The sequence below is a fragment of the Actinoplanes italicus genome (assembly GCF_003001815.1).
Taxonomy (GTDB): Bacteria; Actinomycetota; Actinomycetes; order Mycobacteriales; family Micromonosporaceae; genus Actinoplanes; species Actinoplanes italicus.
The window spans coordinates 1-57,671 of the sequence record NZ_PVMZ01000008.1 but is presented as its reverse complement, the minus strand read 5'-3'; the positions used below and the strand labels follow the sequence as shown (position 1 = coordinate 57,671).

General features: G+C 71.0%; 48 protein-coding genes (1 of these 48 running past the window's edge). 33 read left to right on the top strand and 15 right to left on the bottom strand.

Annotated features, from left to right (window positions below; translation table 11 throughout):
* A protein-coding gene (locus tag CLV67_RS20360) for a hypothetical protein (protein ID WP_106320711.1) crosses the window boundary here: on the top strand, positions 1 to 1,121 show its 3' portion. The gene continues 139 nt to the left of window position 1, outside the view; only the last 1,121 of its 1,260 coding nucleotides appear in the window; its start codon lies off the left edge, out of view; the stop codon is at positions 1,119 to 1,121.
* A 4-nt stretch (positions 1,122 to 1,125) separates the two neighbouring features.
* Here CLV67_RS20360 and CLV67_RS20355 read toward each other — a convergent pair whose 3' ends face one another.
* Positions 1,126 to 2,250 carry an NADH-quinone oxidoreductase subunit D gene (locus CLV67_RS20355; protein WP_106321311.1) on the bottom strand — a complete coding sequence of 375 codons (1,125 nt, stop codon included), beginning with the start codon at positions 2,248 to 2,250 and terminating at the stop codon, positions 1,126 to 1,128.
* A gap of 17 nt (positions 2,251 to 2,267) precedes the next feature.
* On the bottom strand, positions 2,268 to 3,248 hold the full coding sequence (locus tag CLV67_RS20350) for an SAM-dependent methyltransferase (RefSeq protein WP_106320709.1): 981 nt from the start codon (positions 3,246 to 3,248) through the stop codon (positions 2,268 to 2,270).
* A 283-nt stretch (positions 3,249 to 3,531) separates the two neighbouring features.
* On the opposite strand from CLV67_RS20350, the gene CLV67_RS20345 reads away from it, so the two are divergent.
* The 11 genes from CLV67_RS20345 to CLV67_RS20295 all read left to right on the top strand — a co-directional run bounded on the left by CLV67_RS20345 (position 3,532) and on the right by CLV67_RS20295 (position 15,752).
* Positions 3,532 to 4,422, top strand: a complete 891-nt coding sequence (locus CLV67_RS20345; RefSeq protein ID WP_106320707.1) for a Rossmann-like and DUF2520 domain-containing protein — start codon at positions 3,532 to 3,534, stop codon at positions 4,420 to 4,422.
* On the top strand, positions 4,394 to 5,227 hold the full coding sequence (gene panC, locus CLV67_RS20340) for a pantoate--beta-alanine ligase (RefSeq protein ID WP_106320705.1): 834 nt from the start codon (positions 4,394 to 4,396) through the stop codon (positions 5,225 to 5,227). The genes CLV67_RS20345 and panC overlap by 29 nt, the downstream gene beginning before the upstream one ends.
* The gene (gene panD, locus CLV67_RS20335; protein WP_106320703.1) at positions 5,227 to 5,655 is read left to right on the top strand and encodes an aspartate 1-decarboxylase; all 429 of its coding nucleotides are present in this window, start codon (positions 5,227 to 5,229) and stop codon (positions 5,653 to 5,655) included. The genes panC and panD overlap by 1 nt, the downstream gene beginning before the upstream one ends.
* Before the next feature lie 89 nt (positions 5,656 to 5,744).
* Positions 5,745 to 6,650: a septum formation family protein gene (locus CLV67_RS20330; RefSeq protein ID WP_106320701.1), complete on the top strand. Its 906-nt coding sequence runs from the start codon at positions 5,745 to 5,747 to the stop codon at positions 6,648 to 6,650.
* 62 nt (positions 6,651 to 6,712) lie between these two features.
* The gene (locus tag CLV67_RS20325) at positions 6,713 to 8,407 is read left to right on the top strand and encodes an L-aspartate oxidase (protein ID WP_106320700.1); all 1,695 of its coding nucleotides are present in this window, start codon (positions 6,713 to 6,715) and stop codon (positions 8,405 to 8,407) included.
* A 55-nt stretch (positions 8,408 to 8,462) separates the two neighbouring features.
* Positions 8,463 to 9,365, top strand: a complete 903-nt coding sequence (nadC, locus tag CLV67_RS20320) for a carboxylating nicotinate-nucleotide diphosphorylase (RefSeq protein ID WP_106320699.1) — start codon at positions 8,463 to 8,465, stop codon at positions 9,363 to 9,365.
* Positions 9,366 to 9,458: 93 nt separating this feature from the next.
* Positions 9,459 to 10,217 carry a type III pantothenate kinase gene (locus CLV67_RS20315; RefSeq protein ID WP_106320697.1) on the top strand — a complete coding sequence of 253 codons (759 nt, stop codon included), beginning with the start codon at positions 9,459 to 9,461 and terminating at the stop codon, positions 10,215 to 10,217.
* A 51-nt stretch (positions 10,218 to 10,268) separates the two neighbouring features.
* Positions 10,269 to 11,777: a lysine--tRNA ligase gene (lysS, locus tag CLV67_RS20310; protein WP_106320696.1), complete on the top strand. Its 1,509-nt coding sequence runs from the start codon at positions 10,269 to 10,271 to the stop codon at positions 11,775 to 11,777.
* Between the two features lie 95 nt (positions 11,778 to 11,872).
* On the top strand, positions 11,873 to 12,229 hold the full coding sequence (locus CLV67_RS20305; protein ID WP_093619447.1) for a histone-like nucleoid-structuring protein Lsr2: 357 nt from the start codon (positions 11,873 to 11,875) through the stop codon (positions 12,227 to 12,229).
* A 347-nt stretch (positions 12,230 to 12,576) separates the two neighbouring features.
* Entirely contained in the window at positions 12,577 to 15,102 is a 2,526-nt protein-coding gene (locus CLV67_RS20300) for an ATP-dependent Clp protease ATP-binding subunit (RefSeq protein ID WP_106320694.1), read from the top strand.
* A 62-nt stretch (positions 15,103 to 15,164) separates the two neighbouring features.
* The gene (locus tag CLV67_RS20295) at positions 15,165 to 15,752 is read left to right on the top strand and encodes a DUF4291 domain-containing protein (protein ID WP_106320692.1); all 588 of its coding nucleotides are present in this window, start codon (positions 15,165 to 15,167) and stop codon (positions 15,750 to 15,752) included.
* Here CLV67_RS20295 and CLV67_RS20290 read toward each other — a convergent pair.
* On the bottom strand, positions 15,749 to 16,648 hold the full coding sequence (locus tag CLV67_RS20290; RefSeq protein WP_106320690.1) for an HhH-GPD family protein: 900 nt from the start codon (positions 16,646 to 16,648) through the stop codon (positions 15,749 to 15,751). The genes CLV67_RS20295 and CLV67_RS20290 overlap by 4 nt on opposite strands.
* 115 nt (positions 16,649 to 16,763) lie before the next feature.
* On the opposite strand from CLV67_RS20290, the gene CLV67_RS20285 reads away from it, so the two are divergent.
* Together CLV67_RS20285 and CLV67_RS20280 are read left to right on the top strand one after the other, a co-directional pair.
* Positions 16,764 to 17,501, top strand: a complete 738-nt coding sequence (locus CLV67_RS20285; protein WP_106321309.1) for an adhesin — start codon at positions 16,764 to 16,766, stop codon at positions 17,499 to 17,501.
* A gap of 1 nt (position 17,502) precedes the next feature.
* A complete protein-coding gene (locus CLV67_RS20280) occupies positions 17,503 to 18,012 on the top strand; it encodes a 2'-5' RNA ligase family protein (protein WP_106320688.1) in 510 nt (169 codons plus the stop codon).
* Positions 18,013 to 18,255: 243 nt separating this feature from the next.
* Here the strand turns inward: CLV67_RS20280 and disA are convergent, their stop codons facing one another.
* From disA to CLV67_RS20260, 4 genes are all read right to left on the bottom strand, one after another.
* Positions 18,256 to 19,356 carry a DNA integrity scanning diadenylate cyclase DisA gene (gene disA, locus CLV67_RS20275; protein WP_373873189.1) on the bottom strand — a complete coding sequence of 367 codons (1,101 nt, stop codon included), beginning with the start codon at positions 19,354 to 19,356 and terminating at the stop codon, positions 18,256 to 18,258.
* Between the two features lie 181 nt (positions 19,357 to 19,537).
* On the bottom strand, positions 19,538 to 20,959 hold the full coding sequence (radA, locus tag CLV67_RS20270) for a DNA repair protein RadA (RefSeq protein WP_106320684.1): 1,422 nt from the start codon (positions 20,957 to 20,959) through the stop codon (positions 19,538 to 19,540).
* Positions 20,960 to 20,997: 38 nt separating this feature from the next.
* Entirely contained in the window at positions 20,998 to 21,672 is a 675-nt protein-coding gene (locus CLV67_RS20265) for a hypothetical protein (RefSeq protein ID WP_106320682.1), read from the bottom strand.
* Positions 21,673 to 21,776: 104 nt separating this feature from the next.
* Positions 21,777 to 22,604 (bottom strand): UbiA family prenyltransferase, encoded by an 828-nt coding sequence (locus CLV67_RS20260; RefSeq protein ID WP_106320680.1) that lies wholly within the window; start codon positions 22,602 to 22,604, stop codon positions 21,777 to 21,779.
* A 48-nt stretch (positions 22,605 to 22,652) separates the two neighbouring features.
* On the opposite strand from CLV67_RS20260, the gene CLV67_RS20255 reads away from it, so the two are divergent.
* From CLV67_RS20255 to CLV67_RS20240, 4 genes are read left to right on the top strand one after another with little or no spacing between them, the layout of a single operon-like run.
* Complete coding sequence (locus tag CLV67_RS20255) at positions 22,653 to 23,408, top strand: methyltransferase domain-containing protein (protein ID WP_106320678.1); 756 nt, start codon at positions 22,653 to 22,655, stop codon at positions 23,406 to 23,408.
* Entirely contained in the window at positions 23,395 to 24,552 is a 1,158-nt protein-coding gene (locus CLV67_RS20250) for an acyl-CoA dehydrogenase family protein (RefSeq protein WP_106320676.1), read from the top strand. The genes CLV67_RS20255 and CLV67_RS20250 overlap by 14 nt, the downstream gene beginning before the upstream one ends.
* A complete protein-coding gene (locus tag CLV67_RS20245; protein WP_106320674.1) occupies positions 24,546 to 25,604 on the top strand; it encodes a type III polyketide synthase in 1,059 nt (352 codons plus the stop codon). The genes CLV67_RS20250 and CLV67_RS20245 overlap by 7 nt, the downstream gene beginning before the upstream one ends.
* Positions 25,601 to 26,050: a DUF6023 family protein gene (locus tag CLV67_RS20240; RefSeq protein WP_106320672.1), complete on the top strand. Its 450-nt coding sequence runs from the start codon at positions 25,601 to 25,603 to the stop codon at positions 26,048 to 26,050. The genes CLV67_RS20245 and CLV67_RS20240 overlap by 4 nt, the downstream gene beginning before the upstream one ends.
* Before the next feature lie 1,644 nt (positions 26,051 to 27,694).
* Here CLV67_RS20240 and CLV67_RS20235 read toward each other — a convergent pair.
* Positions 27,695 to 28,474, bottom strand: coding sequence for a hypothetical protein (locus CLV67_RS20235; RefSeq protein WP_106320670.1), 780 nt, complete (start codon positions 28,472 to 28,474; stop codon positions 27,695 to 27,697).
* A 350-nt stretch (positions 28,475 to 28,824) separates the two neighbouring features.
* Between CLV67_RS20235 and CLV67_RS20230 the strand changes: the two genes are divergently transcribed.
* The 6 genes from CLV67_RS20230 to CLV67_RS53460 all read left to right on the top strand — a co-directional run bounded on the left by CLV67_RS20230 (position 28,825) and on the right by CLV67_RS53460 (position 34,299).
* Positions 28,825 to 29,310: a CarD family transcriptional regulator gene (locus CLV67_RS20230; RefSeq protein WP_014447856.1), complete on the top strand. Its 486-nt coding sequence runs from the start codon at positions 28,825 to 28,827 to the stop codon at positions 29,308 to 29,310.
* A gap of 45 nt (positions 29,311 to 29,355) precedes the next feature.
* Positions 29,356 to 30,051 carry a 2-C-methyl-D-erythritol 4-phosphate cytidylyltransferase gene (gene ispD / locus CLV67_RS20225; RefSeq protein WP_106321307.1) on the top strand — a complete coding sequence of 232 codons (696 nt, stop codon included), beginning with the start codon at positions 29,356 to 29,358 and terminating at the stop codon, positions 30,049 to 30,051.
* Between the two features lie 10 nt (positions 30,052 to 30,061).
* Complete coding sequence (gene ispF / locus CLV67_RS20220) at positions 30,062 to 30,553, top strand: 2-C-methyl-D-erythritol 2,4-cyclodiphosphate synthase (protein WP_106320668.1); 492 nt, start codon at positions 30,062 to 30,064, stop codon at positions 30,551 to 30,553.
* Positions 30,554 to 30,582: 29 nt separating this feature from the next.
* Complete coding sequence (locus tag CLV67_RS20215) at positions 30,583 to 31,713, top strand: tetratricopeptide repeat protein (RefSeq protein ID WP_106320666.1); 1,131 nt, start codon at positions 30,583 to 30,585, stop codon at positions 31,711 to 31,713.
* A 119-nt stretch (positions 31,714 to 31,832) separates the two neighbouring features.
* Positions 31,833 to 32,675 carry a hypothetical protein gene (locus CLV67_RS20210; protein WP_203737514.1) on the top strand — a complete coding sequence of 281 codons (843 nt, stop codon included), beginning with the start codon at positions 31,833 to 31,835 and terminating at the stop codon, positions 32,673 to 32,675.
* A 142-nt stretch (positions 32,676 to 32,817) separates the two neighbouring features.
* Positions 32,818 to 34,299 carry an outer membrane protein assembly factor BamB family protein gene (locus tag CLV67_RS53460; protein WP_239166711.1) on the top strand — a complete coding sequence of 494 codons (1,482 nt, stop codon included), beginning with the start codon at positions 32,818 to 32,820 and terminating at the stop codon, positions 34,297 to 34,299.
* Positions 34,300 to 34,670: 371 nt separating this feature from the next.
* Here CLV67_RS53460 and CLV67_RS53455 read toward each other — a convergent pair whose 3' ends face one another.
* On the bottom strand, positions 34,671 to 36,137 hold the full coding sequence (locus CLV67_RS53455; protein WP_239166712.1) for an ROK family protein: 1,467 nt from the start codon (positions 36,135 to 36,137) through the stop codon (positions 34,671 to 34,673).
* 37 nt (positions 36,138 to 36,174) lie between these two features.
* On the opposite strand from CLV67_RS53455, the gene CLV67_RS20185 reads away from it, so the two are divergent.
* Positions 36,175 to 37,392 carry an MFS transporter gene (locus CLV67_RS20185; RefSeq protein WP_239166713.1) on the top strand — a complete coding sequence of 406 codons (1,218 nt, stop codon included), beginning with the start codon at positions 36,175 to 36,177 and terminating at the stop codon, positions 37,390 to 37,392.
* Positions 37,393 to 37,402: 10 nt separating this feature from the next.
* Here CLV67_RS20185 and hisC read toward each other — a convergent pair whose 3' ends face one another.
* Positions 37,403 to 38,479, bottom strand: a complete 1,077-nt coding sequence (gene hisC, locus CLV67_RS20180) for a histidinol-phosphate transaminase (RefSeq protein WP_106320662.1) — start codon at positions 38,477 to 38,479, stop codon at positions 37,403 to 37,405.
* On the bottom strand, positions 38,476 to 39,465 hold the full coding sequence (locus CLV67_RS20175; protein ID WP_106320660.1) for an RDD family protein: 990 nt from the start codon (positions 39,463 to 39,465) through the stop codon (positions 38,476 to 38,478). Before CLV67_RS20175 ends, hisC begins: the two co-directional genes overlap by 4 nt.
* Positions 39,466 to 39,635: 170 nt before the next feature.
* Here CLV67_RS20175 and CLV67_RS20170 point away from each other — a divergent pair, with 170 nt between their 5' ends.
* From CLV67_RS20170 to CLV67_RS20160, 3 genes are all read left to right on the top strand, one after another.
* Positions 39,636 to 40,121: an Lrp/AsnC family transcriptional regulator gene (locus CLV67_RS20170; RefSeq protein WP_106320659.1), complete on the top strand. Its 486-nt coding sequence runs from the start codon at positions 39,636 to 39,638 to the stop codon at positions 40,119 to 40,121.
* Between the two features lie 62 nt (positions 40,122 to 40,183).
* On the top strand, positions 40,184 to 41,479 hold the full coding sequence (locus CLV67_RS20165) for a WD40 repeat domain-containing protein (RefSeq protein ID WP_106320657.1): 1,296 nt from the start codon (positions 40,184 to 40,186) through the stop codon (positions 41,477 to 41,479).
* Positions 41,480 to 41,540: 61 nt separating this feature from the next.
* Entirely contained in the window at positions 41,541 to 43,205 is a 1,665-nt protein-coding gene (locus CLV67_RS20160; RefSeq protein WP_106320655.1) for a fumarate hydratase, read from the top strand.
* A 299-nt stretch (positions 43,206 to 43,504) separates the two neighbouring features.
* On the opposite strand, the gene CLV67_RS20155 is transcribed toward CLV67_RS20160, so the two are convergent.
* Positions 43,505 to 44,101 (bottom strand): hypothetical protein, encoded by a 597-nt coding sequence (locus CLV67_RS20155; protein WP_203737516.1) that lies wholly within the window; start codon positions 44,099 to 44,101, stop codon positions 43,505 to 43,507.
* 397 nt (positions 44,102 to 44,498) lie between these two features.
* Here CLV67_RS20155 and CLV67_RS54265 point away from each other — a divergent pair, with 397 nt between their 5' ends.
* The 5 genes from CLV67_RS54265 to rlmB are packed head-to-tail and all read left to right on the top strand — an operon-like array spanning position 44,499 to position 54,291.
* Complete coding sequence (locus CLV67_RS54265) at positions 44,499 to 47,378, top strand: AfsR/SARP family transcriptional regulator (protein ID WP_275414935.1); 2,880 nt, start codon at positions 44,499 to 44,501, stop codon at positions 47,376 to 47,378.
* Positions 47,375 to 50,338: an AfsR/SARP family transcriptional regulator gene (locus CLV67_RS20145; RefSeq protein WP_106320651.1), complete on the top strand. Its 2,964-nt coding sequence runs from the start codon at positions 47,375 to 47,377 to the stop codon at positions 50,336 to 50,338. The genes CLV67_RS54265 and CLV67_RS20145 overlap by 4 nt, the downstream gene beginning before the upstream one ends.
* Entirely contained in the window at positions 50,328 to 51,725 is a 1,398-nt protein-coding gene (locus CLV67_RS20140) for a class II fumarate hydratase (RefSeq protein ID WP_106320649.1), read from the top strand. Before CLV67_RS20145 ends, CLV67_RS20140 begins: the two co-directional genes overlap by 11 nt.
* 23 nt (positions 51,726 to 51,748) lie before the next feature.
* Positions 51,749 to 53,164: a cysteine--tRNA ligase gene (cysS, locus tag CLV67_RS20135; RefSeq protein WP_106320647.1), complete on the top strand. Its 1,416-nt coding sequence runs from the start codon at positions 51,749 to 51,751 to the stop codon at positions 53,162 to 53,164.
* Positions 53,164 to 54,291, top strand: a complete 1,128-nt coding sequence (rlmB, locus tag CLV67_RS20130; protein ID WP_106320645.1) for a 23S rRNA (guanosine(2251)-2'-O)-methyltransferase RlmB — start codon at positions 53,164 to 53,166, stop codon at positions 54,289 to 54,291. Before cysS ends, rlmB begins: the two co-directional genes overlap by 1 nt.
* A gap of 8 nt (positions 54,292 to 54,299) precedes the next feature.
* Here rlmB and CLV67_RS20125 read toward each other — a convergent pair whose 3' ends face one another.
* From CLV67_RS20125 to CLV67_RS20115, 3 genes are all read right to left on the bottom strand, one after another.
* Positions 54,300 to 55,415, bottom strand: coding sequence for an outer membrane protein assembly factor BamB family protein (locus CLV67_RS20125; protein WP_106320643.1), 1,116 nt, complete (start codon positions 55,413 to 55,415; stop codon positions 54,300 to 54,302).
* Between the two features lie 121 nt (positions 55,416 to 55,536).
* Positions 55,537 to 55,965, bottom strand: a complete 429-nt coding sequence (locus CLV67_RS20120; protein ID WP_146169235.1) for a hypothetical protein — start codon at positions 55,963 to 55,965, stop codon at positions 55,537 to 55,539.
* A gap of 84 nt (positions 55,966 to 56,049) precedes the next feature.
* A complete protein-coding gene (locus CLV67_RS20115; RefSeq protein WP_106320638.1) occupies positions 56,050 to 56,439 on the bottom strand; it encodes a hypothetical protein in 390 nt (129 codons plus the stop codon).
* Between the last annotated feature and the right edge of the window lie 1,232 nt (positions 56,440 to 57,671).

The following is a 57,671-nucleotide window of genomic DNA, read 5'->3' as shown; positions in this document are numbered from 1 at the left end:
TGCTGATAGCCGTCAGCGTGGTGCTGATCGGCGCGTCGGTGCTGATACGCAGCGATCCCGAGCTGCTCCGGATGGACGTGGAGGATCGGGTCGCCCAGGAGGTCGACGCGGTGCGCCGCGAGTTGCGGGCGGAGTTCGCCAACGCCTCGCCGGCTCCGCAGGCCGACACCCGGCCGCCGTTGACGCCGCGGAACCCGGGCGGACACGCCCCGGTGTACGGCGGCGGCTTCGAGCCCGAACCCTTCGTCGCCCAGCAGGAGTTCGTTCCCCAGCAGGAGTTCGTTGCCCAGCAGGAGTTCGTCGCCCAGGAGGAGTTCGTTCCTCAGCAGGAATTCGTGGAACGGACCAAGTTCGTGCACCAGCCGGAGCCGGTCATGGCCTCCTACGGCGGACCGCCGGAGAACGGCTATGAGTACGACCAGTCCGGCTACGACGAGTCCGGTTATGACCAGACCGGCTACGACCAGGCCGGCTACGGGTACGACGACGGGTATCAGAGCGAGCAGCCCTACGAGCCGGAGGTCCCGGTGCGGGCGACCGGCGGCCGTGCCTCGGTCCCCGGCATCGTCCGGCCGGTCTCGCCGGCTCAGGTCAGTCAGGGCTTCCCGGCACAGACCAGTCAGGGCTTCCCGGCGCAGACCAGTCAGGGATTCGCCGCGCAGACCAGCCAGGGATTCGCCGCCCAGGCGAGTGTCGGCCGGGCGAGCGCGGCCGTACCGCCGCCGTCCCCACCGGTCGCCCGTGCCTCCGCGGCCGCGTCGGTCCCGATGACGCCGCCGGCCGTCCCGCTCGGGCAGCCGGTGCCCCGGCCACGGGCCGCGGCCGCCGTACCACCGCCGCCCGGTCCGAACGGCATGATGGCCGCGCCCGGCCCCAACGGCATGATGGCGCCACCGGCCCGCGCGGCAGCCTCCGTCCGTCCCGGCACGCAGTACGGACGCCCGGAGGCCCCCGACGGCGACTTCGGGGCCACGAACGGGTACGCCGGTGCCAACGACCCCGACACCAGCGCCGAGTACAAGGCCCGCCGGCACCGGCCGTCCGCGAACGACACCAACGTGGGCACCCTCGCCGACTTCGCCAACTACCCCGGGTACGACAGCAGCGCCCAGAACTGGTGACCGGCTACTTGTCGATGTCCCCGACCACGAAGAACATCGAGCCCAGGATCGCGATCAGGTCGGGCACGAGGCAGCCCGGGATGAGCGTGGCCAGCGCCTGCACGTTGGCGTAGGACGCGGTCCGCAGCTTGAGCCGCCACGGCGTCTTCTCACCGCGGGACACCAGGTAGTAGCCGTTCACCCCGAGCGGGTTCTCGGTCCACGCGTAGGTGTGCCCCTCGGGAGCCTTGACCACCTTGGGCAGCCGCACGTTGACCGGGCCGCCGATGCGGTCCACGCGGTCCAGGCACTCCTCGATCAGGTCGAGCGACACGAGGACCTGTTCGAGCAGCACCTCGAAGCGGGCGTGACAGTCGCCGGACGTCCGCGTCACCACCGGCACGTCGATCTGGTCGTACAGCAGATAGGGCTCGTCCCGGCGTACGTCGAAATCCAGACCGCTCGCCCTGGCCACCGGGCCGGACGCGCCGAAGGCCGCGGCGTCGGCCGCGCTGAGCACGCCGACGCCGACCGTGCGCGCCATGAAGATGTCGTTGCGCCGGATCACGTTGTCGAGGTCCGGCATCCGCCGCCGGACCGCCGCGACCGCCTGCCGGGCCCGTTTCGTCCAGCCTGCCGGGATCTCCTCCTTGAGGCCGCCGACCCGGTTGAACATGTAGTGGATCCGGCCGCCGGAGACCTCCTCCATCACCGCCTGCAGCGTCTCGCGCTCGCGGAACGCGTAGAACATCGGCGTGATCGCGCCGATCTCCAGCGGGTACGAGCCGAGGAACATCAGGTGGTTGAGCACCCGGTTCAGCTCGGCCAGCGTCATCCGCAGCCAGGTGGCCCGTTCCGGCACCTCGATGCCCATGAGCCGTTCGACGGCGAGGACCACGCCCAGCTCGTTGGAGAACGCCGACAGCCAGTCGTGCCGGTTCGCCAGCATGATGATCTGCCGGTAGTCGCGCACCTCGAACAGCTTCTCGGCACCGCGGTGCATGTATCCGACGATCGGCTCGCAGGCGACCACGCGCTCGCCGTCGAGGGTGAGCTTGAGGCGCAGCACGCCGTGCGTCGACGGGTGCTGGGGCCCGATGTTGAGCACCATGTCGGCCGTGTCCAGGCCGGCGCCGGTGCCGACCGTCATCTCCCGCAGCGAGTCCGTCACCCGAGCATCGTGCCACGGTCGCTCAGGCCGATGCTGTGCCACAGCCACCAGTGTCCGCCGAGTCCGGCGGGATCGGTCAGCTCAGCGGCCGCCCCGGCGGTGCTCAGTGCCCGGAGATAGCCCGCCGGATCGCTGCGCGCCAGGTCGAGGGACGGCCGGGAACCGTCCACACCGAGCGCCCGCAGCGCCTCCCGCTGCCGGACCATCCGATGCGGAGTCCCGGCCGCGCACGCCACCGAGTCCATCGCCACATGTGCCGTCACGTCGCAGCGCCCGTCCGGGACGGGCGTGACCTGCCTGCCGTCGCGGAACCCGGTCAGCGTCCCGAACACCGGCCGCCCGGCCTTGACGTGCCCGTAGTCCACACACAGCGCCGCGCCCCTGTGGACGGATTCGACCGCCTGCGCCCAGGCGGCGTCGCGTGGCGCCCCGATCTCGATCCGGCCCGTGCCCGGCCACCAGCGGCTGATCCAGAACAGCTCGGCGGGGTCGGCCGGCGGTCCCAGCGTCTCGGCGCCGGTCCCGCGGTCCACGAGGACCTTGCGCAGCCGTCCGTCGTCGTCCGTCTCCACGATGTCGAGCGGCACGTTGTCCAGCCACTCGGTGGCCACCAGCAACCCGGTGATCCGTTCCGGGACGTCCCGCCGCCAGTGCACGGCCGGATCCAGGCCGGGTGGGCGGGGCGCGACCTCGACGCCGGTCACGTTCAGCCGCCCGCGCAGCTCGGCCGGCAGCATCGCGAGCAGCGCGATGATCAGTTCGCCGCGACCCGCGCCGACATCCACCAGGTCGAACGTCTCCGGTCGCCCGAGCGCCTCGTCGAGCCGCCCGACGAGGCGGGCAAGCGCAGCGGCGAACAGCGGCGAGGCGTGCACGCTCGTCCGGAAGTGATCGGCGGGGCCCTCGCGTTCCCGCACGAAGAACCCGTCACTGCCGTAAAGAGCCGCCTGCATGGCCAGCCGCCACCCGATAGCCATGCCGTCACCCTAGGCCTCTCCACCATCACCCTCATCTCGTACGCCACGCGCCGCACCCCGCTCGGCGGGGCGTACCCGAGGGCGGGTCGTCCGGGGGCGCTCGGCGGTCACGGGGGTACGGCCGGCGGGCTCAGAGCGGACGGTGGATGGCCGATTCTGGGGTGGGCGCGACCGGGGTCGCATCGATGCCGGTGCGGTTATTCACACGTGGTTGTCACCGGCCTGTGAACGCGGCGCATACTGGCGCTCGACCGGTACCCCTACACGAGGACTGGATCCACGGATGAACGCTTTGACCGTCGGCGTCGTCGGCGCCGGCCGGGTCGGTGCGGTGCTGGGCGCGGCTCTGAACGCGGCCGGGCACCATGTGGTCGCCGCCGCTGCCGTCTCCGCCGCATCCCGTGAGCGGGCCGCCCGCCTGATGCCGGACGCGGCGATCCTCCCCGCTGACGAGGTGGCCCGCGCGGCCACCGATCTGCTGCTGCTGGCCGTCCCGGACGACAACCTGGCCGCGGTGGTCGCCGGACTCGACCGGACCGGCGCGCTGCGCAACGGGCCGGTGGTGGCGCACACCTCAGGGGCTCATGGACTCGCCGTGCTGGGCGATGTGAACGGCATGGCCCTGCACCCCGCGATGACCTTCACGGGCGCGGACACCGACCTGGGCCGGCTGCCCGGGATCGCCTGGGGCGTGACCGCTCCGGACCGGGTCTTCGCCACCCGGCTCGTCGCCGACATGGGCGGGGTGCCCGAGTGGGTGGCCGAGGAGTCCCGGCCGGTCTATCACGCGGCCCTGGCGCACGGCGCGAACCACATGGTCACCCTGGTCAACGAGGCGGCCGACCTGCTACGGGCGGCCGGCGTCGGCGAACCCGGCAGGGTGCTGACACCGCTGCTGACCGCCGCGCTGGACAACGCGCTGCGGATGGGTGACGCCGCGCTGACCGGTCCCGTGTCCCGCGGCGACGCCGGCACGGTCGCCAAGCACCTGGACCGGATGCCGGCCGACGCCGTGCCCGCCTATCTGGCGATGGCCCGCCGCACCGCGGACCGGGCGATCGCCTCCGGCCGCCTGCGCCCGCAGGACGCGACGGCCCTGCTCGACGTCCTGGCGCGGGCGGCGCACCAGGAGAAGGGAACGACCCGTGACCGCACTGGCGCACACCCGCGCTGACCTGGCCACCGCGCTGGACGGGGTGACCGGAGAGATCGCCGTCGTGATGACGATGGGCGCGCTGCACGAGGGACACCGGGAGCTCATGCGCCGGGCCCGGGAGCGGTCCGCGTTCGTGCTCGTCACGATCTTCGTGAACCCGCTGCAATTCGGGCCGGGCGAGGATTTCGAGAAGTATCCGCGGACCCTCGACGACGACCTGGCCGCCTGCCGGGCGGAGGGTGTCGCGCTGGTCTTCGCGCCGAGCCGGGACGACGTCTACCCGCATGGGGCGCCGTCGATCACGATGCATCCGGGCGAGCTGGGCGAGATCCTGGAGGGCGCGAGCCGGCCCGGGCACTTCTCCGGCATGCTCACGGTGGTCGAGAAACTGCTGCTGCTCACCCGCGCTGACGTGGCGTACTTCGGCGAGAAGGACTTCCAGCAGCTGGCGCTGATCCGCCGGATGGCGCGCGATCTCGAGCTGCCCGTCGAGATCGTGGGCGTGCCGACCGTACGCGAAGCCGATGGTCTTGCCCTGTCGAGCCGCAACCGCTTCCTGTCGCCGGACGACCGCATCGCCGCGCTGGCGCTTTCCCGCGCCTTGCGCGAAGGGGCGGCGCACGGCGATCCCGACGCGGTCCTGGCGGCTGCCCACAAGATCCTTTCCGAGGAGCCGGGCGTACGGGTGGACTACCTCGCGCTGACCGGTTCGGATCTCGGACCGGCCCCGGACGAGGGTCCGGCGCGCCTGCTGGTGGCCGCCCGGGTGGGTGGCACCCGGCTCATCGACAACGTTCCGCTGACTCTGCAGAAGGGCGCCTGATGCTCCGGACCATGCTCAAGTCGAAGATCCACCGTGCCACGGTGACGCAGGCGGACCTGCACTACGTCGGCTCGGTCACGGTCGATCTCGATCTGCTCGAGGCGGCCGATCTGATCCCCGGCGAGCAGGTGGCGATCGTCGACGTGACGAACGGGGCGCGCCTGGAGACGTACGTGATCCCGGGCGAACGGGGCAGCGGCGTGATCGGCATCAACGGTGCGGCGGCCCACCTGGTGCATCCGGGTGACCTGGTCATCCTGATCTCGTACGGGCAGATGGAGGACGCCGAGGCGCGGGCCCATCAGCCGCGGATCGTGCACGTGGACGCGGACAACCGGATCATCGAGCTGGGTGCCGACCCGGCCGCCGCGGCCGCGGGCATGGCCGGTGACCCGGTGCGTGGAGACCTGACCCTGAGCGCCGTGTAGCTCTTCATCGATTTCACCTCCCGCGCCTGAGATGTAGCCATATAGTCGGCGAATCGGATATAGCTGCCGAGGCTCGGGAGGCACGGCCCATGCGATTCCGATGGGGGATGGTCGCAACCGCGGCGCTGCTCGCCGTCGCCGGATGTGGCGGCGGCGGAGATGTCGACGGCGATCTGACCAATGATTGGGGTGCCATGGCTCCGGCGACCGGCTTCGTGCCGGTCGCCGAGACCTGTCATCTCTCCAACTTCGCCGTCTCCGGGCCGCGGGCCACCTACGAGGAGACCGACTGCGGAGTCCCGCACCGGACCGAGACCGTCTTCGTCGGCGAGTTCACCGCGCCGGCCGCCGACGCCGCCGAACCACCGGCCGGCACCTCCGCCGGCGCCCGCGCGGCCTACCAGGTCTGCGATCAGAAGACGACCGAGTACGTCGGCGGCCCGTGGCGTCACGCCCGGCTCTGGATCGGCGTCACCCAGCCGTCCCCGGCGGCGTGGAGCGGCGGCAGCCGCTGGTTCCGCTGCGAGGTGGTGGAACTCGACTCGATCGAGAACGACGGTGCCCTCATCCAGCGGACCGGCAGCCTGCGCGGCGCGCTCGCCGACCCCACGTCCGACCTGCTGCTGACCTGCTACCGCATCGAGCTCGACAAGGCCGGGGCGATCACCTCGATGCCGCCGGCCGACTGTGCGAAGAAGCACAACGCCGAGTTCGCCGGGATCTGGAACGCCCCCGCCAAGGCCGCCTATCCCAAGGGCGACGCCGCCTGGGAGGAGTTCCACGAGGGCTGCCGCGGCGTGGCCGCGAAGTACGCCGGGATACCCGACGACGAGAACCTCCAGTACCGCACCGGTGTGGTGTCGCTGCCCGGCAACGCCGACGTCTGGGCGCACGGGGACCACGGTGTGCGCTGTTACCTCTGGCTGGACGGGGCCGAGCTGACCGGCTCGCTCAAGGGCAAGGGGACGAAGGCCCTGCCGGTCCAGTACAAGTAACGGTTACCACTGATCGCGCCCCCGCCGTGACGCAGCCGTACGGGCGGAGTGTACTGAAACACATGTCACCTCTCGCGGATCTCCCGGCGCTGCCCCGCCGGCTCGCCGCCGCCGAGCCAGGCTGGACCGAGACCACCGACGTCGTCGTGGTCGGCTCCGGCATCGCGGGCCTGACCGCTGCCCTCTACCTGCGGGAACAGGGTCTGCACGTCACCGTCGTCACCAAGGTCAACATTGATGACGGCTCCACCCGGTGGGCGCAGGGTGGCATCGCGGCCGTTCTCGACCCGCTGGACACCCCGCAGGCCCACGCGTACGACACCGAGATCGCCGGGGTCGGCCTCTGCGACCCGGCCGCCGTGCGGGTGCTCGTCGAGGAGGGCCCGGCCCGGATCCGTGAGCTGATCCGCCGCGGCGCCGAGTTCGACCGCAACCCCGACGGCTCGCTCATGCTGACCCGCGAGGGCGGCCACCGCGCCGATCGGATCGTGCACGCCGGCGGCGACGCGACCGGCGCCGAGGTGCAGCGCGCCCTGCACGAGGCGGTCCGCCGCGACCCGTGGATCCGGCTGGTCGAGCACGCGCTCGTCCTCGACCTGCTGCGCGCAGCCGACGGCCGGGCCTGCGGTATCACCCTGCACGTGCTCGGCGAGGGCAGCGAGGACGGCGTGGGCGCGGTGCTGGCCCGGGCCGTGGTGCTGGCCACCGGCGGTATGGGCCAGATCTTCTCGTCCACCACGAACCCGTCGGTCTCCACCGGCGACGGCGTGGCGCTCGCGCTGCGGGCCGGCGCCGAGGTCACCGACGTCGAGTTCGTGCAGTTCCACCCCACCTCGTTCGTGAGCTCCGGGACCGCGGGAGCGGGTTTCTCCCGTGGCCCCACCTCGGGATTTCCCCCGGTGGACCCGGTACAGCGTCCGCTGATCTCCGAGGCGCTGCGCGGTGAGGGCGCCCACCTGATCGACGAGGCCGGCAAGCGGTTCATGGTCGGGCAGCACGAGCTGGCCGAGCTGGCGCCCCGCGACGTGGTCGCCAAGGGCATCTACCGGGTGCTGCGGGCCACCGGGGCCGACCACGTCTACCTGGACGCCCGGCACCTCGGCAGGGAGTTCCTGGAGGGCCGCTTCCCGACCATCATGGCGTCGACCCGGGCCGCAGGCGTCGACCCGGCCACCGACCTGATCCCGGTCGCGCCGGCCGCCCACTACGCCTCCGGCGGCGTCCGTACCGACCTGCACGGCCGCACGAGCATCGACGGGCTGTACGCGTGCGGTGAGGTGGCCTGCACCGGCGTGCACGGCGCGAACCGTCTGGCCAGCAACTCGCTGCTGGAGGGCCTGGTCTTCGCCCGCCGGATCGCCGACGACATCGCCCGCGAGCTACCGCCGCCGGCCGAGCCGGTGCGCGCGGCCGCCGGCCCGGCCTGGGTCGTCGACCCGGCCATCCGTACGGACCTGCAGCGGGCCATGACGCGCGGGGCCGGGGTGCTGCGTTCCGCCGACTCGCTCGAGACCGCGGCCAAGGAGCTGGCCCGCCTGGCCGAGCAGCGGGCCAAGCCGAACAACGCGGCGTGGGAGGTAACCAACCTGCTGACCGTCGCGGCCACGCTGGTGGCGGCGGCCGGCAGCCGCCGCGAGACCCGCGGCTGCCACTGGCGCGAGGACCACCCGAACGCGGCCGACGAGTGGCGCGGCCACCTGCTCAACGCGATCCGCCCCGACGGCGTTCTCACCCAGGACTTCCAGGAGATGTCGTGATCGACTGCACCGCAGCGAAGCAAGGGCCAGGAGAGCACGACGAAGGAGACACAGCGTGACGCTTTCCCCCGACGAGCCCCTTCCCGGCGACGAGGTTCCGGTCGAGTTCCTCGGACTCGACCTGGCCGAGGTACAGCGGATCGTGCTGACCGCCCTCGTCGAGGACCTCGGCGACCCGCCGCGTGACGTGACCAGCGAGTCCACCATCCCGGCCGCCCAGACCGACACCGCCGAGCTGGTGGCCCGGGCCGACGGCGTGGTGGCCGGCCTGCTCGTGGCCGCCGAGGTGTTCGCCGCCACGAGTGGCGGCGCGGCGAGCTTCGAGGCGCGGGTGAGCGACGGCGACCGGGTACACCGCGGCGACGTCCTCGCCGTGATCACCGGGCCGTCCCGGGCGCTGCTGACCGCCGAGCGCACCGCGCTGAACCTGCTGTGCCGGATGTCCGGCGTGGCCACCCACACCCGCCGATGGGCCGACGTCCTGCAGGGCACCAGCGCCACCGTGCTGGACACCCGCAAGACGACGCCGGGGCTGCGGGTGCTGGAGAAGTACGCGGTCCGGGCCGGTGGCGGCACCAACAAGCGCATGGGCCTGTACGACGTCGCCATGATCAAGGACAACCACAAGCTGGCCGCGGGGAGCATCACCGCGGCGTACGAGCTGGTGCGCGCCACCTTCCCGGACGTCTCGGTGCAGGTCGAGGTGACCACGCTCGCCGAGGCGGAGGAGGCGGTCGCCGCCGGTGCGGACTTCCTGCTCTGCGACAACATGACGCCGGAGCTGCTGACCGAGGTGGTGCGCGCGGTGGGGGACCGGGTCGAGCTGGAGGCGACCGGCAACCTGACCCTGGAGACGGCGGCCGCCTACGCCGCGACCGGCGTCGACTATCTGTCGGTGGGCGGGCTGACCCATTCGTCACCGATCCTGGACATCGCCCTGGATCTCCGGCCGCGCTAGACGGGTGGTGCCACCACGGGACCGTCCCGGTGCTTCTGGAGGACTCGTGGCCGTACAGAATAAGGGTCTTGATTTTGATTCTTAGGGGCCTCCGTGCTGCTCTGCATTGACATCGGAAACACCAACACCGTGTTGGCGACCTTCGACGGCGACAAGCTGGTGCACAACTGGCGGATCAAGACCGATGGCGCCGCGACCGCCGACGAGCTGGGCCTGAAGTTCCGTGGCCTGCTCGCCGGTGACGCCGTGGAGATCACCGGTGTGGCGGCCTGCTCGACCGTGCCGGCCGCCCTGCGCACCCTGCGCACCATGCTGAAGCGCTACTACGACGACGTTCCCAGTGTGATCGTCGAGCCGGGCGTGAAGACCGGGGTGCAGCTCGCGATCGACAACCCCAAGGAGGTCGGCGCCGACCGGGTGGTCAACACCTTGGCCGCGCACGCCCTCTACGGCGGACCGTCGATCGTGGTCGACTTCGGCACGACGACGAACTTCGACCTGATCAGCGCGAAGGGCGAGTTCTTGGGCGGCGCGTTCGCCCCGGGCATCGAGATCTCGTTCGACGCGCTCGCCGCGCGGGCCGCCCAGCTGCGCAAGGTGGAGCCGACCAAGCCGCGCTCGGTGATCGGCAAGAACACCGTGGAGTGTCTGCAGGCCGGTCTCTACTTCGGTTTCGCAGGTCAGGTGGACCGGATCGTCGAGCGGATGATCGAGGAGATCGGCCAGGTCAAGGCGGTGATCGCCACCGGCGGTCTGGCCTGGCTGGTGAAGGACGAGTGCCGCACGATCACCGCCCACGAGCCGATGATCACGCTGATCGGGCTGCGGATGGTATATGAGCGGAACGTCTGAGCCCGCCTGAGTAGGCTTTCGAGGTCCCAGCACCGAGAAGGAAGTCTTGCCGTGACCGAGCAGAACACGCCAGCGATCGACCCCGCCGAGGACCTTCCCGAGCAGATGCGGGTCCGCCGGTCGAAGCGGGACCGGTTGCTCGCCGAAGGGCTGCCGCCCTACCCGGTCGAGGTCCCGCGGACCGACGAGATCGCCGCGATCCGCGAGCGCTACGCGGATCTGGCCACCGACACCGCCTCCGGCGACAAGGTGTCGATCACCGGCCGGGTGATCTTCGTGCGCAACGGCGGCAAGCTCTGCTTCGCCACGCTGCGGGCCGGTGACGGCTCCGAGATCCAGGCGATGTTCTCGCTGGACAAGGTCGGCGAGAAGTCGCTGGCCGACTGGAAGAGCCTGGTCGACCTCGGCGACCTGGTCGCGGTCACCGGTGAGGTGATCACCAGCCGGCGGGGTGAGCTCTCGGTCCTCGCCGATTCCTGGGCGATGAGCGCCAAGGCTCTGCGTCCCCTTCCGGTCGCGCACAAGCCGCTTTCCGAGGAGACCCGGGTCCGGCAGCGCTATGTCGATCTGATCGTGCGCCCGCAGGCGCGCGACGTGGTGCGGACGCGGGCCACCGTGGTGCGCAGCCTGCGTGAGTCGCTGTTCCGCCGGAATTTCCTCGAGGTGGAAACGCCGATGTTGCAGTTGCTCCACGGCGGCGCCGCGGCGCGTCCGTTTGTGACTCACAGCAACGCACTCGATACCGATCTTTATCTGCGGATCGCTCCGGAACTGTTTTTGAAGCGCGCTGTGGTCGGCGGCATCGACCGGGTCTTCGAGATCAACCGCAACTTCAGGAATGAGGGCATGGACTCCACGCACTCGCCGGAGTTCGCCATGCTCGAGGCCTATCAGGCCTATGCCGACTACAACGTGATGCAGGCGCAGGTGCGGGAGTGGATTCAGGAGGCCGCGTTCGCGGTGTCCGGATCGCATGTGGTCACCCACCAGGACGGCACCGAGGTCGACCTGGGCGGCGAGTGGAGGCAGATCACACTTTTCGGCGCCATCTCCGAGGCGCTCGGCGAGGAGGTCACCATCGAGACCGACCTGGCCCAGCTGCAGCGGTACGCCGACAAGGTGCAACTGTCGGTCGACCCGAAGTGGAGCGCCGGCAAGCTGGCCGAGGAACTGTTCGAGCACCTGGTGACCGACAGCCTGCAGGCGCCGACCTTCGTCCGGGACTTCCCGGAGGAGACGGCGCCCCTGACCGCGGGCCACCGCACCACTCCGGGCCTGACCGAGAAGTGGGACCTCTACGTCGGCGGATTCGAACTCGCCACCGCCTATTCCGAGTTGGTGGACCCGGTCGTTCAGCGCGAGCGGTTCCACGCGCAGTCGCTGCTCGCGGCCGGTGGCGACCCCGAGGCGATGCAGCTGGACGAGGATTTCCTGCGTGCCATGGAGTACGGAATGCCGCCGTCCGGTGGCATGGGAATGGGAATCGACCGGCTGTTGATGGCGCTCACCGGCCTGGGCATTCGGGAAACGATCCTCTTCCCCCTGGTTCGGCCGGAGTAACAATTACCCACCCGCCATTGACGGGTCATGCGTCCCTAGCGTTATTGTCTTCCCATTGCTGGGGAGAGAACCTGTGTTCGGGAGGATAACGGCGCGTGGCCAAGCAGATCATTCACAAGCTGGTCGATGACATCGATGGTGTCGACGCCGACGAGACCGTGAAGTTCGCGCTCGACGGTATTCAGTACGAGATCGACCTCTCGGAGAAGAACGCCGCTAAATTGCGGGAGGTCTTCGAGCCCTACCTGAAGCACGGTACGAAGGTCGCCCGCGGCGGTGTCGTGGTCGGTGGTCGTGCGGCTCGTGGTCGTGGCGGAGCGACCGCGGACCGGGAGCAGAACAAGGCGATCCGGGAGTGGGCCAAGAAGTCGGGCAAGGAGATCTCCGACCGCGGCCGCATCCCGCAGGAGATCGTGGACGAGTTCCACGCCAAGGGTCCCGGCCGGGCCTGATTTCCCGGTCCGGCCTCGGAGAGGGCGCCCCGACGACGTCGGTGGCGCCCTCTCCGCGTTTAGCCGTCGGCCGCTCCACAACCTCACTACGGTTATCCACAGGCGTGGACAGAGTTGTCCACAGCCTGTGGATCGGCAGGATTTCGCTGTACGCGTACACGTTCGGGTGGGGGAACAGCCGCTGAGCGTGCGAAGTTGGCTTAATCAACGTTGCGGATCGTCTCCAAGGGTCGCGAGGACCCGGCGGATGCCGCCAGCGGCGATAGAGTTACAGCACGGGCATCACCGATGCCCGTGCGCTGGCCCCGCCAGTTCATTGGCGCACGGCACGTGAGGAGCACGAGGGCATGTTCGAGCGGTTCACCGACCGAGCGCGACGGGTTGTCGTCCTGGCCCAAGAAGAGGCCCGGATGCTCAACCACAACTACATCGGGACCGAACACATCCTGCTCGGCCTGATCCACGAGGGCGAGGGCGTCGCCGCCAAGGCTCTGGAGAGCCTCGGTATCTCCCTCGAAGGGGTCCGGCAGCAGGTCGAGGAAATCATCGGCCAGGGGCAGCAGGCGCCGAGCGGGCACATCCCGTTCACGCCGCGCGCCAAGAAGGTGCTCGAGCTCTCGCTGCGCGAGGCGCTCCAGCTCGGCCACAACTACATCGGCACCGAGCACATCCTGCTCGGCCTGATCCGTGAGGGCGAGGGCGTCGCCGCCCAGGTGCTGGTCAAGCTCGGCGCCGACCTCAACCGGGTCCGCCAGCAGGTGATCCAGCTGCTCTCCGGTTACCAGGGCAAGGAGCCGGCCGCCGCGGGCACCGCGACCGGCGAGGCCGCACCGTCCACGTCGCTCGTGCTCGACCAGTTCGGACGCAACCTGACGCAGGCCGCCCGCGAGGGCAAGCTCGACCCGGTCATCGGCCGGGAGAAGGAAATCGAGCGGGTCATGCAGGTGCTGTCCCGGCGTACCAAGAACAACCCGGTCCTCATCGGCGAGCCCGGTGTCGGCAAGACCGCCGTGGTCGAGGGCCTGTCGCAGTCCATCGTCAAGGGCGAGGTGCCCGAGACGCTGAAGGACAAGCAGCTCTACACACTCGACCTGGGCGCCCTGGTGGCCGGTTCCCGCTACCGCGGTGACTTCGAGGAGCGCCTGAAGAAGGTGCTCAAGGAGATCCGCACCCGGGGCGACATCATCCTGTTCATCGACGAGATCCACACGCTCGTCGGTGCGGGCGCCGCCGAGGGCGCGATCGACGCGGCCAGCATCCTCAAGCCGATGCTCGCCCGCGGTGAGCTGCAGACCATCGGCGCGACCACCCTCGACGAGTACCGCAAGCACCTGGAGAAGGACGCGGCCCTCGAGCGTCGCTTCCAGCCGATCCAGGTCGGCGAGCCGTCGCTGGCGCACACCATCGAGATCCTCAAGGGTCTTCGCGACCGTTACGAGGCGCACCACCGGATCAGCATCACCGACGCCGCCCTGGTCGCGGCCGCGACGCTGGCCGACCGGTACATCTCCGACCGGTTCCTGCCGGACAAGGCGATCGACCTGATCGACGAGGCCGGCGCACGGATGCGCATCCGCCGGATGACCGCGCCGCCGGACCTCCGTGACTTCGACGAGCGCATCGCCCAGGTCCGCCGCGACAAGGAGTCCGCGATCGACGCGCAGGACTTCGAGCGGGCCGCGCAGCTGCGTGACAAGGAGAAGCAGCTGCTGGGCCAGAAGGCGCAGCGGGAGAAGGAGTGGAAGGCCGGCGACCTCGACGTCGTGTCCGAGGTCGACGACGAGCAGATCGCCGAGGTTCTGGGCAACTGGACCGGCATCCCGGTCTACAAGCTGACCGAGGAGGAGACCTCCCGCCTGCTGCGCATGGAGGACGAGCTGCACAAGCGCGTCATCGGCCAGGAGGACGCGGTCCAGGCCGTCTCCAAGGCGATCCGCCGCACCCGGGCCGGTCTGAAGGACCCGAAGCGCCCCTCCGGCTCGTTCATCTTCGCCGGCCCGTCCGGTGTCGGTAAGACCGAGCTGTCCAAGGCGCTCGCCGAGTTCCTCTTCGGCTCCGAGGACGCGCTGATCCAGCTCGACATGTCCGAGTTCCACGACCGCTACACGGTGTCCCGCCTCGTCGGTGCCCCTCCCGGCTACGTGGGTTACGACGAGGGCGGTCAGCTGACCGAGAAGGTGCGTCGTAAGCCGTTCAGCGTGGTGCTCTTCGACGAGATCGAGAAGGCCCACCCCGACGTCTTCAACACGCTCCTGCAGATCCTGGAGGACGGCCGCCTGACCGACGGTCAGGGCCGGATCGTCGACTTCAAGAACACGGTCATCATCCTCACCACCAACCTGGGCACGCGTGACGTGGCCAAGGCGGTGTCGCTGGGCTTCCAGGCCTCCGAGGCCGAGGAGTCGAGCTACGAGCGGATGAAGATCAAGGTCAACGACGAGCTGAAGCAGCACTTCCGCCCCGAGTTCCTGAACCGTATCGACGACACGATCGTCTTCCACCAGCTGCGTGAGAAGGAGATCCTCCAGATCGTCGACATCTTCACCGCCCGCATCGAGGGGCAGCTGAAGAACAAGGACATGGGCCTGGAGCTGACCGACAACGCGAAGCGTTACCTGGCGGCCAAGGGCTTCGACCCGGTCCTCGGTGCCCGGCCGCTGCGCCGCACGATCCAGCGCGAGCTGGAGGACACCCTGTCCGAGCAGATCCTCTTCAACGAGCTGCGTCCCGGCCAGATCGTCGTCGTCGACTGCGAGGGCGACCCGGTCAAGTTCGAGAAGGCCAAGCTGGTCTTCAAGGGCGCCGAGAAGGGCGTGACGGTGCCCGACGCGGTGCCGGCCGACCTCGGCGTGACGACCACCGAGGAGTCGTAGGAAATCGGCGTGACGGCCCGGCTGCGTGTGCAGCCGGGCCGTTCGGCGTTTAATCGACGACCATGCGACGTCAGATCCGGGCGGTGTACGACGATGACACCGTCACCGTCTACCAGGCTTACTCACCAGCCATCGCCGTCCCCGCCGTACGGGCCGGGCGGTTCGTGCCGCCGTTCAAGCGCGAGCGGATGACCTGGATCAAGCCGTCGTTCCTGTGGATGATGTACCGCTGTGGCTGGGCCACCAAGCCCGGCCAGGAGCACGTCCTCGCCGTGTCGATCACCCGCTCCGGGTTCGAGTGGGCCCTCGCCAATGCGGAGCTCAGCCATCATGAGCGCAGCCTGCACCCCGATCGGGTGACCTGGCAGCGGGAACTCAGGGGCGCCCCGGTCCGTCTCCAGTGGGATCCCGAGCGTGATCTGCGGTTGCGTGAGCTGCCGTACCGGTCGCTGCAGCTCGGTCTGGGCGGTTCGGCCGTGCCGCTCTACGTCGATGAGTGGATCACCACGATCACCGACGTCACCGGGCTCGCCCGCCGGATCCGTGGACACCTCGACGACGGCGACGAGGCCCGGGCGGCCACGTTGCTGCCACCCGAGCGCCCGTACCCGCTGACCGAGCAGATCGCCGCGCGGATCGCCGCGGGCTAGAACAGGCTCTGGACGTCGCCCCGGGGCGCGTCGCCGGCCAGCACGAAATCGTTCGTCCCGAGGTTCTCCACCAGCCCGTCCTCGACCAGCCCAGCCAGCGCCCGGGCCCGCTGCACCTCGTCCTGCCAGACCAGGTCGAGCCGCTGCCGCGAGACAGGGCCGGTCGCGTGCCGCAGCACCTCCAGGAGCAGGCCGCGGACCTGCCGGTCGGTGCCGGCGTAACGCTGCGGTTTACGGCTCGGCCCCTCGGGCAGCGGCAGGCCGGTGAGCCGCCACGCGCAGACGTCGTGGAACGGGCAGTCGACGCACTTCGGGGCTCGGGCCGTGCAGACGATCGCGCCGAGCTCCATGAACGCGATACTTGCCCGCGCCGCGCGTGCCTCGTCGTCCGGCAGCAGCGCCTCCATGGCGGTCAGATCGGCGGCCGTGGTGGCGGGTCCGGCGTCCGGCTTGCCCTCGACGGCGCGGCAGACGACCCGGCGCACGTTGGTGTCGACGACCGGATGACGCTGGCCGTAGGCGAACGTCGCGACCGCCCGTCCGGTGTACGTCCCGACACCCGGCAGCGCCAGCAGCTCGTCCAGGGAGGAGGGAACTCGTCCGCCGTGGCGCTCGACGATGGCGACCGCGCACGCGTGCAGGCGCATCGCCCGTCTGGGGTACCCCAGACGGCCCCACATGCGGATCGCCTCCGACTGCGGGTCGGCGGCCAGAGCGGCCGGTTCCGGCCAGCGGGTCATCCAGGATCGCCAGGCGGGTTCCACCCGTACGACCGGGGTCTGCTGCAGCATCACCTCGCTGACCAGCACTCCCCAGGGTGTGGTGTCGGGCTGCCGCCAGGGCAGATCACGGGCGTTCACGTCGAACCATGCGATGGCGTCGTCTGCGAGAGTCATAGCCGGTCAACTGTAGGCGAGGTCCATCTTTAACGAACCTTGCCTGACTTGGTGTCGCATGTCCGGCGCGTCGTGCACATAGCGATGGGTGTGCGGGTTTACGGTGGGCGACATCATGCGTGCGACGGTTGGTCCCCTCCCACCCGCGGTCTACTGGCGGCGGCGTGCGGTCGTGCTGGGCGCGGTGCTGCTCGGCGTCATCGTGCTGTTCGTGTCCTGCTCCGGTGAGGACAAACCTGACCCGAAGAACACCTCGGCGCAGAGCACGGGCACCCCGGCGCCCAAGGACACGGGCGCGTCGCCGAAGCCGTCGCTCGAGGACAGTGCGCCGCCCGGCGTGGGTCCGGCCTACCCCGACCCGGCCGACCTGCTCTCGCAGCAGCCCGGCGACGGTGACCCCCTGCCCCCGCCGGCCACCACCGGCGCTGCCGTGAACCCGCCGGCCGCCGGTCAGGGCGAGGGCTGCGCGGACGCGGAGATGTCGCTCACGCCGGTTCCGTCCGACACGTCGCCACAGCGGGGCGCCACGATCTCGATCAAGCTGAAGATCAAGAACTCCGGCACCCGTACGTGCACCCGCGACCTGGGCGCCAGTGCGCAGGAGCTGTACATCGCCGAGGGCGCCCAGCGACTCTGGTCGTCCGACCAGTGCGCGGCGGTCAAGGGCAACGACATCGTGACGCTCGGCCCCGGCGTCGAGAAGGTCTTCGAGGTCAACTGGAACGGCAAGCAGTCCAACCAGTGCACGGGGGCGGCCGCCTCCGGTCCGGTGCCGCCGACCGGTGCCTACCAGCTGTTCGGCCGTCTCGACACGATCGTGAGCCCGCCGGTCGTACTCACCGTCGTCGCCTGATTTGGTCGCGGCACTGGAGCTGTACCTGGACGTCGACACGACACGCCGGGTACGGACCCTCTGGCGCGCCCTGGACGACGAGGGCATCCCGTCGCTCGGCTCGCTGCACCAGAAGCACCGCCCGCACGTCTCGCTGGCAGCCGCCCACCGCATCGACCCGCATGCGGTGGCGTCGGCGCTCGACGGCTTCCCGGTCGGTCGTGGCCTGACCCTCGAGTTCGACTTCGTCGGCCAGTTCGTCGGTCGCGTCCTCTGGCTCGGCGTCACCGTGACCGAGGAGCTGCTGGCGCACCATCGGGCCGTCCACGAGCGCCTCACCGCGGGCGGCGTCGAGATCTGGGACCACTACCGGCCGGGGCGGTGGGTGCCGCACTGCACGATCTCGCTGCGGGTCCCCAACCCGGTGATGGCCCCGGCGGTCCGGCGCTGCCTGGAATACCTGCCGATACGCGCGACCGTCGTCGGCGCGGCGCTGGCCGACCATTCCCAGGACATAAGCCACAACCTTTGATTTCGGTACGGCTACGAGTACCCCGGTGGTGTGGCCGGCGACATCCGCGGTGGTCCCGGGCCCCAGCGCCACTTTCGGGCTGAGGCGTCCGGTCACCGAAACCCATGCCACAGCCGGGGGAACTACGTAACGTGACGCTGGCCGACCACCGGCACATGGGAAACGCGATCAGGCGACCGTCTGTCCGGGCCGGACGGGTGACGCATGTCACTCGCCGATTCACCCGGAGGTAGCGGCCCGTCGTCAGACGTAGCGTTCCAGGATCGACGCCTCGGCCAGACGCGACAGCCCTTCGCGGACACCCCGCGCCCGGGCATCGCCGACGCCCTCGACGGCCTGGAGGTCCTCGACCGTGGCGCCGAGCAGACGCTGCAGACTGCCGAAGTGGTCGACGAGCCGGTCGACGATCTGGGCGGGCAGCCGGGGCACCTTGGCCAGCAGCCGGAACCCGCGCGGCGAGACGGCGGCGTCCAGCGAGTCGGAGGCGCCCGGGTAGCCGATCGCCTTGGCGACCGCCACCAGGTCGATCATCTCGGTGGCGGTGAGCAGGTCGAGCTCGACGAGGGCCTCGTCCAGGGTGCGGGCCTTGCGGCCGGACGGCAGGTAGTCGCGGATGACCAGGGTGCGGTCGGCGTCGACACCGGCCATGAGCTCGTCGAGCTGCAGGGCGAGGAGACGGCCGTCGGTGCCGAGCTCGACCACATACCCGGAGATCTCGTCGGCGATCCGCCGGACCATCTCGAGACGCTGCACCACGGCGACCGCGTCGCGGACGGTGACCAGGTCCTCGATCTCGAGGGCGGACAGTGTGCCGGACACCTCGTCGAGGCGGAGCTTGTAACGCTCGAGCGTGGCGAGGGCCTGGTTGGCGCGCGACAGGATGGCCGCCGAGTCGTCGAGGACGTGCCGCTGCCCGTTCACATACAGACCGATGATGTGCATCGACTGGCTCACCGAGATCACCGGGTAACCGGACTGCTTGGCGACCCGCTCGGCGGTGCGGTGCCGGGTGCCGGACTCCTCGGACGGGATCGACGGGTCGGGCATCAGATGGACGGCGGCCCGGACTATCCGGGTGCCGTCGCTGGACAGGACCACGGCGCCGTCCATCTTGCACAGCTCGCGGAGCCGGGTGGCGGAGAACTCCACGTCGAGCGGGAAACCGCCGGTGCAGATGGTCTCCACGACAGCGTCGTAGCCCAGGACGATGAGCGCGCCGGTGCGGCCCCGCAGGATGCGCTCCAGACCGTCGCGCAGGGCGGTGCCGGGCGCCATGAGGGCCAGGTTGGCCCGCAGCGGATCACTCGCGCCACCGGTCAGACCGGCTCCCGCAACCGGCGTCATCGCGCGATGCCCCGCGCCGTTGACGCCGGGACGCGGCGTTGAACTGGCGGCGGGCTTTGAACCATCGCGGTCGAGCGGCACCCGGACATTCTACGGACTACGGTCCAGGCCAACGAGGCGTGGTTCGATGAATGTTCCGTAGCGTGATGAAACGTGACCCACAGTCACTGGAATCGGCTGGTCATCGGGAGCCGTGCTCGGCCGAGGCGCGCGCCGCGCTCTGCAACGCCGCCTGCAAATTGCTCACCTCGACGACCTGCATGCTCTTGGGCACACCGGCCGTGCCGTCGGGACCGCAGCCCGGTGGCACCAGCGCGACCTTGAAACCGAGCCGCGCCGCCTCGGCCAGTCGCCGGCCCACCGCGCCGACCCGGCGGATCTCGCCGGTCAGGCCGACCTCGCCGATCGCCACCAGATGCGGTGCCATCGCCAGGTCGAGGCCGCCGGACGCGACGGCCAGGGCCATGGCCAGGTCGGCGGACGGCTCGATCAGCCGGATGCCGCCCACAGTGGCCGCGAAGACCTCACGGTTGTAGAGCTTGAGCTGCTTGGTGCGGCGCTCCAGGACGGCCAGCACCATCGCGAGCCGGGCATGGTCGAGACCTGACACCGTGCGGCGGGGTGAACCCTGCACCTCGGCCCCGATCAGCGCCTGCACCTCGGTGACCAGCGCCCGCCGGCCCTCCATCGCCACGGTGACGCAGGTGCCGGGAACCGGCTCCAGATAGCGCGTGAGGAACAGCCCGGACGGGTCGGGCAGGCTGGTGATGCCACCCTCGTGCATCTCGAAGCAGCCCACCTCGTCGGCGGCGCCGAACCGGTTCTTCACACCGCGCACCAGGCGCAGCGACGAGTGCTTGTCGCCCTCGAAGTGCAGCACCACGTCGACCAGGTGCTCGAGCACGCGTGGGCCGGCGACCTGACCGTCCTTGGTCACGTGACCGACCAGGACGGTGGCGATGCCCCGCTCCTTGGCGATCGAGACCAGCGCGGCGGTGACCGCCCGCACCTGGGTGACACCACCCGGCACGCCCTCGGTGCCGGGGGCCGAGACGGTCTGCACCGAGTCGAGGACCAGCAGGCCCGGCTTGACCGCGTCGAGGTGGCCGATCACCGTACCGAGATCGTTCTCCGAGGCCAGGTAGAGCTTGTCGTGCAGGGCGCCGAGGCGCTCGGCCCGCAGACGGACCTGGCTGACCGACTCCTCACCACTGACCACCAGCGATGGCGTGCCGGCCCCGGCCGCCCACTGCTGGGCGACGTCGAGCAGCAGTGTCGACTTGCCCACGCCGGGCTCCCCGGCGAGAAGCACCACGGCACCGGGCACCAGACCACCGCCGAGCACTCGGTCGAGCTCGCCGACCCCGGTCGCCACAGCCCGCGCGGGAGCCGCGCTGATCTGCGCGATCGGGCGGGCCGGCTCGGCCGGCATGCGGGAGCTGACCACGCGGCCGGTGGCGGCCACGGTGACCGTGGACTCGATGATCGAGCCCCACTCACCGCACTCCGGACAGCGGCCCAGCCACTTCGGTGGCTGGTGGCCACAGGCGTCGCAGACGTAGGCGGCCTTGGGAGCCTTGGCGGTGGAGCGGGAGGTCGTCACCCCGACACGCTAGCTCGGGGGTACGACAACTCCGGACGTCAGTGGCCTTCGCCCTCGGACTCGCCGTGGACCTCGGCGGAACCGCGCGGAGCCGGGGTGAGCGGCGACGCGACCGGCGCCTGCACCTCGAGCGGAGTGGCGTCGTCACTGAACTCGAAGACCAGGCTGACGGACATGCCCGGCTTGAGGTCGTCGCTCAGACCGATGACCTGGAGCTGGGCGCTGTCGGTCGGCCGGAACAGGGCGGAACCCTGCGGGGCGATCTTGATCTGCGCGGGCTTCACCGTGGCGGTCGGGGCGGCGCTCGCGGCAGGGCCCGCCGACGGGCCGGCGCTGGTCGAGGAGGCGACCTCACCCGGCGTCGTGACGGTCGCCGTGCTGACGAACCCGACCTGGGTGGCACCGACGACCTGCGGACGGTCCGGCGCCTTGGGGCTGATCGTGACGGTGACCGTCTCGTTGGTCTGGTTGTACAGACTCAGCTCGAGCGGCGCGTTCTCCTTGGCGTGGTAGCCCTCGACGCCGTTGTACTCCACCTGCAGGTTGCGGATGAGCACGCTGCCGGTGGCCGACTTCGTGTTCACGCCGGCGATCGGCGCGTCCAGGATGGCGGTCTCGGCGACCTGGCCGGCCGAGCAGCCGCCCAATGCCAGCGCAGCGACCGTGGCGGCACCCGCGACCAGAGCGGCGCGACGGGTTCCCAGGGAGCGCATCACGATCCTCCAAATAGAGACACCAAGGTGTTAGATCAGCGTAGTGGGCGACGATCGTGCGCGTGCGGGGACCCATCCATCAGGTCGCCGGGCCGCTGAGAACCTCAGGTCACCCGGCCGCTGAGGACCAGCAGCAGGACGTCGATCAGGGCCACCACGACGACCGCCCGGAAGAGTGCGACCGGCCGCCCCTCGGCGCGGCGCGCGGCGTACCAGCCCCATGGCAGGACCACGACGGCGGCCGCGCCCGCAGCCAGCCCGGACCACGACGGCGGCCCGGGCGGCCCGAGGACCAGCGTGAGTGTCGCGCCCAGCAGGAGCACCGCGGCGGCCAGCTGCGACCCCCTCGCGCCGATGCGGTGCGGCAGGCCGTGGATCCCGGTGGCCGCGTCGTCGGCGAGATCGGGCAGCACGTTGGCGAAATGCGCGCCACCACCCAGCAGGGCGCCCGCCGCGACCAGCCACACCGGCGGGGCAGGGGAGCCGGGCAGCGCCAGCACCACGAATGCCGGTAGCAGACCGAAAGAGATCAGATAGGGGAGCACCGAGAACGCGGTGTTCTTGAGCGGCCAGTCGTAGAGCAGGGCGACCACCATGGCGACCGAGATCGCCAGCGTCGCCTCAAGACCCAGGGGCAGGGCGAGGAGGGGTACGGCCAGCGCGGCCAGAAGTCCGGAGAGTCCGACGGCACGCGCGGTGACCGCCCCCGACGCGACCGGTTTGTCGAGCCGCCCGCTGGCCCGGTCACGTTCCGCGTCCAGCCAGTCGTTGACCCAGCCCACCGCGAGCTGGGTGGCCGCCACCGTCGCGGCGACCGCGGCCAGCCGCCACCCACGGTGCCCCGCCCCGGCGGCCAGCAGCGTGATGGCCACGGTGACCGCGCCGCCCGGTTCCGGATGTGCTGATCTGAGCAGCGCGAGCGCACGGGACATGACTCGTAAGTGTGGTGGCCGGGCCCGAGCCGTGCCAGTCTCGATCGCATGCGATCGATGCCGCGCAACGATCCACGTCAGTACGACGACCTCGCCGCCGAGTGGTGGCACCCGACCGGAACCTTCGCCCTGCTGCACTGGCTCGCCGCCGCCCGTGCCGCCCTCGTCCCGCCCGCCCCCGGACCCGGCCGGATCCTGGTCGACGCAGGCTGCGGAGGCGGCCTGCTCGCGCCCCACCTGCGCGGTAAGGGCTACCGGCACATCGGCGTCGACCTGCGCCGCACCGGTCTCGAACAGGCCGCGCCGCGCGGCGTGACCGCGGTCCTCGGCGACGTGACGGCGCTGCCGCTGGCCCCGCACAGCGCCGACGTGGTGGTGGCCGGCGAGATCCTGGAGCACGTCACCGACCTGCCCGGCACGGTCGCCGAGCTGTGCCGGGTGCTGCGCCCGGGCGGCATTGTGGTGCTCGACACACTCAACGACACGGGCCTTAGCCGGCTGATCACCGTGACGCTCGGGGAACGGCTCGGCATCGCCCCGCCCGGCCTGCACGATCCGGCGCTGTTCGTGCCGCCGCGCCGGCTGGTCGCCGAATTCGCCCGGCACGGAGTGCCACTACGCATCCGCGGAGTGCGGCCCAGCCTGACCGGACTGTTCCGCTGGCTGGTGCTGCGCCGGCCGGCGCACGGCCGCCGGATCGTTCCGGTCCCGTCGACCGCGGTCCTCTACCAAGGCATCGGCCGCAAAATCCGGGGTATCGAAGGACGTGCTCACGAAACAGGAGTTGCCCATGCTGCTGGATGACGCCCGGCGGCTGGCGCCACGATTAGCGGCCCGTGCCCCCGATACCGACCGTGACGGAATGTTCCCCGCCGACGACTTCGCCGATCTCCGTGACGCCGGATTCTTCGGCCTGATGGTCCCGGCGCGGCTGGGCGGCGCCGGGGCGGGCTTCAGCCAGTACGCGGACGTCGCCTACGAACTGGCCCGCGGCAACGGCGCCACCGCCCTGATCTTCAACATGCACGCCTCGGTGACCGGCGCCCTCAGCGGCGTCACCGACGAGCTGGCCGAGGCGCTCGGGCTCCCGCCGGAGGCGCTGGCGGCTCGCGACGACGCGCTCAAGGCTGCGGCCGGGGGTAGCTGGTACGCCGTCGCGATGAGCGAACGGGGTGCCGGGTCCCGGCTGTCCCGGCTGGCCACCACCTACGAACCGGTGGACGGCGGCTACCGGATCAAGGGCTCGAAGACGTTCTGCTCGGGGGCCGGGCACGCGGACGCGTACCTGATCGCCGCCCGCAGCGCCGCCGACCCGTCGCAGGTCTCGCAATTCCTGGTCACGGCCGGTGACGGTCTGCGGGTGGAACCGACCTGGGACGCCCTCGGCATGCGCGCCACCGCCTCCCACGACCTGCACGTGGACGTCACCGTGCCGGCCGCCGCGCTGCTCGGCGGTGTCGAGGGCCTGGCCCTGGCGGTGGCCCAGCTCGCGCCCCACTGGATGGTCGCCAGCTACGCCGCCGTCTACGTGGGTGTGGCCCGGGCCGCCGTCGACGCCGCCGTCGAACACGTGCAGGCGCGTGGCCTGGGCGGGCTCCCAGCCGTGCGGTCGCGCATCGGCCGGGCCGACGCCGCGGTCGCCGCCGCTCACCTGGTGACCCGGGAAGCGGCCCGCCGGGTCGACGAGGCACCCGGCGACGCCGAGACGAACCGTTGGGTGTGGCGGGCGAAACTGCTCGCCGGAAGCACCGCCGCCGAGGTGGCGGCGTCGATGCTGGAGGCGGCCGGCACCTCCGCGATGCGCCGTGGGCATCCGCTGGAACGGCTCTACCGGGACGCGCGGGCCGGCTCACTGCAACCGGCCACCGGCGACGTCTGCGCCGACTGGCTCGGGGTGGACGCGCTCGGCGGCGACCCGGACGCCGACGGGGTGGCACCGCGATGGTGACGGCGGCGATCAGCGGCCTGGGTGTCGCCCTGCCACCCGCGACCGCCCAGGACGACCTATGGGATGGTTACTTCGCCCGCCACTACGCGGGGTCACGCAGCGGACTGGCCCGGCGCATCTTCGCGAACGCCGGCGTACGCACAAGGCAGGCCGTCGTGAGCCCGCTGCTGGAGGACGTCTCCGAGTGGTCCACAGAACGCCGGATGCGCCGCTACCAGGCTGAAGTGATGCCGCTGGGCAAGGCGGCGGTCAGCCGGGCCCTCGCCGACGCCGGGATCGCGGCCGGCGATCTGGGGCTGTTCGCGGTCTGTTCCTGCACCGGCTACGCCACTCCGGGCCTGGACATCCTGCTCGCCCGGGACATGGGAATGTCACCGAACCTGCAACGACTCGTCGTCGGGCACATGGGCTGTTACGCGGCGTTGCCGGGCCTCGGCACGGTCAGCGACTTCGTCACCGCCCGCGGCCGGCCGGCCCTGCTGCTCTGCGCGGAGCTCACCAGCCTGCACCTGCAGCCGGCCGGCTCCCGTACCGACATCCAGCAGATCGTCTCCCACGCGCTGTTCTCCGACGCCGCGGCCGCCGTCGTGGTCACGGCGGATTCACCGGGGTACGCCGTACGCGAGGTCGCCGCGATCACCGACACCTCCACGGCCGACCACATGACGTGGGAGATCACCGACCAGGGCTTCCGGATGGGACTCTCGCCGAGGGTGCCGTCGGTGCTCGCCGCACACGTCCGCGGTCTCGTCGACCAGGTCCTGGAACGGCACGGACGGACCATCGCCGACGTCGACGGCTGGGCCGTGCACCCGGGCGGCCCCAAGATCCTCGACGTGGTCCAGGAGCGGCTCGGCCTCGACGACACCGCGCTCGCCACCTCCCGCGCGGTGCTGGCCGCCCGCGGCAACTGCTCCTCACCCACGGTCCTGCTCGTACTCGACGAGCTGCGCCGCCTCCCGAATCCACCGAGATCGATCATCATGCTCGCGTTCGGTCCGGGGCTCACGCTCTATGTCACCCTTCTGGAGGCCTCTACCCTCGCAGCGTGAGCGTCGAACGGGGGCACGGTGCCGTGCTGCACGCACTGGCCGCTCTGATCTTGGTGATCGGTGTCGGGTGGTGGTGGCGTGCCGCACCACATCCGGCTGTCGACCGCCGGTTGGTCGACTGGCGGCAGTCCGCCGAACAGCTGCTGCCCGACATCGGCGACCACGAGATGTCCAACACGCTGGCATTGGAGGCCGAAGCCGGCCACGAGGAGGTCGTCGACGTCGAACAGGGCGAGTTCCTGATCTCGGTCGTCTGCGCGGGCAGCGACGGCAGCCGGGTCCGGGTGAGCCTGGGAGAGGGCTCCGGCCGTGGCCTGCGCTGCTCCGGTTCCCGTACGCCGGAGACGTTCACTGTCACCCTCGTCAACGAGCTGCGCCTGAAGGTATCCGTCGAATCCACCGGCCCGGTCGTCTTCCGCTATGCCTTGCAGCGCTCAAACGGGTGATTCCGGCCCTGTCCGTGTCGGTCCTTGGCCGTGTCGGTCCTTGGCCCTGTCGGCTCGGTGTCTCCATGGGCTTGCTGTGCCTGTCGGCTCGCTGTCTCCACTGGTTCACTGTCTCTGTCGGCTTGCTGTCTCCATGAGCTTGCTCTGCCTGGCGGTTCTCTGTGCCCACCGCCCTTAGCTCCTCGTCGAGCTTCTTTCCGGCGAGCGTGTTGCTCTCCGGCTGTGTTTCACCTACACCTTTACCCTGCGTGGTTCTTGTGCGGCAATTTGGTGTCCTGGCGGCTCCGGCGGCGAGGGGCGTCCAACATGGGCCGGTCGCGGTGACCTTGGATGCTGATGGCCGCGGGGGAGACTGGCTAGAGAACCGAAGAAGTGGGCGACGAGCCGCGCACAAGATCTGTGAGGGTCGCTGTCAAACGGTTGCGGCGCGGGGGTTGCCGGGTCCGCCCCCGACCCGACCTGCCGCCTGGCCCCGCCGTGCCGTCGCCCCGCCGCCGCCGCGCCCGCCATGCCGCGCCGTGCCGTGCCCGTGCCGTGCCGCCGTGCCGCGCCCCGCGCCGTGCCGCGCCCCGCGCCGTGCCCCGTGCCGTGCCGTGCCCCGTGCCGTGCCGTGCCCCGTGCCGTGCCGTGCCCCGCGCCGCTCCGCGCGCCGCTCCGCGCGCCGCGCCGCGCCGCGCGCCGCGCCGCGCCGCGCGCCGCGCCGTGCCGCGCGCCGTGCCGTGCCGCGCGCCGTGCCGTGCCCCGCGCCGTGCCGTGCCCCGCGCCGTGCCGCGCCCCGCGCCGTGCCGCGCCCCGCGCCGCGCCGCGCCGCCGCGCCCCGTGCGGGCCGTGCCGGGCGGGCCGGGCCGCGCTGCCATCAATGGGGGAGATCTTGTGAGGTTCGGCCGCCATCTCGACCTGAACCTCACTACTTCTGCCGCCAGGTAGGCGGAGCGGCGGAGCGGCGGGCAATCTTGTGCGGTTACGCCGTTCCAGCGACCACAACCTCACAAGATCTGGCTGGCGGCGACGAGTGACCAGAATCCACGATTGAGCAGGTGCGACAGGTGTGCTTGCGGCCTTTGACTGCCGGGTGTCGCACGGCGGAGGCGAGCGCGCGTGTAACGAGGCGAGCGTCGCCCGGGTTGGTTATCCGAGGCGAGCGGTGCCCCAGGGCAGTGGGTGTGGGTCTCGAGGCGGCCGGGGTGGGGCGGCGGATGTGGGCGTTTGAGCTGGGCGGCGTGGCTCGGCCGGGGTGGGGGCGGCGGGTGTGGGTGTTTGAGCTGGGCGGCGTGGCTCGGCCGGGGTGGGGGCGGCGGGTGTGGGTGTTTGAGCTGGGCGTCGTGGGGCGGCCGGCGGATGTAAGCGTTTGAGCTGGGCGGCGTGGCGCTGTCGGCAATTGTGGGCGTGCGAGGCGAGCGGTGTGCGAGGCGAGCGGCGGGCGGCGTGGCGGCGGGCGGCGTGGAGGCGGCGGGTGCGGGTGCCTCGAAAGGTGACGGCCTGCTGCATGGGTGCTGCTTTTGTGCACGCGTAGGGCCTCGGCCACCGCATGAGCCCCGGCGGTCGCTGTAAGGCCTTGAGGGTCGCCGGCGTCGCGGTGTAGGCCCGGAACGGGTTGATGCGGTTGTGATCTGCGTAGCTCGTACCGAATGAGGTGTTTGGTCTTTATAGGCGTGAGAGATCCGGACGAATCGTCTCCACCGACGCGGTTCGCTGGTGCAGCCTGACGATCTTGCCGAGGGTGTCGACCACGGCGACAGCGGCGGTTCCGTCGGGAGGGCCGATGCCGAGTTGGTCACGCAGCGTGTCGGTCTGATCGTGCAGGAAGACGAGGGTCTTGCCGTCGGCGGCGGGGGTCCGCGCGGTGGGCAGCACGTCGGACGACGTCGCGCCGGTGGACGGCTTGATCGAGGAGACCACCAGGATCGTGGTGCCGGGGCGGGCCGCGGCGACCGTGTCGGTGATCAGTTTTGCGCAGTCGCAGCCCTCGGTGAGCAGCACCACTGCCGGCAGGCGGCCACGGACCGAGACGGCCTCGCCGTCGGTCGTGTTGATCAGGTCGATGGCGGGGAGCTTGTCGATCGGCGTCGCGGTGGTACTGGAGGTGCGCTGAGTGACCGGCTGTCGGGGCGGGCCGGGCCAGGCCGAGGCGAACAGGCTGGCCACTGTGACCAGCACGGCCATTGAAATGATCAGGGCGGGGGTACGTACGAGCAGCGTCCCGAACCTGCGCAGCCGCCGGACCGATGGTCGTCGGGCCAGGCGCTGCAGTCGGGTGAGCGGCGGGCCGGTGTGCAGCTCGGCGCGCACGGCCGCGACCTCGTCAGCGAGCTCGGAGAGATCGTCGGGGATGACGATCACGCCCCACTCCTCGGGGAAGTCAGGGAGATCGTCGGGGGTCCCGCCCCCGGGCGGCCTGCCGCCGTTGTCGCTCGCGCCAGCCATGACTCAACCTCCCCCCTGGCCGACCAGATCTTGCTTCGGTCGGGGAACTCCCGTCCAGCCTCCCCCACGTGAGGCCGCATCGCCAGTGCTGCACTGATGCGGACCTTAGCGATAAGCTGGATCTCACAAAGCCATCAGGTCGGAAATTTCCGACTTGGTAAGTGCGGGCTCGTTGGTGTGAGCCGTGACAGAGATGTCACTTTGCGTTACTTAGGCAGCTTCCGGCTTCGCTGTCAAGCGGTAGAAAGCCCCATCACAGGGCCTCTGAGCTGCACTAACAGTGACCGTCAGGGCGAGACACGAGCGCCTGGGCGTGTTACCCTAGACACAGCGAAAGGGGTTTCGAACCTATGGTTTTCAGTGTCGGCGAGACCGTTGTTTACCCCCACCACGGGGCCGCACTCATCGAGGCAATCGAGACTAGGGTCATCAAGGGCGTTGAAAGGCAGTACCTCGTTCTGCGTGTCGCCCAGGGCGATCTGACTGTTCGAGTGCCCGCTGAGAACGCCGAGGAAGTCGGCGTGCGCGAAGTGGTTGGCGAGGAAGGCCTGGGTAAGGTCTTCGACGTCCTCCGCGCTCCGCACACCGAGGAGCCGACCAACTGGTCGCGGCGCTACAAGGCGAACCTGGAGAAGCTCGCTTCCGGTAACCCGCTCAAGGTCGCGGAAGTTGTTCGTGACCTTTGGCGTCGTGAGCGTGAGCGTGGCCTGTCGGCGGGTGAGAAGCGGATGCTCGCCAAGGCTCGTGACATTCTGGTCGGCGAGGTCGCCCTCGCTGAGAAGAGCACCAAGGATGAGGCCGAGGTCCTGCTCGACAAGGTCCTCACCGAGGCCTGATCCACCGACGCCATCCCTCTTCAAACTGTGTCCGACGACGGCGACGTGACCGCGCAGCTCAATGCTCGCGGTGACGTCGCCGTCGTCGTTCCAGCCGCGGGTGCCGGTGTCCGCCTCGGTCCCGGCGCTCCCAAGGCGCTCCGCCTGCTGGACGGCGAACCACTGCTCGTCCATGCCATCCGGCGGACGGCCGCCGCGCCGTCGGTCCGGATGATCGTGGTGGCCGCGCCACCCGCCGAGGTCGACGCCGTGCACGCCCTGCTCGCGCCGGTCGCCCCCGTCACCGTGGTGGCCGGCGGCGCTGAACGGCAGGACTCCGTCTCCGCGGCGCTCGCGGTCGTTCCCGACGACATCGGCATCGTTCTCGTGCACGACGCCGCCCGCTGCCTGGCGCCCGCCGAACTTTTCGAGCGTGTCGCGGCCACGGTCCGTGATGGGGCCGACGCCGTCATCCCGTCGCTTCCCGTGATCGACACGATCAAGGAGGTCGCCGCCGACGGCACGGTGCTCGGCACCGTCGACCGGTCGGTGCTGCGAGCCGTGCAGACACCCCAGGGCTTCCGTGCCGCGGTTCTGCGGGCCGCCCATGCCGCGGCCGCCGACCTGCACACCGACGACGCCGGAGCGGTCGAGAAACTGGGTCGTCCGGTGGTCTGCGTGACCGGGTCCGACTTCGCTCTGAAGATCACCCGGCCGATCGATCTGGCCCTCGCGACCCACCTGCTGAGCCTGGAGTCCTAGGCTTCACCGCGTGATCATTCCGCGGGTCGGTATCGGTACCGACGTTCACGCTTTCGACCCCGAGCGTCCCTGCTGGGTGGCCGGCCTGCACTGGCCCGGCGAACCCGGGCTGGCCGGGCACTCCGACGCCGACGTCGCCGCGCACGCCGCCTGCGACGCCCTGCTCTCCGCCGCCGGACTCGGCGACCTCGGCAGCAACTACGGCACGAGCCGCCCGGAGTGGGCCGGTGCGGCCGGGATCACCCTGCTCGCCGAGACGGCCCGCCGGGTCCGCGAAGCCGGGTTCGAGATCGGCAACGTCTCGATCCAGGTGATCGGCAACCACCCCAAGATCGGCAAGCGCCGCGCCGAAGCCGAGAAGTTGCTCTCCGAGGCGGTCGGTGCTCCGGTCACCGTGGCCGGCACCACCACCGACGGACTCGGCCTCACCGGGCGCGGTGAGGGGCTCGCCGGCATCGCGGTGGCGATGGTCCACACCGCGGCCACACCCCGACTCACGTGATTTCCAGGTAGACCGCCTACGCTCGGCACGTGCCCGCCCCCTTGGAGCCCGACACCACGCCGGAGGAACACCGGCAGCGCGCCCTCCTGCTCGCCGACCTCGGCCGCTACGACGAGGCCGCCGACGAGATCGCGGCCGGACTGACCGCCGAGCCGCAGGAGGTCAACCTCCTCGCCACCCTCGCCCGCATCCACCTCGCCGCCGAACAACCCGCCGAAGCCCTCGCCGCAGCCGAACGTGCCGCGTCGGCCGACCCACAGGCGCTCCCCGCGCTGGTGGTACGAGCCATGGCGCTCACCGACAGCCGACGGTTCGCCGACGCCGCACGGATCGCCGGCGAGATCCTGCACGGGTGGCCGGACGACCCGTACGCGCAACGCACCGGCGCCGCTCTGCTCAGCGAGTCGCGCAATGGCCAGGAGGCACTCAACGCCGCGTGGAACGGCGTCAAGGCCGCCCCCACCGAAGCCGAAGCGCACCTGGTGCTGGCCCTGGTGGCGGCCCGGCTGCGCCTGTTCGACCTGGCACAGCGGGCATACGGCGAAGCGCTCGAACTCGACTCGGCGATCGCCGACGCGAGCCAGGAGACCGGCATCGTCCGGTTCGAACGACGACGGTGGGCGCAGGCCATCGAGGACCTCGCCGAACTCGCGTCGCTCAGCACACCCCAGGAGCCGGCACCCGCGGACACCACGGACACACCCGGCACCGCGACCGCGCCCGCCGCGCCCGCCGCGCCAGCGGTCCCGCCGGTGAGCCGGCCCACCCGTCCGGTACTGGACACCTCCGAGGAGTCGTCCGAGGCGGTGCGCGAGACCGTCCGGTACGGCGCCGGCGGCACCATCGTCGCCGCGGTCCTGGCCGCCGCCATGACCCTGACCAGCACCGGCATCTCCCGGGTCTGGGCAGGTCTGATCGGCGTGCTCGTCTTCGGTGCGGTGATCTTCTGGTTCCGCGGGCGCCTGCCCGAACCGGTCGGCGTGGTGCTGCCGAGACTGCGCAACAACGACCAGAAACTCGCGGTCGCGGTCTACCTCACCTTCGCGGCACCACTCTTCCTTCTGGCGTACGCCGTGATCGGCGGCCCGATCCCGCTGGTCGCCGGCATGCTCACGGCGGTGGTGGCCGAGCTCCTGACAGTGCTCGGCAGACGCCGCTGACACCCGGCCCGGCCGGCTCGTCTGTGATGGTGAAACGGGTCTTGTTGCCCGGTCGGGCTGGGAAGTGACATAACGGACTTGGTTGTCCGTATCTCAGGGCGTCTATTAGGTTCGGAATCGTGTCAACGATGGTGCCTCCGCTGTATGCCGGGCTGGTCGATGACGCTTCCCTGCTCCCACCCAGCCCGGTGGGCCTCACCGACGCCGTCGCCAAACACCACGAACACGCCACCGCGTGGTATCGCGGACTGGTCGGCTCGCTGCTCGTACCCGCGTCGGTCGTCGGCACCGGACAGGTACCCCGTCTCACCGCGGGCCTGATCGGCGACGTGTCGGCCGCCGCCCTCCCGGCAACCGTCGAGAAGCTGCGCGCCTCCGGAGTCGTCGTCGAGCACGTCGAAGCGGCGGTCGCCCGGCGCGGCGAGGACCCCCAGCCCGGCGTCGCCACCCTCTGCGAATTCGCCGCCGCGCAGAACGGCCTGCCGCTGTACGCCGAGATCCCGCTCAGCTGGGGCCTCCTCTCCGCCCTCGACTCGGTCGCCGAAGCGCGCGCCGGTGGACTGCCGATCGCACCCAAGTTCCGCGTCGGTGGCCTGGCCGCGGAACTCTTCCCCACCCCGGTCGAGCTCGCCGCCGTGATCTGCGCCTGCCGGGACCGGCGACTGCCGTTCAAACTCGCGGCCGGACTCCGGCACGCCACCCGGCACACCGACCCGGAGACCGGCTTCACCCACCACGGATTCCTCAACGTGCTGGTCGCCACAGTGGTCGCCGCCGAGGGAGGTGAGGTCGCCGAGGTCGCTGAAGCACTCGCGGCCACCCACCCCGTCCCGCTCGTCGAACCGGCCCGCGCCCATCGCGACGGGCCGCGCCCGCTCTTCGTCGGTTTCGGCGCCGCCAACGTGGTCGAGCCGCTCACCGAACTGGTGCGCCTCGGCCTGATCAACGGCGGCTACGAGTAGCGTCGGCGCTCCTCAGGCCAGCCCCCGGCCGACATCGCGGCACGGCCCGGTGGGGACAGTGCGGGCGGCGTATCCCCCGTGTGTGCCGTCGTCATCCGCCCGGTGGTGAGCCGATCCGCCCGTACCTGGAATACTCTCGGCCGTGACCCGGGTGCTGCTGCGAATCATGGCGGCCGCGCTTCTGCTGGTGGTGAGCGGCCTGATCGGCTGGCGTGTGCTGGCTCCCGCGGAGCTGTCGGCGAGTGCCAGGACGCCGAACCCTCCCACGCCGTCGACCACGCTCCTCGGTGTGACCAGCCGCCTCAACGTGGCTCCGCTCATCGTCGACGGGCGCGTCCGCGTCTATGCGGCGAAACACCAGGTGCGGGCCGACGGCCCGGTCACCGCGCGAACCGTCTACACCGCCCGCTGGTCGTTCCGCCGCTGGCCCGAGCAGCTCAGCGCGGTGGTCGCGAGCGGCACGACGGTCGTCACCCGGTGGTCCGACGGCAAACTGGTCGCGATCGACTCCCGTACCGGAAAAGAAACCTGGCGGGCTGACGGCCCGGCGGCGCCCGGCTATGCCGGACACCGCACCGGCGCCGCGGCGGTCTGGAACCCTCCCGGCCTGCGTCTCGCCGGCGGCACCCTCGTGGTCACCGAGGGGCAGAGCCTTTCCGGGTACGCGGTGAGCAACGGCCAGTCGATTTGGACCACGACCGTCCCGGCCGGGTGCACGGAAGGCATCACCACCAGCGGCGGGGCGTATCTCTGCGCGACCGGTGCCTACGAGGCGACGTCGGGTGCGCCGCTCACCGGCTGGCCGGCCGGCCCCTACGCACCCGTGGGCTGTGGGACCTCCGACTGTGACGCCGTCCGCGACGGCGCCGGGCAGGGCTGGCTCGTCAGCGGGGCCGAGCCCCGTCGCGTGCCGGCGCTCGACGACCCGGCCGCCACGTTCGCCGCCGGGGTCGTGCTCATCGGCTCCTCCGCGCACTCCGCGCCTCCTGTCGCTCCGTCGCCGGCGGCTGTGCCCACCCCGGCCCCGTCTGGTGCCGCCGGGGCATCAACCTCGGCCTCGTCTTCTGCTGCCGGAGCCGCAGCTTCGGCCTCGTCTTCTGCTGCCGGAGCCGCAGCTTCGGCCTCGTCTTCTGCTGCCGGAGCCGCAGCCTTGGCCTCGTCCGGTGCTGCCGGGCTGCCGTCGGCCTCTGCGTCGGCCGACGGCAGTGGGCCGTCCTCCGACTCGGCGCCGACCCTGCCCGCGGACGCCGGAACCTCGGCGTCCGGGGACCCACACTCCACCTATTCCGCGGAGATCGCCGCGCGGTCTGTGGATGGAGCGGCATTGTGGATAACTTCCGGGCCCGCTCGGGTGCTGGGTGCAGACTTGCGGACGGTTCTGCTGCTGACGCCGGACAACATGCTGAGGGGGGTGGATGCTCAGACCGGAGTGCTCAAGTACTCGTTCCCGATGACGTTCCCGCCCGACCCGGTGGACAACACCGACTGGAAGCCCGGGCTGTATCACCTGACCGATGGTTTTCTGTCGATGGAGCGCCTGAACCGGGATGCGCCGGACGATCCGGAGTCGCCGATCTACTACCTGACCCTCGACGCTGTCCTGGTCGCCGCACTGCCTGACTGAGCGCCGCCGTTGCGTGGTGACGTCTGGCGCGGATCGAACGCGGATCGAACCGTGTGTCACCACGGGGACGTGCTGGCCGTGGTGCGTGGTGAGTTGCGGTCTGTGGGTGGGCGCGGATCACCACGATGTCGGGTACCACTTTGCGTGGTGAGTTGCGGTCTGTGGGTGGGCGCGGATCACCACGATGTCGGGTACCACTTTGCGTGGTGAGTTGCGGTCTGTGGGTGGGCGCAAGTCGCCACGTTGTCAGGTGGGGCGCTTTGTGTGGTGAGTTGCGGTCTGCCGGTGGACGCAGGTCACCACAGGGAAGTGCCGGGCTTGTGCGTGGTGATTTGCGGTTGCCGGGTGGGCGCAGGTCACCGCGGGCGGGATCAGGTCAGGTGGGGGAGCAAGGCTGACCAGGCCTCCTCGGCTGCGCCGGCGATCGGGCCCTCGTCGTCGGGGAGAGCTGCCGGGAGGATCGGTGGCGGTGAGTCGCGGTGGATCAGCATGAGGCCGTCTCGGTAGGCGGACTCGATCGCCTCGGGGACCGTGGCGAGCAGGTCGACACCGAGGCCGCCGAGGGTGACCAGGTCGGGGTCGAGTGCGTTGACCAGGCCTGCGATACCGCGGCCCAGGGCGATGCCCACGGTTCGGACGGCCTCGGCGGCGGCGACCGGGTCGGTGTCCGGGCCAGTCTCGCCGGAACTGTACGGACTGGTCGAGGCGGATGACCCCGGCGTGATGCCGGGCTCGGCGGGCCGGTCGGCCGTGGTGGCGTGAGCGGCCGTTGGCGGGGGCGCGAGGGCGGGCAGGTCGGCCGTGGTGGCGTGAGCGGCTGTTGGTGGGGGCGCGAGGGCGGGCCGGTCGGCCGTGGTGGCGTGAGCGGCCATTGGCGGAGGTGCGCTGGGGGCAGGCGGACTGGCGGTGGTGGTGTGAGTGGGCGTCGAGGGAGGCGTGCTGAGGGGTGGGGGGAGGCCGGCCAGATCCTGGCGCGCTCGCTGTGTGGTCAGGGCCCGGGCCGCGGTGGCGATCACCCGGCGGGCGTAGGTGACCGGGTCGCGGGGGCGCGGGGCGCCGAGGATGCGGGCCAGGGCGGTGCCGTCGATGGCGGTTCCCCAGCAGCCGTTGGCGCCGCAACCGCAACGTACGGCCGGGTCGCCGAAGGGCATGTGGCCGAACTCGCCGGCGGCTCCGTGTGCGCCGATCACCGGCCGGCCGTCCTCGATCACGGCTCCGCCGAGGCCGGCCTCGATGCGCAGGTGCAGGGCCACGGCCGCACCGGTCGCGGCGCCTCGGCGGTGTTCGGCGGTGGCGGCCAGGGTGGCGTCGTTGCCGGCTACCAGGAGGTCGGCTTCGGGCCAGAGGTCGTTGAGGTCGATGCCGTGCCAGTCGGACTTGAACGCCTCCAGGCGCAGGGTGCGGGAGACGGGGCCGGGGACGGAGATGCCGATGGCGCGCAGCCTGTGGCCGTACCGCGTCGTCAGATCCTTGATTGCGGCGGCGACCGCTGATCGGACCTCGGCCCATCGGGCGTCGCCGTGCCGTTCCGCGACGGAGGCGATGGTGGCGCCGCCGAGTTCGACGACGTCCAAGCGCCACGCCTCGTGGGTGACGGCGAGCGCGAGGACGAGCGGGCCGTCGGGGTGGGGAAGCAGAACCGTGGTGGGGCGGCCGCGGGTGCCGCTCGGTGCGGCCGGTGCCTGGGTGAGGAGGGTCGCGCGGCTGAGTTTGGTGACGAGTTCGGTGGCGGCGCCGGTGCCGATGCCGAGCATGCGGGCCGCGTCGGCTCTGGTCACGCCGGGGTGGCGGTGCACGATGCGGAGCAGTTCGGTGGAGCGGGTCGTCACAATCGTCATCCTTCTTAAGCTCTAGCTTAGAGTTTATTGTGTGGGGGTGAAGCTCAACCGCCCGGCGCTCGTCGTCCTCGGCACCTCCACCTTCTGCTACGTCGCCGCCGAAACCCTTCCGGTCGGTCTCCTACCGGAGATCGCGGCCGACCTCGACGTCACCGAAGCGCAGGTCGGCCTGCTGCTGACCAGCTACGCCGTGATCGCCGCGGTCAGCACGATCCCGTTGACCGCGCTCACCATGCGGGTGCCCCGGCACACACTGATCGCCGTCACCGTAGCGGTGTTCGCGGTGTCGCAGGCGGCAGCGGCAGTGGCGCCGACGTTCCTCATCCTGATGCTGTCCCGGCTGATCTGCGCTCTTGCGCACGGGGTGTTCTGGTCGGTGATCGCGCCGATCATCCTCCGTCTGGCGCCGCCGGGGCAGGGCGGTCGCGCGACGGCCATGGTCTTCGTCGGGAACTCGCTGGCCATCGTGCTCGGGGTGCCGGCCGGTACGGCCCTCGGTCAGTGGCTCGGCTGGCGGGTCGCGGTCGGTATCTTCGCGGTGGCGGGCGCGATCTGTGTGGCGTTGCTGCTGGCGGTGCTGCCGAAGCTGCCGGCGCTGCCCCGGGACCGGGAGGCGCGGACCGGGCAGCAGATGCGCAACGCGATCGGGATCCTGCGCAACGGGCGGGTCGCCCGGCTCTGCGTGGTCACCACGGTACTGGTGGTGGGGCACTTCGCGGCCTACACCTACATCGCGCCGCTGGTCCGCCGGGACGCCGGGCTGGACGGTGCCGCACTGAGCGCGCTGCTGCTCGGGTACGGCGCGGTCGGCCTGCTGGCCAACTTCGTGGTGCGACGGTTCGTGGACCGGCGGCCCGGGCCACTGGTGATCGGCCTGTCGGCGACCGTGGCGCTCTCGGTGGTGATGCTGGCCCCCGTGCTGGGCCCGGTGCCGACGATCGTCTTCACACTGCTCTGGGGCGGCGCCTTCACGGCCATCCCGGTGTTCCTGTCCACCGCACCGCTACGCGTGGCGCCAACCGCCCGCGACGCCGCCTCGGCCGTCTACGTGGTCGCCTTCCAGATCGGCATCGGCGGCGGTGCCTTCCTCGGCGAGCGGCTGGTCAGCGCCGGCTACCTCGGTACGTTGCCGCTGCTGGCCGGTGCCCTGGCGCTGACCGCCTCGATCATCACCGCGCTGTCCCCGGCGGTCTTCCCGCGCCGGATCACCGCCGAGGACCATCAGAGGGCGGAGGCCGAAGCCGCCGCCCACTGACGGAGCATCTCTACAGAGCCGCCTCGGCTGCGGCCAGGAAAAGGTCGTTCTCCTCGGGGGTGCCGATCGTCACGCGGACGCCCTCGGGGTGGAAGCCACGCACGATGACCCCGCGGTTCTCGCAGGCGGAGGCGAACGCCGCGGTCCGGTCACCGAGTGGCAGCCACACGAAGTTGGCCTGGCTGTCCGGCACGTCGAGCGACAGCTTGCGCAGCGCCTCCGCCACGCGGGTCCGCTCGGCCACGACCAGGGCGCAGCGACGGCGTACCTCATCCTCCTGGTCGAGGGCCGCGAGGGCCGCCGCCTGCGCGACCAGACTGGTGGAGAACGGGGTGACGACCTTACGGACGGCGGACGCGACCTCGGGCTGGGCGACCAGGTAGCCCATCCGCAGGCCGGCCAGGCCCCACGCCTTGCTCATGGTGCGCAGCACGACCACGTTGGCGCGGTCGCCGTACACCTCGACGCCGTCGGGCACGTCAGGGTCGGTGACGAACTCCCTGTACGCCTCGTCGAGCACCACCAGCACGTCGGAGGGCACGTCGGCGAGGAACCGGTCGATCTCCGCCTTGCGCAGGAAGGTGCCGGTCGGGTTGTTCGGGTTGCAGACGAAGACGAGGCGGGTCTGGTCGGTGATCGCCTCGGCGATGGCGGTCAGGTCGTGCCCGTGCGCGGCGGTGTTCGGCACCCGCACGCTGGTGGCGCCGGCCCCGGCCGCGATGATCGGGTACGCCTCGAACGACCGCCACGAGTAGACGACCTCGTCACCGGGCAAACAGGTGGCCTTGACGAGGATCTCGGCCAGTGCCACCGAACCGCAGCCGGTCACGACGCGGGCCGGGGCGACACCGAGCCAGGCGCCGATGCGGTCGCGCAGCTCGACCACGCCCATGTCCGGGTACCGGTGGACCGACCGGACGGCCTCGGTGACCGCCTCGACCACGCCGGGGAGGGGGCCGTACGGCACCTCGTTGCTGGCCAGTTTGACGGCCTCGGCGATGCCCAGCTCACGGGCCAGGTCGGCGACGTTGCGGCCGGGCACGTAGTTGGGCAGCGCATCCAGGTCGGCGCGGGTCAGGCGGGTCATCGGGATCCTCCGGATGGGGTGCTCGGTGGGGTTCCGCCGGGCGGCACGTCGACGACGACGGTGGCCGCCGCCTTGTCATGCCAAGCCTGCCGTAGGCGGGGGTCGAAGGCGGGCGAGAGCGCGAAGACGAACTGGACGATCAGGCCGACGCCGCACCACCAGAAGAGGTTCCAGATGCCGAGCCGGCCCCATCGGGCGAACGCCCGGGCGAAGCCGAGCGGCTCGTTCTTCTCCACCGGGACGACCTTGATCCCCAGGATCCGTTTGCCGAGGGTCTGGCCGCTGCTGGCGATCGCGGGCGCCTCGTAGGCCAGCCAGACGAGCGTGGCGATCATGACCATCGCCACCGACAGCGTCTGCATGCGCTCGGTGACCTGGAGGATCGGCGCGGTGTTGCCGGCCGCCACCTCCTCCATGTAATTGCGGAAGGCCGGCCGGAAGTCCTGCAGGTAGAGGTATCCGAAGTAGCCGTTGACCACGATGTTGAGGATCAGCACCGCGAAGATGTCGATGAGCCGCGCGGTGAGCCGCTTGCCGAGCCCGGCCAGTGCCATGCCGTGCGGCCGGACCTCGGGCAGCGGCATGGGATACGGATAGGGGTAGGGCTGCGCCTGCATGGGCTGTGCCCCGGGATGAGGCTGCCATCCCGGTGGCGGCTGCATGCCGGGCGGCGGCTGCCAGCCCGGCGGCGGTGGCGGCTGAGGCATCCATCCAGGGGGAGGCGGCGGGACCGGTGGGCCGGCGACTGGTGGGCCGGCGACCGGTGGGCCGGCGACCGGTGGGCCTGTGACCGGCTGGGGAAGAGGCTGGGCCGGGGTGGCGGGCACGGGGTCCGGCGCGGGGGGTTCCGGTTCGGCCGCGGGCGGGCCGTCCGGTGGCACGGCGTCCGCCGGGATGGCTTTGCCCAGCCAGCCCTCACCGTCCCAATAGCGCTGGGTACTGGTGTCGGCCGGGTCCTTGTACCAACCCGCGGAAACGGAACTCATGCGCAAACCTTTACCACGACAGCCTGACACTTCCCTGCGCAGCGGTCGCCCGGCGCGAGGGCCTGATCACAGTGTCACAGGTGGCCTGACGGTGACGCAGCCCGCGGTCCTGGGCAACCGTCGCGATCTTCGATGGGCAACGTGTGCAATCGGTGCGGTACGTTCCCCGGGTGAGCGAGCAGAATGTCCAGCTTGATGCGCTCGACGCGCGCCTGATCTCGATGCTGGCGGCCGAGCCGCGGATCGGTGTGCTGGAACTCTCCCGGCGGCTCGCGGTCGCCCGGGGCACCGTGCAGGCGCGGCTCGACAAGCTGACCGCGCGGGGCGCGATCAAGGGCTTCGGGCCCGAGGTCCAACCGGCGGCGATCGGGTTCGGCGTGATGAGTTTCGTGACGCTCGAGATCAGCCAGCGGTACGGCCACGATGCCGTCGCCGAGCATCTGGCCGAGATCCCCGAGGTCCTGGAGGCGCACACGATCACCGGCAGCGGGGACATCCTCTGCCGCATCGTGGCCCGTTCCAACGCCGACCTGCAGCGGGTGATCGATCAGATCGTGGGTTACGAGGGCATCGTCCGGGCGCACACGATCATCGCGCTGGCCGAGTTGATCCCGTACCGGACCGTGCCCCTGGTCCGGGCAGCAAGTCAGGCATAACGCAACGACACGGGCATTCCGCGCTCGACGCTTCCGGGATCGAAGGTCATTACCCTGCCCGCATGGCCTCGGGAGGCGGTTCCTGGAAGGGACTCTGGGTGGTCACCGTCGCCGCGGTGGCCGTCACCGTGCTGGCCACCACCCGGGTGTGGAACCCGTGGCCGCAGGTCTGGTCCTGGATCACCACGAGCGGGCCGGTCGCGCCGGGCACCACCTGGCAGCAGACGCTCGGCGGCACCCCGCAGAGCGTGGCCATCGCCGGGGAGGCGGTGATCGTCGAGTACCGGACGTCGGTCGAGGCCTACGGCCTGACCGCGGCCGTCAAACTCTGGTCCTCCGACGCCGACTGGGCCGCGATCGCGGGCAAGGGCGCGAACGCCGTGGTGGTGACGGGCCGCCTGCTGACCAAGGGCTACCAGGTCCTCGACCCGGCCACCGGGGCGGTACGCCGTGCCGACACGGCCGCCTCGGCGGTGTGGACGTACCAGGACGCGATCGTGGACCTGACCTGCGGTGGGGGCGACGACTGCAAGCTGACCGCCTGGGACCCGCGCTCCGGCTCCCAGCTGTGGAGTGTCGGCACCGGCAGCATCGGCTTCGTCCTGGACGCCGCCAACCCCGATCTGCCGGACACCCGGCGGCTGATCTCCGGCGCGGTGGACGACGACGTGGCCGGGCCGCCGGTGCTGCCCGGCCTGCTCGGGCTGCCGCACGACGGCGAGGTCCGGGTGATCGACACGGCGACCGGGAAGCTGGTGCAGACCCTGCGGCCGGAACGCAACCAGCGGGTCGCGGTGGTCGGCGGGCGGGTCCTCACGGTCACCGGCACGGCTCGGGACGGCACCTGCTACTACGGCGTGGTGGCCGGCAGTCCGCCCGGCGGGCAGAAGGTGTGGGAGCGTGACGGGCTCAACCTGCGGACCGCCGAGAACGGTTCGGCCTGTGAGCAGTCGCGGGATCCGGCGGGTGGCTACAACGTGGTGCTCGGCGTCGACCCGTACGGCCGGGAGGTTCTGATCAACGGGTACGACGGGCGGAACCTCTGGTACGGCGACAAGGAGTCGACCGTGCTGGCCGTCAGCGACACGCACGCGGTGATCGGCAAGGGCGGGTCGGTCCGGGGCTTCTCGTTCACCAAGGACAAGACCGTGTGGAAACAGGACGACCGGGAGAAGGCGGGTGCCGCCCTCACTCCGTACGCCGCGATCGTGGCCTCCAAGGGGCGGGTGACCGCGCTGGCACCTTCAACCGGGGCGGTTCGTGCCGATGTGCGTACCGATGCGAAGGTTTTCGCCGTGGGTTCGAACGGCATGATCCTGGTCTCCGGCCGTGACATGGCCTATCTGCCGTTCGCCTGAAAAGCGGACCGCCGGGGATGGGTTCGCATACCGCCGCCCCGCTGGCCTAGGCTTTCCGCTCATGAGCTCCAGCGTCGATTTCAGGTACTCGCCGCTCCTTCCGACCGGAGACGACCTGACCGAGTACCGCCTGGTCACGGATGAGGGCGTGGATGTCGTCGAAGGCCCGGGCAAACGGCGGTTCCTGACCGTCGAACCGGCCGCGCTCACCCAGCTGACCGCGGAGGCGATGCACGACATCGCCCACTACCTGCGGCCGGCGCACCTGGCGCAGCTGCGCGCCATCATCGACGACCCGAAAGCGTCGCCGAACGACCGGTTCGTCGCGCTGGACCTGCTGCGCAACGCGAACATCGCGGCCGGGGGTGTGCTGCCGATGTGCCAGGACACCGGCACGGCGATCGTGATGGGCAAGCGCGGGCGGCACGTGCTGACCGACGGCCAGGACGAGGCGGCCATCGCGCTCGGCGTCTATCAGGCGTACACCCGGCTCAACCTGCGGTATTCGCAGCTCGCCCCGATCACGATGTGGGACGAGAAGAACACCGGCACCAACCTGCCGGCGCAGATCGAGCTGTACGCCGAGGACCCGGGCGGCCACCCGGACGCGTACAAGTTCCTCTTCATGGCCAAGGGCGGCGGTTCGGCCAACAAGTCGTACCTGTACCAGGAGACGAAGGCGCTGCTCAACCCGCAGCGGATGATGCAGTTCCTGGACGAGAAACTGCGCCTCATCGGGACGTCGGCGTGCCCGCCGTACCACCTCGCCGTGGTCGTCGGCGGTACCAGCGCCGAGCACGCGCTGAAGACCGCGAAGCTTGCCTCCGCGAAGTATCTCGACAACCTGCCGACCTCGGGCACGATGCTCGCGCACGGCTTCCGCGACCTGGAGCTGGAGGCCGCGGTTCTGGAGCTGACCCGCGACTTCGGCATCGGCGCGCAGTTCGGCGGACGTTACTTCTGCCATGACGTACGGGTGATCCGCCTGCCCCGGCACGGCGCCTCCTGCCCGGTCGCGATCGCGGTCTCCTGCTCGGCCGACCGCCAGGCGGTCGCCAAGATCACTCCGTCGGGCGTCTGGCTGGAGCGTCTGGAGACAGACCCGGCCCGCTACCTGCCGGAGGTCGACCTGGAGTCCTCGCCGGTCGTGAACATCGACCTGAACCGTCCGATGGCCGAGATCCGCGAGGAGCTCAGCAAGTACCCGGTCAAGACCCGCCTGTCGCTGAGCGGCCCGCTCGTGGTGGCACGCGACATCGCGCACGCCAAGATCGCCGAGCGGCTCGACGCCGGACAGCCGATGCCCGAGTACATGCGCGATCACGCCGTCTATTACGCCGGGCCGGCCAAGACCCCCGAGGGGTACGCCTCCGGCTCGTTCGGCCCGACCACGGCCGGCCGGATGGACTCCTACGTGGAGAAGTTCCAGGCGGCCGGCGGCTCGATGGTGATGCTGGCCAAGGGCAACCGGTCCAAGCAGGTCACCGACGCGTGCCAGACGTACGGCGGCTTCTACCTCGGTTCGATCGGCGGCCCGGCCGCGCGGCTCGCCCAGGACTGCATCCGGCATGTCGAGGTGCTCGAGTTCCCCGAGCTCGGCATGGAGGCGGTCTGGAAGATCGAGGTCGAGGACTTCCCGGCCTTCATCGTCGTCGACGACAAGGGCAATGACTTCTTCGCCGAGGTCACCCGGCCGAACCCGGTCCTCAACATCGGCCGCCGCTGACGTCACCGGCGCCTACCGCGAAGGTGAACGTGCCGGGGATCCCGGGGCCACCTGCCGCGCCGGTGGCCCGCACCTCGAACCGGTAGCGCACGCCGTTGGTGAGTGTGGTGTCCGGTTTCCAGCGCTTGGCGCCCTCGGAGGTCAGCGCGGCCCCCGACCACTCGGTCCGCTGGTCACGGTGACCGACGGGCCAGAGGGCGAAGGTCGCGGTGACCGCCTCTCAGGCGTTGAGGCCGAAATCGGGGTCGTCGTGAATCCTAGGAGGGGGATACGACAGGAACCGGGACGGCGTGGGCCGGTCACGGGGCGGAGGCGGACACCTCGGGCGACGTGGTGACGGACTCGCTGGGCGCGGCGGACGCGCGGCTCACGGCGCAGTGGCCGACGACCGGGCTGAGCCAGGTGGTGATCTGCTTCTGCAGCGTCTTGTCGAGGTCCTTGGTGGTCTTGATCGCCTCGATGTAGTCGAGGTCCTTGACGCTCGCGTCGATCCGCTGGGCCGAGGTCGCGGCCACCGCCTTGAGCTCCGGGTCCTCCGCGTTCGCGGTCTCCTTGCGGATCTGCGTGCTGATGGCCTTGAGCTCGCCGGCGGCCTGCTTCTCCGCCTTGTCGGCCTCGGCGGTCGCCTTGGCCTCCTTGTAGGCGATCATCTTGCCCAGCGCCTCACCGAAACCCTTGAACTCGGCGTTGAACACCTTGTCCAGGCGGTCGCAGATCAGCACGTTGTCGGCCGAGTAGTCGGGGGCGGCGGCCGAGGGGTCCGGTGCCGCCGCGGCGGACGCGGCGGGGGTGGTGGCGGCCGGCGCGGCGACCTCATCGGTCTTCGGATCGTCGCCGCAGGCGGCACTGGTCAACAGTGCACCGCCCGCGAACACGGCCAGGATGGCGCGTCGCATCGGAGATTCCTCTTCGTCGGGGTCATCCAAACTCAGCCGACGGTACGTAACGAAAGCAGCGACGTCCAACTCTGTGTGATCGTCCCTGATACGAACAGCCCGCTCGCGGCGAACCGCGAGCGGGCTGTACCTCCCCCGTTGAGGCTGGGCCGCCTCGCCACACTCTGGGGGCGCTCTTTGGAAGCATCGGCGGCGAAGCGGCGCTGGGGAGAAGGGTGCCGTAGCGCGCTATCGATTCACTGTCGTTCCGCTCTTGATGCGATCGGTAGGCTTCCCACGCGGCCCACGGGGGGACGGGATGACCACGTTGCGCTATCGAATCCTAGGAACACTCTCAGTAGCTATTGACGAACGCCCGGTAGCGATCACGGCCGGTCGTGACCGCACCATGCTCGCGATGATGCTTCTGCGTCCGCGCCGCATCGTCGGCCTGGGCGAACTCACCGAGGCGGTCTGGGGCGCGTCGCCGCCGCCCACCGTGCGGGGCCAGGTGCAGACGTGCATCTCACGCCTGCGCCGGTTGCTCCCGGCGGACGCCATCATCACCGACCCGGCCGGGTACGGCATCGACGTCGCTCCCGGCGAACTCGACTCGGAACGCTTCCTCGCCCTCGTCGAGGCGGCTCGCTCCGCGCCGGACGCCGGGGCCGCGCGATCCGCGTACCGCGAGGCCCTGGATCTCTGGCGTGGTCCCGCCTGTGCGGAGATCGAGGCGCCGGGGGTACGCCAGGCCGCGGCGATGCTGGACGAACGCCGGGCGACGGCTCTGGAGGACGCGATCGACCTGGAGCTGGAGGCGGGACGGGCCCGGGAGATGCTGGGCGAGCTGGCCGCCCAGGTCGACCGGTTCCCGCTGCGCGAGCGGCTGCGCGGTCAGCTGATGCTCGCGCTGTTCCGGTCGGGGCGGCAGGCCGACGCGCTGGCCGAGTTCCGGCGGGCCCGCGACGTGCTGCACGACGAGCTGGGCATCGAGCCCGGCAAGGAGCTCCAGGACCTGCACCGCGACATCCTGGTGGGCGCGGTGCCCGAGGTCGCGGTGGTGACGCAGGCGGCCCCGGTGCGCGAGGCGCCCGTCCACTGCCTGCCACGGTCGGTCCCGGACTTCACCGGACGCACCGGGCTGGTCGACCGGCTCCTCGCCGAGACGATGGCGACCTCCCGGGGACCGGCGATCGTCGTGATCGACGGGATGGCCGGCAGCGGCAAGACCACGCTCGCACTGCACCTGGCCGCTCTCACCGGCGACGCCTACCCGGACGCGCATCTTTTCGTCGACCTGCAGGGCCATAGCGAACAGGACCCGGTCGACCCGGCCGCGGCGCTGCTCGTACTGCTGCGGCAGCTCGGCCTCGCCGCCGACGGCATCCCGCCCACCCTGGTCGATCGGATCGGGCTGTGGCGTACCGAACTGGCCCGCCGCCGGGCACTGGTGATCTTCGACAATGCCGGCTCCAGCGCGCAGGTCGCCGACCTGCTGCCGACCGCACCCGGCAGCGTCGCACTGGTCACCAGTCGTCGCCGGTTGGCCGGGCTGGACGGCGTGAACCCGCAGTCGTTGCCGGTGCTCGCCGACGACGAGGCGCTGGCGTTGCTGGAGCGGATCGTCGGCGAGCGGGTCCGGGCCGACCCGGAGGCGTCGGCCGAGGTGGTGCGCCGGTGCGGCGGCCTGCCGCTGGCGGTACGCCTGGCCGGGGCCCGGCTGGCACATCGGCCCCGCTGGCGGGTCGCCGACCTGGTGCGCCGGCTCGGTGAGGCGGCACTGCCCGAGCTGGCCATCGAGAACCGGACGGTGGGCAGCGCGTTCGCCCTCTCCTTCGGGCAGCTGTCCGAGCGCACGCAGCGGTTCTTCCAGCTGCTCGGCCTCTACCCGGGCATGTCACTCGACGCACCGGCGGCCGCGGCGCTCAGCGGAGCCCACCTGGACGACGCCCGGGAACTGCTCGACGAACTCGTCGACGTGCACCTGATCGAGGAGCCCGAGCCCGGGGTCTACCGCCTCCACGACCTGCTGCGGGAGTTCGCCGCCGCGCTCGCCGGGCAACTGCCCGGGCCGGAGCGGCAGCAGGCCCTGCTCGGTCTGTTCAACCTGGAGACCTACGCGGCCGTTGCCTCCAGCTTCAGCACGTACCAGCAGTCGATGGGCCGGGAGCTCAAGCACGTGCCACGTCTGCGGCCGGAACTGGTGACCGCGATCGCCGACCCGGTCGCCCGCATCGAACGGCAGCGCCCCGACCTGGTCGCTTTCGTCGATGCGGCGGCCCGGTCCGAGCATCCGCAGTACGCCTGGCTGATTCCACGGGCGACCTGGTTCCAGCTCTTCTACCGCGGCTACACCCAGGACGTGGGTGTGCTGCACGAACGCGGCCTGGCCGCCGCTCGGCGGGCCGATGACGAGACCGCCGTGGCGATGATGGTCAACGGTCTGGCCTCCTACCACTACCGGCGCGGTGAGTACGACACCGCCCGTGAGTACGTGCTGATCTCGGTGCGCACCGCGGAGCGGCAGGGGGATCTCCGGGCCATGGCCAACAAGCTCGGCAACCTGGCCACCCTGGATATCGCCACCAGCAGGTTCGCCGAGGCGGTGCAGACCTCCCGGCGGGCCGGCCGGGTCTCCGCCGTGGGCCGCTCCCGCGCGGTGGGTCTGGCCGCGCTCTTCCAGTTGTCGAACGCCTACCAGCATCTCGGCAACTACCGGGAGGCGCTGCGTCTGGACCGGATCCGCCTGCTCTCGGGCGGGCTCCGGGACACCGCCCAGCAGCATGCCGGATGCCTGCTCAACATCCAGCGGAGCAAGCGGCGGCTCGGACTCGCCTCGGCGCCGGCCGCGCAGCGATACGTCGAGATCGCCCTCAGGCTGGCCCTGCGGGAAGGTATCGCCGTTCTGGAAGCCGAGGCTCGAACCGAACTCGGCACGATCCTGGCCGAGCAGGGTCACTTCGACGCGGCGCTGGTCCAGCACCGGCGGGCGGTGGAGATCGCCGACCGGGTCGGGCAGGCCCAGTACGCGGCCGCACACCTGCACGACTACGCGGTCACCCTGCTGCGCTCGGGAAAGGGAACGGAGGCTTTGGCGATCTTCGAGCGGTCCCTGCGCGTCGCCCGGCAAGCGCGCCAGCCGTACTCCATAGCTCGTGGTCTCGCCGGAATCGGTGACTGCGTCGCCGACGGTGACCCGGATCGGGCCCGGCTGCTCTGGGCCGAGGCGCGGAAGATGTTCGAGGAGATGGGTACGCCCGAACGCTTCGCGATGGCCGAGCGGCTGGGCGATCGATGAGCGAACGGCGTTTCGGTCTGCTCGGGCCGCTGCAGGTGACCGTGGACGGCGAGCCGGTGGCGGTGACCGCCGGCCGTGACCGGGTGGTCCTCGCCGTGCTGCTGCTGAACTCCGGCCGGATCGTCGGGTTCGGCGAGCTTGCCGCGGCCGTCTGGGACGCGGAGCCGCCGGCCACCGCGCGGGGCCAGTTGCAGACGTGCGTGTCGCGGCTGCGCCGGATGTTGCCGGACGACGTGATCCGCACCGATCGGGCCGGCTACGGGATCACCATCGGCCCGGAGGACCTGGACGTGCACGTCTTCCTCCGCCTGGTGGAGGCGGCCCGGTCGGCGCCGGACCCGGAGAGCGCGCGTGTGTCGTACCGCCAGGCTCTGGATCTGTGGCGTGGTCCGGCGTGTGTCGAGATCGACGCCGCGGCGGTGCGTCAGGCCGCGGCGATGCTGGACGAGGCCCGGGCGCTGGCGATCGAGGACGCCATCGATCTGGAGCTCGAGGCGGGACGGGCCCGGGAGTTGCTGGGCGAGCTGACCGCCCAGGTGGACCGGTTCCCGCTGCGGGAGCGGCTGCGCGGGCAGTTCATGCTGGCGTTGTTCCGGTCGGGGCGGCAGGCGGAGGCTCTGGCCGAGTTCCGCCGGGCGCGGGATGTGCTGCGCGACGAGCTGGGCATCGAACCCGGCCGTGAGCTGCAGGAACTTCACCGCGACATGCTGGCCGGATCGGTGGGCCGGGCGGCTCCGGGTCCCGGCACGATCAGATGCCTTCCGCGTACGGTCAGCGACTTCACCGGTCGCGCCGACCAGGTCGAACGGCTGGTCGCCGGAATCAACGCGGCGAGTGCGTCCGGGCCGGTGGTCGCCGTCCTGGACGGGATGGCCGGCAGCGGCAAGACCACGCTCGCCCTGCATCTGGCGACCCTGCTCGGCGACGGGTTCCCGGACGCGCATCTCTTCGTCGACTTGCAGGGCCACAGCGAGCAGGACCCGGTCGACCCGGCGGCGGCGATGCTGATCCTGCTCCGGCAGCTCGGTCTCGGCGCCGATGAGATCCCGGCCGAGCCGATCGAGCGGATCGGGTTCTGGCGTGCCCAGGTGGCCGGCCGGCGCCTGCTGATGATCCTCGACAACGTCGCCACCAGCGCACAGATCGCCGACCTGCTGCCGACCACCCCCGGCAGCCTGGCCCTGGTCACCGGCCGTCGGCGGCTGGCCGGACTGGACGGCATCCAGCTCGAATCGCTGCCGGTCCTCGCCCACGACGAGGCGATGGCCCTGCTGGAACGGATCGTCGGGGACCGGGTGCGTGCGGACCCGGCCGCCTCCGCCGAGGTCGTACGGCGATGCGGTGGCCTGCCGCTGGCGGTGCGCCTGGCCGGTGCCCGGCTCGCACACCGGCCCCGCTGGCGGGTCGCCGACCTGCTGCGCCGCCTCGGCGAGTCGGCGCTGCCCGAACTGGCCGCCGAGGACCGGACCGTGGCCGGCGCGTTCACCCTCACCTACCGGCAGCTGCGCCCACCGGTCCAGCGGGTGTTCCGGCTGCTCGGCGTCCACCCCGTCGCGACCGTCGACGACCTGGCAGTGGCCGCGCTGGCCGGGCTCTCCCTCGACGAGGCCCGGGACGCGCTCGACGAACTGGTCGACGTGCACCTGCTGGAGGAACCCGAACGAGGGCTGTACCGGCTGCACGACCTGATCCGCGAGTACGCCGGGATGCTCGCCGCCGACCTGCCCGCGGCCGACCGGCGCATCGCCCTGGCCGGCGTGCTCGACCTGCAGCTGCACGCGCTGGTCGCGGCGGTCGCGACGAGCCATCGCGACGTACTGGACCGTGACCTCGGATGGCCGCGCCCGCACCGGCCCGACCTGCTGGCGGCGCTCGAGGATCCGCACGCGCGCCTGGAACGGGAGAGGTCCGGTCTGCCGGCCTTCGTCGACGCGGCCGCGGCGGCCGGATACCCCGCCTACGCCTGGCGGATCCCGCGAGCGGCCTGGCAGCCGCTCTACTACCGCGGCTACATGGACGACATCCGTGAGCTGCACCAGCGGGCCATGGACCGGGTCGGGTCGTCCGGGGACCACGCGGCGGTCGCCACCATCGCCAACTACCTGGCCTCCTCGTACGCCCGCGGCGGCGAGCACACCCCGGCCGAGGAGTACCTGCTGCTCGCCATCCGGCTGCGTGAGGAACTCGGCGAGCTGGGCGCGGTCGCCACCAGCTACGGCAACCTGGGCACTCTCTACCAGTCGCAGGGCCGGTTCGCCGAGGCCATCGACGCGATCCACACCTCTCTGCGGATCGTCGCCCGGCGCCCGATGCGCAGCTCGTCGGCCGGCCCGCTGTCCACCCTGTCCGAGGTGCTCGGCCGCCTCGGACGCTACGACGAGGCGCTCCACTACGCCCGGCGGCTGCTGATGGCGGTGACCGAGCACCGCGAGGACGGCCCGCTGGCCGTGGTCCTGCTGCTGTTGCAGCGGCTCAAGTACGAGCACGGCCTGACCGGGCCGGACACCGCGCAACGGTACGTGGAACTGGCGTACCGCCTCGCGGTCCGTGGCGGTTCCCGATCCGTCGTGGCGGACGCCCACAACGACCGGGCCCGGCTGTTCCGCGACACCGGCCGGTACGTCGAGGCGTTCACCGAGCACCGCAGGGCGCTGGACATCGCGATCAGGCTGCGCGACACCCGGCACGAGTCCGAGTTCAGCCACGAGCTCGCCACCACCCTGCGCCGCGCCGGGGACCTCGCCGCGGCCCGGGAGATGTACGGGCGGTCGCTGCGGCTCGCGGTGGCGGGGCAGATGGCGTACTCGATCGCCCGCGCCCAGGCCGGGCTGGCCGCCTGCCTGCCCCCGGACGATCCGGAGGCGGTGACCCTCCGGGCCCGCGCGGGTGAGCTGTTCCGCCGGATCGGGATCGACTGCGATCCGGCGGACGTCGAGAGAGGATGGTCCGGTGACGACTGACGAGAGTGGTTTCCGGATCGAACGCGACACCATGGGCGAGGTACGGGTGCCGGCCGCCGCGCTGTGGCGCGCGCAGACACAGCGGGCGGTCGAGAACTTCCCGCTCTCCGGCCGCGGCCTGGAGCCGTCCCACATCCGGGCGCTGGCCCGGATCAAGGGGGCCGCCGCGCGGGTCAACGCGAACCTCGGTGTGCTGGAGAAGGACCTGGCCGAGTCGATCGCGACCGCGGCCGCGCACGTGGCCGGCGGCGGTTACGACGACCAGTTCCCGGTCGACGTCTTCCAGACCGGCTCGGGCACCTCGTCGAACATGAACGCCAACGAGGTCATCGCCACGCTGGCCAGTCGCGATCTGGGCCGGCCGGTGCACCCGAACGACCACGTCAACGCGTCGCAGTCGTCCAACGACGTCTTCCCGTCGTCGATCCATCTGGCCGCCGTCGAGACGGTGACCACCGACCTGATCCCGGCCCTCGCGCACCTGGCGACCGTGCTCAGCGCGAAGTCCGCCGACTTCTCGACGATCGTCAAGAGCGGTCGCACGCATCTCATGGATGCCACCCCGGTCACTCTGGGGCAGGAATTCTCCGGGTACGCCCGGCAGGTCACCAACGGTGTCGAGCGCCTCCAGGCCACCCTGCCCCGGCTCGGTGAGCTGCCGCTCGGCGGCACCGCGGTCGGCACCGGCGTGAACACCCCGCCCGGTTTCGCGCCCGCGGTGATCCGCCTGCTGGCCGAGGAGACCGGCCTGCCGCTGACCGAGACCCGTGACCACTTCGAGGCACAGGGCGCCCGCGACGCGCTGGTCGAGGTGTCCGGGCAGCTCCGGGTGGTGGCCGCCGGCCTTTACAAGATCGCCAATGACATCCGCTGGATGGGTTCCGGGCCCCGGGCCGGCCTGCGTGAGCTGCGCCTGCCCGACCTGCAGCCGGGCTCGTCGATCATGCCGGGCAAGGTGAACCCGGTCGTCCCCGAGGCGGTTCGCCAGGTCGCCGCCCAGGTCATCGGCAACGACGCCACGGTCGCCTTCGCCGGCACCCAGGGCGACTTCGAGCTCAACGTGATGCTGCCGGTGATGGCCCGCAACGTACTCGAGTCGATCCGTCTGCTGGCCGCGGTGTCCCGGCTCCTCGCCGACCGCTGCGTGGCCGGTCTCGAGGCGGACGAGGAGGTCACCCGCGGTTACGCGGAGGGCTCGCCGTCGATCGTCACCCCGCTCAACCGCTATCTCGGGTACGACGAGGCGGCCGCGATCGCCAAGCAGGCGCTCGCCACCGGTCGCACCATCCGCGAGGTCGTGATCGAGCGTGGGCACGTCGCGAACGGGACCGTGACCGAGGCTCAACTGGACGAGGCACTCGACGTGCTCCGGATGACGCGTCCCTGAGGACAGGCCGGTACCCTTGTACGGTGACTCTGCGCTTGTACGACACCGCGACCCGATCGGTCCGGGACTTCGTCCCGATGACGCCCGGTCAGGTGGGGATCTACCTGTGTGGTGTCACCGTGCAGTCCTCGCCCCACATCGGTCACCTTCGCTCCGCCGTCAACTACGACGTGCTGCGCCGCTGGCTGCTGCACACCGGGCTCGAGGTCAACTTCGTCCGCAACGTCACCGACGTCGACGACAAGATCCTCCAGAAGTCGCTGGACCACGGCAGGCCATGGTGGGCGATCGCCTACGAGAACCGGCTCCTGCTCGACCGGGACTACTCGGCGCTCAACGTGCTGGCGCCCACCTACGAGCCGCTGGCCACCGGGCACATCACCGAGATGCACGAGCTGATCGCGTCACTGATCGAGCGCGGGCACGCCTATCCGGCCGGTGGTGACTGCGCCGACGTCTACTTCGACGTGCGCTCCTTCGCCGAGTACGGCGCTCTCTCCGGCCAGCGCCCGGACGACATGCGCGAGGCCGGTGACGCCCCGGTCCGCGACAAGCGCGACCACCGCGACTTCGCCCTGTGGAAGGGCGAGAAGACGGACGAGCCGCAGGACGCCTACTGGCCGTCACCCTGGGGCCGCGGCCGTCCCGGCTGGCACATCGAGTGCTCGGCGATGGCCCGGCGCTACCTCGGCGACGAGTTCGACATCCACGGCGGCGGCCTCGACCTGACGTTCCCGCACCACGAGAACGAGGTGGCGCAGTCCAAGGCGGCCGGTCTCGGGTTCGCCCGGTTCTGGGTGCACCACGCCCTGCTCAACCTCGGCGACTCGAAGATGAGCAAGTCGCTGGGCAACGTGATCGACCTGACCTCGCTCGTCGAGTCCGGCATCCGGCCGGTCGAGCTGCGCTACTACCTGGGCAGCCCGCACTACCGCTCCCGGATCGACTACTCCGACGAGGCGCTGCGGGAGGCCGCTGTCGCGTACAGGCGGATCGAGGGCTTCGTGCAACGGGCCGCCGAGGTCGTCGGGCAGGGCCGGCCCAAGCAGGTGCCGCCGGCCTTCGCCGACGCGATGAACGACGACCTGAACACGTCGGCGGCGCTGGCGATCGTCCACGACACCGTGCGGGAGGGCAACACCGCCCTGACCGCTGGTGACGAGGCCGCCATCCGGGGCGCGCTCACTGCGGTCCGGGCCATGCTGGGCGTGCTCGGCCTCGACCCCTTCGACGAGAAGTGGGGCGGCGGCGAGGGCGGCAACGACCTCAAGCCGGTGGTCGACGGGCTGGTGGCGCTGGCGCTGGAGCAGCGGGCGCAGGCCCGTGCACGTAAGGACTGGGCGGCCGCCGACTCGGTGCGCGACCAGCTCAAGAACGCGGGTATTCAGGTGGAGGACACTCCGGCCGGGCCGCGATGGACGGTAGGAGAACAGCACTGATGCCGGGCAATTCATTCAACGCGAGCAAGCGTACGACCTCGAAGAAGGGCGCCGCGGCAGGTTCCGGTGGCAAGAACCGCGCCGGTCTCAAGGGCCGGGGCAAGACCCTGCCCGCCGACGAGCGACCCTGGCACAAGGGCTACTCGGGCACCGAGAAACTGCCCGAGAAGACCGCCCGTAAGCAGGACAAGGAGCGCCGGGCCGCGGCCGCCGAGGGCCGCGCGCCCAAGGTCGGCATGCCCGGCACCAAGGACACCACCTGGGGCCGCAGCGGTGGCCGCGCTCCCGGGATCACCCGCACCCAGACGACTCGCGGGGGTGTCCGCGGTGGAGGGCCCCGCGGTCCGCGGATCGCTCCGGGCCGCCGGTCCAACCCCACCAAAGAGGGTCCCGAGCTGCTGCTCGGCCGCAACCCGGTGGTCGAGGCGCTGCGGGCGCTGGTGCCGGCCACCGCGCTCTACGTGGCGCAGGGCCTCGACATCGACGACCGGGTCACCGAGATCGTCCGGACCTCAGGCGACCGGGGCATCCCGATCCTGGAGATCAGCCGCAACGAGCTCGACCGGATGACCGGCGGCGTGCTGCACCAGGGTGTCGGCCTGCAGGTGCCGCCGTTCGCCTACGAGGACTTCGACGACCTCGTGGCCGCCGCGCTGGAGCAGACCGCCCCGCTGCTGGTCGCGCTCGACGGCATCACCGACCCGCGCAACCTGGGCGCGGTGATCCGGTCGGTGGCCGCGTTCGGCGGGCACGGCGTCTTCATGACCGAGCGGCGTGCCGCCGGGATCACCGCGACCGCCTGGCGCACCAGCGCCGGCGCGGCCGCCCGGGTCCCGGTGTCGCAGGTGGTCAACCTGACCCGGGCCGTCAAGTCGGCACAGAAGGCCGGATTCACCGCGATCGGCCTCGACGCCGACGGCGAGACCGACCTCTACCAGCTCGAAGCCGCGGTCGGCCCGCTGCTCGTGGTCGTCGGCTCCGAGGGCCGCGGTCTGTCCCGCCTGGTCGGCGAGACGTGTGACCTGCGGGTGAGCATCCCGATGGCCTCCGACGTCGAGTCGCTGAACGCCAGCGTGGCGGCAGCGGTCACTCTCGCCGAGGTGAGCCGCCGCCGCCTGTACGGCTGAGAGGTTCGTCAGAAGTAGGCGCGCAGGCGGTTGCCGTCCGTGAGGAAGAGGCGGCCGCCTGCCACCGTCGGCGGGTAATTCTCGCTGCTCGGCATACCACCCTTCTTCGCCTGCCCGGTCACGGCGTCGACGATCGACAGCGGGTGGCCCATGCCGCTCGGGCTGTACAGCAGGCGACCGGCCCGGACCGGCTGCCCGGCGGTGTCCGGCAGATGCACCGACCAGAGTTTCCTGCCGGTCGTCGCGTCCAGGCAGATCGTGCTGCGGTACCGCGGGAAGTACACACGCTGGTCGTCGACGGTGACCGAGCGCGCCGGCCAGGTCGACTGCCAGGCCACGTTGCCGTTGGCCGAGTCGATCGCGGTGAGCCCGCCGTTGCGGCCACCGATGTAGAACCGCGAGCCGCTCGGGTTGCTGCCCACGGCGTACCAGTCCTCCGGCGTACGCCAGATGGTCGTCCCGGTCTTGACGTCGACCGCCCGGGAACCTTCGCCCGCGGTACGCAGCAGGATCCGCCCCTGCGCCGACAGAAGGCCGTCCCCTCGGGTGCCGAACAGTTTCCACATCCGGGCGCCGGTGCCGAGCCGGTGGGCGACCGTGGACGTCTCGAAGTCGGGGCGGGTGTCGACCACGATCACTCCACGGTCGACGATCATGTCCTGGGTGGGTGCGCCGAGCGCGATCTCCCAGATCCGCTGGCCGGTGGTGGCCCGATAGGCGGTCAGGTAGCTGTGCTGGTTGTCGCAGGCGTAGGTGAGGGTGGCCAGGATGCCTTCGGAGACGGCCATCCTGGTGACGCCGCGCCGCGGGAGGTTCACGTGCCAGCGGCGGGCGCCGGTCGCCGGGTCGTAGGCGCCGATGCCGCCGGGATCGCTGGTGTAGATCCGACCGTTCCCGGCGAGGGGTTCCCGCCCGACCTCGCATTCCGGGGCGCCGTGGGTGGGGATCTCCCAGCGCTGCCCGACGGCGTCGATCGATTCCGGGGTGAGTCCCTCCTCGTGCGGGTTGTAGTAGGTCAGGCCCGGCCCGTATCCGGTCTGGGTCCAATCCGAGGTGGGAACCGTTGTGGGTGGGGCGGGCAGACTGAGGGTTGCGCTCAGAGCGGCTGTCAGAAAGAGGTTCACACAAGATCAACGACTGGGGGCGGGATCGATGATGCGGTGAGCTTTCTCCGCCGTCCGACCGCGTTCCAGGGCTTCTCCGCCGCCTGATGGGGAAGCGGAGAAGCCCCGGGTGTGCTGGATGTCAGCGGTTTGCCGCCGGAGTGAAGACGTCGCAGTCGCGGCCCCGTTCGGCACGGGCGACCGTGGAGCCCGTGCACAGGCGTACCTCCGGCTGAGAGCCGCCCCACAGGAACTCGGACCGGGCCGAGAAGCCGGTCTTGCCGCGGCCGCACAGGCTGTTCAGGGTGCGCCACTCGATGCCGTCGGCCGGGCCGTTGTAGGCGATCTGCACGACGGCGCAGCGGGCGCGGCCGTTCACGGCCAGCGTGCCGTTGACCGCGACCGGCGGAACCGGCCGCTCCGGAATGCTCATCATCCGGTCGTAGGTGCCGTAGGCGGTGGCCCGGCCGGCGGACAATTCAAAGGTGTTGTCCGCGGCGAGAGCCGGTGTGGCGGCCATGACGACGGCCGCACCGGCGCCGACGATAATCGCCGTGATTCGATTTTTCACAGGATGCTCCTCAATTGTGTCAAGGGCGCACGGAAGCTGTCGTGTCATTTGTCGAACGACAGCTTTGCGAAATGGTTGTTCAGATCAGCGCACAAGCAGCGTGTAACTCGGCACGAATCCGGTCCGGCAGCGGAACGACGCCCAGGCCTTACGGGCGACGCCGTCGGCGCCGACCTTCCGGCACTCCGACTGCGGGTCGGCCACCTGGTTGAAGGCGGCCGTGTACACGACGGTCTCCTCCTCCAGCGGCGCGGTGCGCGTCTGGTAGCTGACCAGGAGATCGTCACCGGCGAAGCCGGAACGGACGGCGTAGGCCCGGAAGATCCCGGCTTCCATCCCGGACTGTCCGATGACCGCGGCGCGGCCGAAACCGTAGGTGCCCAGCAGCCCGACGGCGGCCCGAGCCGGGGCGGCCTGGGCGGCGGCCGGGGTGAGCACGGCCGCGACGATGCCGGCGACAATGGCGCCACGCATGATGGAACGCAATTCGGTTTCCTTTCCACAAAGCCCGGGGGTCTCCCGCGACATGATGGGGCGATCGAGTGACAAGGGTCGTGACCCGCCACTCGCATCACCGAACATACATGACCGCTTCCGATGGTCGAGAGATTGGGTGAAGGTCATTTTCGCGCGTTCGTATTGTTCGCGACTCTGTTGTTTTTGCCCGCCATTTCAGCGCCGAAAAAGACGTGTCCCGCCGTTCGGCGGGGGTGTGGATCCGCCGAACGGCGGGTATCTCGCTGAAATACGCGATCGACGGTCATGCGGCCGCGCCGATGATGCTGACCATCGCCGGGTGCCTCGTCCTGGTGCTGGTCGTGGGTGTTCCCTTGGCGATCAGACGAGGACGTCTCCAGAGAGCTTTCGCCGTCGGGGTTTCCGGCCCGTCGGCCGCATCCGTCTGGGCCGTGGTGGCGTTCGGTCGGCTGATGGCCTGGCGTTACGGTCGTGGGCTCCGGGGTGGCGGGGGTCGGTTACCGCCGCTGACGGGTGCTGGACGATCAACTACGGCCGTTTTTGGAGCCGGGCTCCGGGATATCGCTGCCTCCGGCCCGGTGAAGGGTTCGCCGCCCACGGCTGGGCGATCAGGCGGTCCGGGGAAGGCTTCGCCGCCCAGGGCTGGGCGATCAACAGCCCGGGGAAGGGTTCGCCGGGCACGGCTGGGCGATCAGGCGGCCTGGGGACGGGCTGTCCCCACCGGCCTCAGACCCTGACCGTAAAAGGTGTCTAGAGAGCTTTCGCAGTCGAGGTCCAGCTCACCAGCCCCATCTCAGCCCTCGAATCCAGCTGACATGACGTGGCTTGGCTACGGCTGGGGCACACACCCAGGCTTTGCGTGTGCTCCTGACGTCGTTGGCAACAACGGTGGGGTCCCACGTTGCGGGTCCGTGGACGCCTGCCGTCGTCGTCGCGGCGGCGAGGTCGCGCGCAACGGCTGCGTGTGATCGCGCCGCCGCACCACCGGCCCTCCACGGCGGCGCTCTCCGGAGCGCCGGATCGGGCCGCGCTATTAAGGCCGGTCAAGCGATCCCGTTGCCCTCCGTTGCCGGCCGGCTTCCACGGCTGAGCTACGGCTGGCGGGCCGCACCCTGATCGCGAAGGCTCTCTAGATGTACTGGCCACGGACGTTGGTAACGCTGCGGAAGTCCTGAAATAGGCGAGGACCTCCGGGTGAGGTGGAGCTGTCTAAGGTTCCGTTTCACCCG

Excerpts from the sequence above, each read along its gene's own strand:
- CLV67_RS20255 (WP_106320678.1), top strand. The coding sequence starts at position 22,653 with ATGCGATCGATGCCGCGCAACGATCCACGTCAGTACGACGACCTCGCC.
- hisC (WP_106320662.1), bottom strand. The coding sequence starts at position 38,479 with ATGACCCGCCTGACCCGCGCCGACCTGGATGCGCTGCCCAACTACGTG.
- CLV67_RS20300 (WP_106320694.1), top strand. The coding sequence starts at position 12,577 with ATGTTCGAGCGGTTCACCGACCGAGCGCGACGGGTTGTCGTCCTGGCC.
- panD (WP_106320703.1), top strand. The coding sequence starts at position 5,227 with ATGCTCCGGACCATGCTCAAGTCGAAGATCCACCGTGCCACGGTGACG.
- CLV67_RS20230 (WP_014447856.1), top strand. The coding sequence starts at position 28,825 with ATGGTTTTCAGTGTCGGCGAGACCGTTGTTTACCCCCACCACGGGGCC.
- CLV67_RS20325 (WP_106320700.1), top strand. The coding sequence starts at position 6,713 with ATGTCACCTCTCGCGGATCTCCCGGCGCTGCCCCGCCGGCTCGCCGCC.
- CLV67_RS20330 (WP_106320701.1), top strand. The coding sequence starts at position 5,745 with ATGCGATTCCGATGGGGGATGGTCGCAACCGCGGCGCTGCTCGCCGTC.
- rlmB (WP_106320645.1), top strand. The coding sequence starts at position 53,164 with ATGCCGGGCAATTCATTCAACGCGAGCAAGCGTACGACCTCGAAGAAG.
- CLV67_RS20245 (WP_106320674.1), top strand. The coding sequence starts at position 24,546 with ATGGTGACGGCGGCGATCAGCGGCCTGGGTGTCGCCCTGCCACCCGCG.
- CLV67_RS20250 (WP_106320676.1), top strand. The coding sequence starts at position 23,395 with ATGCTGCTGGATGACGCCCGGCGGCTGGCGCCACGATTAGCGGCCCGT.
- CLV67_RS20115 (WP_106320638.1), bottom strand. The coding sequence starts at position 56,439 with ATGCGTGGCGCCATTGTCGCCGGCATCGTCGCGGCCGTGCTCACCCCG.
- CLV67_RS53455 (WP_239166712.1), bottom strand. The coding sequence starts at position 36,137 with ATGACGATTGTGACGACCCGCTCCACCGAACTGCTCCGCATCGTGCAC.
- CLV67_RS20235 (WP_106320670.1), bottom strand. The coding sequence starts at position 28,474 with ATGGCTGGCGCGAGCGACAACGGCGGCAGGCCGCCCGGGGGCGGGACC.
- CLV67_RS20345 (WP_106320707.1), top strand. The coding sequence starts at position 3,532 with ATGAACGCTTTGACCGTCGGCGTCGTCGGCGCCGGCCGGGTCGGTGCG.
- CLV67_RS20265 (WP_106320682.1), bottom strand. The coding sequence starts at position 21,672 with ATGCGCTCCCTGGGAACCCGTCGCGCCGCTCTGGTCGCGGGTGCCGCC.
- CLV67_RS54265 (WP_275414935.1), top strand. The coding sequence starts at position 44,499 with ATGATGCTTCTGCGTCCGCGCCGCATCGTCGGCCTGGGCGAACTCACC.
- CLV67_RS20260 (WP_106320680.1), bottom strand. The coding sequence starts at position 22,604 with ATGTCCCGTGCGCTCGCGCTGCTCAGATCAGCACATCCGGAACCGGGC.
- CLV67_RS20175 (WP_106320660.1), bottom strand. The coding sequence starts at position 39,465 with ATGAGTTCCGTTTCCGCGGGTTGGTACAAGGACCCGGCCGACACCAGT.
- CLV67_RS20350 (WP_106320709.1), bottom strand. The coding sequence starts at position 3,248 with ATGGCTATCGGGTGGCGGCTGGCCATGCAGGCGGCTCTTTACGGCAGT.
- CLV67_RS20355 (WP_106321311.1), bottom strand. The coding sequence starts at position 2,250 with ATGACGGTCGGCACCGGCGCCGGCCTGGACACGGCCGACATGGTGCTC.
- CLV67_RS20295 (WP_106320692.1), top strand. The coding sequence starts at position 15,165 with ATGCGACGTCAGATCCGGGCGGTGTACGACGATGACACCGTCACCGTC.
- CLV67_RS20285 (WP_106321309.1), top strand. The coding sequence starts at position 16,764 with ATGCGTGCGACGGTTGGTCCCCTCCCACCCGCGGTCTACTGGCGGCGG.
- CLV67_RS20290 (WP_106320690.1), bottom strand. The coding sequence starts at position 16,648 with ATGACTCTCGCAGACGACGCCATCGCATGGTTCGACGTGAACGCCCGT.
- CLV67_RS20165 (WP_106320657.1), top strand. The coding sequence starts at position 40,184 with ATGGCCTCGGGAGGCGGTTCCTGGAAGGGACTCTGGGTGGTCACCGTC.
- CLV67_RS20160 (WP_106320655.1), top strand. The coding sequence starts at position 41,541 with ATGAGCTCCAGCGTCGATTTCAGGTACTCGCCGCTCCTTCCGACCGGA.
- disA (WP_373873189.1), bottom strand. The coding sequence starts at position 19,356 with ATGACGCCGGTTGCGGGAGCCGGTCTGACCGGTGGCGCGAGTGATCCG.
- CLV67_RS20155 (WP_203737516.1), bottom strand. The coding sequence starts at position 44,101 with ATGCGACGCGCCATCCTGGCCGTGTTCGCGGGCGGTGCACTGTTGACC.
- CLV67_RS20145 (WP_106320651.1), top strand. The coding sequence starts at position 47,375 with ATGAGCGAACGGCGTTTCGGTCTGCTCGGGCCGCTGCAGGTGACCGTG.